The 50,894-nt window shown below is 55.4% G+C and carries 65 protein-coding genes and 4 pseudogenes; 23 read left to right on the top strand and 46 right to left on the bottom strand.

Annotated elements, in window-relative coordinates; translation table 11 throughout:
* From ACR3EG_RS03600 to ACR3EG_RS03585, 4 genes and pseudogenes are all read left to right on the top strand, one after another.
* Window positions 1-193 (top strand): annotated as a pseudogene (locus ACR3EG_RS03600) (AfsA-related hotdog domain-containing protein); the annotation flags it as partial.
* A 59-nt stretch (window positions 194-252) separates the two neighbouring features.
* A complete protein-coding gene (locus ACR3EG_RS03595; RefSeq protein WP_480482981.1) occupies window positions 253-822 on the top strand; it encodes a hypothetical protein in 570 nt (189 codons plus the stop codon).
* A gap of 303 nt (window positions 823-1,125) precedes the next feature.
* Window positions 1,126-1,356: a tautomerase family protein gene (locus ACR3EG_RS03590; RefSeq protein WP_480482979.1), complete on the top strand. Its 231-nt coding sequence runs from the start codon at window positions 1,126-1,128 to the stop codon at window positions 1,354-1,356.
* Complete coding sequence (locus tag ACR3EG_RS03585) at window positions 1,353-2,036, top strand: HAD family hydrolase (RefSeq protein ID WP_480482915.1); 684 nt, start codon at window positions 1,353-1,355, stop codon at window positions 2,034-2,036. The genes ACR3EG_RS03590 and ACR3EG_RS03585 overlap by 4 nt, the downstream gene beginning before the upstream one ends.
* Window positions 2,037-2,154: 118 nt before the next feature.
* On the opposite strand, the gene ACR3EG_RS03580 is transcribed toward ACR3EG_RS03585, so the two are convergent.
* Entirely contained in the window at window positions 2,155-2,745 is a 591-nt protein-coding gene (locus tag ACR3EG_RS03580) for a recombinase family protein (RefSeq protein ID WP_480482977.1), read from the bottom strand.
* 253 nt (window positions 2,746-2,998) lie between these two features.
* Here ACR3EG_RS03580 and ACR3EG_RS03575 point away from each other — a divergent pair.
* Window positions 2,999-3,169: pseudogene (locus ACR3EG_RS03575) on the top strand (carboxymuconolactone decarboxylase family protein); the annotation flags it as partial.
* A 43-nt stretch (window positions 3,170-3,212) separates the two neighbouring features.
* A complete protein-coding gene (locus ACR3EG_RS03570) occupies window positions 3,213-3,419 on the top strand; it encodes a carboxymuconolactone decarboxylase family protein (RefSeq protein ID WP_480482985.1) in 207 nt (68 codons plus the stop codon).
* 199 nt (window positions 3,420-3,618) lie between these two features.
* Here ACR3EG_RS03570 and ACR3EG_RS03565 read toward each other — a convergent pair whose 3' ends face one another.
* Together ACR3EG_RS03565 and ACR3EG_RS03560 are read right to left on the bottom strand one after the other, a co-directional pair.
* A complete protein-coding gene (locus tag ACR3EG_RS03565) occupies window positions 3,619-4,059 on the bottom strand; it encodes a GFA family protein (RefSeq protein WP_480482909.1) in 441 nt (146 codons plus the stop codon).
* A 54-nt stretch (window positions 4,060-4,113) separates the two neighbouring features.
* On the bottom strand, window positions 4,114-4,737 hold the full coding sequence (locus ACR3EG_RS03560) for a LysE family translocator (RefSeq protein WP_480482908.1): 624 nt from the start codon (window positions 4,735-4,737) through the stop codon (window positions 4,114-4,116).
* A 459-nt stretch (window positions 4,738-5,196) separates the two neighbouring features.
* On the opposite strand from ACR3EG_RS03560, the gene ACR3EG_RS03555 reads away from it, so the two are divergent.
* The gene (locus ACR3EG_RS03555) at window positions 5,197-5,871 is read left to right on the top strand and encodes an EamA family transporter (RefSeq protein WP_480482975.1); all 675 of its coding nucleotides are present in this window, start codon (window positions 5,197-5,199) and stop codon (window positions 5,869-5,871) included.
* Between the two features lie 68 nt (window positions 5,872-5,939).
* Window positions 5,940-6,476 (top strand): recombinase family protein, encoded by a 537-nt coding sequence (locus ACR3EG_RS03550; protein WP_480482973.1) that lies wholly within the window; start codon window positions 5,940-5,942, stop codon window positions 6,474-6,476.
* A gap of 23 nt (window positions 6,477-6,499) precedes the next feature.
* Here ACR3EG_RS03550 and ACR3EG_RS03545 read toward each other — a convergent pair whose 3' ends face one another.
* The 18 genes and pseudogenes from ACR3EG_RS03545 to ACR3EG_RS03460 form a co-directional block, all read right to left on the bottom strand.
* Entirely contained in the window at window positions 6,500-7,195 is a 696-nt protein-coding gene (locus tag ACR3EG_RS03545) for a hypothetical protein (protein ID WP_480482971.1), read from the bottom strand.
* 399 nt (window positions 7,196-7,594) lie between these two features.
* Window positions 7,595-7,789: a hypothetical protein gene (locus ACR3EG_RS03540; protein ID WP_480482902.1), complete on the bottom strand. Its 195-nt coding sequence runs from the start codon at window positions 7,787-7,789 to the stop codon at window positions 7,595-7,597.
* 14 nt (window positions 7,790-7,803) lie between these two features.
* Window positions 7,804-9,012, bottom strand: a complete 1,209-nt coding sequence (locus ACR3EG_RS03535; protein ID WP_480482969.1) for an XRE family transcriptional regulator — start codon at window positions 9,010-9,012, stop codon at window positions 7,804-7,806.
* Between the two features lie 31 nt (window positions 9,013-9,043).
* Window positions 9,044-9,748: a hypothetical protein gene (locus ACR3EG_RS03530; protein WP_480482967.1), complete on the bottom strand. Its 705-nt coding sequence runs from the start codon at window positions 9,746-9,748 to the stop codon at window positions 9,044-9,046.
* A gap of 132 nt (window positions 9,749-9,880) precedes the next feature.
* Window positions 9,881-10,599, bottom strand: a pseudogene (locus tag ACR3EG_RS03525) (nucleotidyl transferase AbiEii/AbiGii toxin family protein).
* A 184-nt stretch (window positions 10,600-10,783) separates the two neighbouring features.
* Window positions 10,784-11,299 (bottom strand): hypothetical protein, encoded by a 516-nt coding sequence (locus ACR3EG_RS03520; RefSeq protein ID WP_480482965.1) that lies wholly within the window; start codon window positions 11,297-11,299, stop codon window positions 10,784-10,786.
* A 76-nt stretch (window positions 11,300-11,375) separates the two neighbouring features.
* Window positions 11,376-11,663, bottom strand: coding sequence for a hypothetical protein (locus ACR3EG_RS03515; protein WP_480482963.1), 288 nt, complete (start codon window positions 11,661-11,663; stop codon window positions 11,376-11,378).
* Window positions 11,664-11,810: 147 nt separating this feature from the next.
* Window positions 11,811-12,038, bottom strand: coding sequence for a WGR domain-containing protein (locus tag ACR3EG_RS03510; protein ID WP_480482961.1), 228 nt, complete (start codon window positions 12,036-12,038; stop codon window positions 11,811-11,813).
* Between the two features lie 34 nt (window positions 12,039-12,072).
* Window positions 12,073-12,366 carry a hypothetical protein gene (locus tag ACR3EG_RS03505; protein WP_480482892.1) on the bottom strand — a complete coding sequence of 98 codons (294 nt, stop codon included), beginning with the start codon at window positions 12,364-12,366 and terminating at the stop codon, window positions 12,073-12,075.
* Window positions 12,348-13,016: an AAA family ATPase gene (locus ACR3EG_RS03500; RefSeq protein ID WP_480482959.1), complete on the bottom strand. Its 669-nt coding sequence runs from the start codon at window positions 13,014-13,016 to the stop codon at window positions 12,348-12,350. Before ACR3EG_RS03500 ends, ACR3EG_RS03505 begins: the two co-directional genes overlap by 19 nt.
* An 83-nt stretch (window positions 13,017-13,099) precedes the next feature.
* On the bottom strand, window positions 13,100-13,900 hold the full coding sequence (locus ACR3EG_RS03495) for an alpha/beta fold hydrolase (RefSeq protein WP_480482957.1): 801 nt from the start codon (window positions 13,898-13,900) through the stop codon (window positions 13,100-13,102).
* A gap of 18 nt (window positions 13,901-13,918) precedes the next feature.
* Entirely contained in the window at window positions 13,919-14,908 is a 990-nt protein-coding gene (locus tag ACR3EG_RS03490) for a replication initiator protein A (RefSeq protein WP_480482886.1), read from the bottom strand.
* Window positions 14,909-15,226: 318 nt separating this feature from the next.
* Window positions 15,227-15,778 (bottom strand): hypothetical protein, encoded by a 552-nt coding sequence (locus ACR3EG_RS03485; protein ID WP_480482955.1) that lies wholly within the window; start codon window positions 15,776-15,778, stop codon window positions 15,227-15,229.
* Between the two features lie 47 nt (window positions 15,779-15,825).
* Complete coding sequence (locus ACR3EG_RS03480; RefSeq protein ID WP_480482953.1) at window positions 15,826-16,395, bottom strand: DJ-1/PfpI family protein; 570 nt, start codon at window positions 16,393-16,395, stop codon at window positions 15,826-15,828.
* 79 nt (window positions 16,396-16,474) lie between these two features.
* A complete protein-coding gene (locus tag ACR3EG_RS03475; protein WP_480482951.1) occupies window positions 16,475-16,645 on the bottom strand; it encodes a type IV secretory system conjugative DNA transfer family protein in 171 nt (56 codons plus the stop codon).
* Complete coding sequence (locus ACR3EG_RS03470) at window positions 16,602-16,802, bottom strand: TraM recognition domain-containing protein (RefSeq protein WP_480482949.1); 201 nt, start codon at window positions 16,800-16,802, stop codon at window positions 16,602-16,604. The genes ACR3EG_RS03475 and ACR3EG_RS03470 overlap by 44 nt, the downstream gene beginning before the upstream one ends.
* Window positions 16,738-18,177, bottom strand: a complete 1,440-nt coding sequence (locus ACR3EG_RS03465; RefSeq protein ID WP_480482947.1) for a type IV secretory system conjugative DNA transfer family protein — start codon at window positions 18,175-18,177, stop codon at window positions 16,738-16,740. Before ACR3EG_RS03465 ends, ACR3EG_RS03470 begins: the two co-directional genes overlap by 65 nt.
* Window positions 18,177-18,473, bottom strand: a complete 297-nt coding sequence (locus ACR3EG_RS03460) for a mobilization protein (RefSeq protein WP_480482945.1) — start codon at window positions 18,471-18,473, stop codon at window positions 18,177-18,179. Before ACR3EG_RS03460 ends, ACR3EG_RS03465 begins: the two co-directional genes overlap by 1 nt.
* A gap of 825 nt (window positions 18,474-19,298) precedes the next feature.
* Here ACR3EG_RS03460 and mobQ point away from each other — a divergent pair.
* The 6 genes from mobQ (at window position 19,299) to ACR3EG_RS03430 (ending at window position 24,440) form a co-directional block, all read left to right on the top strand.
* Entirely contained in the window at window positions 19,299-20,567 is a 1,269-nt protein-coding gene (gene mobQ, locus ACR3EG_RS03455; RefSeq protein WP_480482943.1) for a MobQ family relaxase, read from the top strand.
* A 67-nt stretch (window positions 20,568-20,634) separates the two neighbouring features.
* Complete coding sequence (locus ACR3EG_RS03450; protein WP_480482941.1) at window positions 20,635-21,207, top strand: helix-turn-helix domain-containing protein; 573 nt, start codon at window positions 20,635-20,637, stop codon at window positions 21,205-21,207.
* Between the two features lie 59 nt (window positions 21,208-21,266).
* Window positions 21,267-22,208 (top strand): ketopantoate reductase family protein, encoded by a 942-nt coding sequence (locus ACR3EG_RS03445; protein ID WP_480482940.1) that lies wholly within the window; start codon window positions 21,267-21,269, stop codon window positions 22,206-22,208.
* Window positions 22,205-23,086 (top strand): DMT family transporter, encoded by an 882-nt coding sequence (locus ACR3EG_RS03440; protein ID WP_480482938.1) that lies wholly within the window; start codon window positions 22,205-22,207, stop codon window positions 23,084-23,086. The genes ACR3EG_RS03445 and ACR3EG_RS03440 overlap by 4 nt, the downstream gene beginning before the upstream one ends.
* 4 nt (window positions 23,087-23,090) lie before the next feature.
* On the top strand, window positions 23,091-23,726 hold the full coding sequence (locus ACR3EG_RS03435; protein ID WP_480482937.1) for a LysE family translocator: 636 nt from the start codon (window positions 23,091-23,093) through the stop codon (window positions 23,724-23,726).
* Window positions 23,727-23,831: 105 nt separating this feature from the next.
* Window positions 23,832-24,440 carry an HAD family hydrolase gene (locus tag ACR3EG_RS03430; protein ID WP_480482935.1) on the top strand — a complete coding sequence of 203 codons (609 nt, stop codon included), beginning with the start codon at window positions 23,832-23,834 and terminating at the stop codon, window positions 24,438-24,440.
* Window positions 24,441-24,699: 259 nt separating this feature from the next.
* Here ACR3EG_RS03430 and ACR3EG_RS03425 read toward each other — a convergent pair whose 3' ends face one another.
* The 5 genes from ACR3EG_RS03425 to ACR3EG_RS03405 form a co-directional block, all read right to left on the bottom strand.
* Complete coding sequence (locus ACR3EG_RS03425) at window positions 24,700-25,560, bottom strand: hypothetical protein (RefSeq protein ID WP_480482933.1); 861 nt, start codon at window positions 25,558-25,560, stop codon at window positions 24,700-24,702.
* Window positions 25,544-27,274: an asparagine synthetase B family protein gene (locus tag ACR3EG_RS03420; protein ID WP_480482932.1), complete on the bottom strand. Its 1,731-nt coding sequence runs from the start codon at window positions 27,272-27,274 to the stop codon at window positions 25,544-25,546. The genes ACR3EG_RS03425 and ACR3EG_RS03420 overlap by 17 nt, the downstream gene beginning before the upstream one ends.
* A gap of 66 nt (window positions 27,275-27,340) precedes the next feature.
* A complete protein-coding gene (locus ACR3EG_RS03415) occupies window positions 27,341-28,528 on the bottom strand; it encodes an MFS transporter (protein WP_480482930.1) in 1,188 nt (395 codons plus the stop codon).
* An 18-nt stretch (window positions 28,529-28,546) separates the two neighbouring features.
* Window positions 28,547-28,945: a carboxymuconolactone decarboxylase family protein gene (locus ACR3EG_RS03410; RefSeq protein ID WP_480482928.1), complete on the bottom strand. Its 399-nt coding sequence runs from the start codon at window positions 28,943-28,945 to the stop codon at window positions 28,547-28,549.
* Window positions 28,942-29,925, bottom strand: a complete 984-nt coding sequence (locus tag ACR3EG_RS03405) for an aldo/keto reductase (RefSeq protein WP_480482926.1) — start codon at window positions 29,923-29,925, stop codon at window positions 28,942-28,944. The genes ACR3EG_RS03410 and ACR3EG_RS03405 overlap by 4 nt, the downstream gene beginning before the upstream one ends.
* Before the next feature lie 47 nt (window positions 29,926-29,972).
* Here ACR3EG_RS03405 and ACR3EG_RS03400 point away from each other — a divergent pair, with 47 nt between their 5' ends.
* The 6 genes from ACR3EG_RS03400 (at window position 29,973) to ACR3EG_RS03375 (ending at window position 34,396) form a co-directional block, all read left to right on the top strand.
* Window positions 29,973-30,917: a LysR family transcriptional regulator gene (locus ACR3EG_RS03400; protein WP_480482924.1), complete on the top strand. Its 945-nt coding sequence runs from the start codon at window positions 29,973-29,975 to the stop codon at window positions 30,915-30,917.
* 190 nt (window positions 30,918-31,107) lie between these two features.
* A complete protein-coding gene (locus tag ACR3EG_RS03395; protein WP_480482923.1) occupies window positions 31,108-31,719 on the top strand; it encodes a hypothetical protein in 612 nt (203 codons plus the stop codon).
* Entirely contained in the window at window positions 31,643-32,551 is a 909-nt protein-coding gene (locus tag ACR3EG_RS03390) for an AfsA-related hotdog domain-containing protein (protein ID WP_480482921.1), read from the top strand. The genes ACR3EG_RS03395 and ACR3EG_RS03390 overlap by 77 nt, the downstream gene beginning before the upstream one ends.
* A 121-nt stretch (window positions 32,552-32,672) precedes the next feature.
* Entirely contained in the window at window positions 32,673-33,452 is a 780-nt protein-coding gene (locus tag ACR3EG_RS03385) for a hypothetical protein (protein WP_480482919.1), read from the top strand.
* A gap of 30 nt (window positions 33,453-33,482) precedes the next feature.
* Window positions 33,483-33,716 (top strand): tautomerase family protein, encoded by a 234-nt coding sequence (locus tag ACR3EG_RS03380; protein WP_480482917.1) that lies wholly within the window; start codon window positions 33,483-33,485, stop codon window positions 33,714-33,716.
* A complete protein-coding gene (locus ACR3EG_RS03375) occupies window positions 33,713-34,396 on the top strand; it encodes an HAD family hydrolase (protein WP_480482915.1) in 684 nt (227 codons plus the stop codon). Before ACR3EG_RS03380 ends, ACR3EG_RS03375 begins: the two co-directional genes overlap by 4 nt.
* A gap of 135 nt (window positions 34,397-34,531) precedes the next feature.
* Here ACR3EG_RS03375 and ACR3EG_RS03370 read toward each other — a convergent pair whose 3' ends face one another.
* Window positions 34,532-35,107 carry a recombinase family protein gene (locus ACR3EG_RS03370; protein WP_480482913.1) on the bottom strand — a complete coding sequence of 192 codons (576 nt, stop codon included), beginning with the start codon at window positions 35,105-35,107 and terminating at the stop codon, window positions 34,532-34,534.
* Between the two features lie 235 nt (window positions 35,108-35,342).
* Between ACR3EG_RS03370 and ACR3EG_RS03365 the strand changes: the two genes are divergently transcribed.
* Entirely contained in the window at window positions 35,343-35,786 is a 444-nt protein-coding gene (locus ACR3EG_RS03365) for a carboxymuconolactone decarboxylase family protein (RefSeq protein WP_480482911.1), read from the top strand.
* A 199-nt stretch (window positions 35,787-35,985) separates the two neighbouring features.
* Here ACR3EG_RS03365 and ACR3EG_RS03360 read toward each other — a convergent pair whose 3' ends face one another.
* Window positions 35,986-36,426 carry a GFA family protein gene (locus ACR3EG_RS03360; protein WP_480482909.1) on the bottom strand — a complete coding sequence of 147 codons (441 nt, stop codon included), beginning with the start codon at window positions 36,424-36,426 and terminating at the stop codon, window positions 35,986-35,988.
* Window positions 36,427-36,480: 54 nt separating this feature from the next.
* Window positions 36,481-37,104, bottom strand: coding sequence for a LysE family translocator (locus ACR3EG_RS03355; protein WP_480482908.1), 624 nt, complete (start codon window positions 37,102-37,104; stop codon window positions 36,481-36,483).
* 279 nt (window positions 37,105-37,383) lie between these two features.
* Between ACR3EG_RS03355 and ACR3EG_RS03350 the strand changes: the two genes are divergently transcribed.
* On the top strand, window positions 37,384-38,241 hold the full coding sequence (locus ACR3EG_RS03350; protein ID WP_480482907.1) for an EamA family transporter: 858 nt from the start codon (window positions 37,384-37,386) through the stop codon (window positions 38,239-38,241).
* A gap of 67 nt (window positions 38,242-38,308) precedes the next feature.
* Window positions 38,309-38,848, top strand: a complete 540-nt coding sequence (locus ACR3EG_RS03345; protein ID WP_480482906.1) for a recombinase family protein — start codon at window positions 38,309-38,311, stop codon at window positions 38,846-38,848.
* A gap of 23 nt (window positions 38,849-38,871) precedes the next feature.
* Here ACR3EG_RS03345 and ACR3EG_RS03340 read toward each other — a convergent pair whose 3' ends face one another.
* The 17 genes and pseudogenes from ACR3EG_RS03340 to ACR3EG_RS03260 all read right to left on the bottom strand — a co-directional run bounded on the left by ACR3EG_RS03340 (window position 38,872) and on the right by ACR3EG_RS03260 (window position 50,805).
* Window positions 38,872-39,513, bottom strand: a complete 642-nt coding sequence (locus tag ACR3EG_RS03340) for a hypothetical protein (protein WP_480482904.1) — start codon at window positions 39,511-39,513, stop codon at window positions 38,872-38,874.
* Window positions 39,514-39,964: 451 nt separating this feature from the next.
* Complete coding sequence (locus ACR3EG_RS03335; RefSeq protein ID WP_480482902.1) at window positions 39,965-40,159, bottom strand: hypothetical protein; 195 nt, start codon at window positions 40,157-40,159, stop codon at window positions 39,965-39,967.
* A 97-nt stretch (window positions 40,160-40,256) separates the two neighbouring features.
* Window positions 40,257-41,144, bottom strand: coding sequence for an ImmA/IrrE family metallo-endopeptidase (locus ACR3EG_RS03330; protein ID WP_480482983.1), 888 nt, complete (start codon window positions 41,142-41,144; stop codon window positions 40,257-40,259).
* A 93-nt stretch (window positions 41,145-41,237) separates the two neighbouring features.
* A pseudogene (locus ACR3EG_RS03325) lies at window positions 41,238-41,288 on the bottom strand (hypothetical protein); the annotation flags it as partial.
* 143 nt (window positions 41,289-41,431) lie between these two features.
* Window positions 41,432-42,112 (bottom strand): hypothetical protein, encoded by a 681-nt coding sequence (locus tag ACR3EG_RS03320; protein ID WP_480482900.1) that lies wholly within the window; start codon window positions 42,110-42,112, stop codon window positions 41,432-41,434.
* Between the two features lie 131 nt (window positions 42,113-42,243).
* Entirely contained in the window at window positions 42,244-43,155 is a 912-nt protein-coding gene (locus ACR3EG_RS03315; protein WP_480482898.1) for a nucleotidyl transferase AbiEii/AbiGii toxin family protein, read from the bottom strand.
* A 9-nt stretch (window positions 43,156-43,164) separates the two neighbouring features.
* On the bottom strand, window positions 43,165-44,028 hold the full coding sequence (locus ACR3EG_RS03310) for a type IV toxin-antitoxin system AbiEi family antitoxin domain-containing protein (protein ID WP_480482896.1): 864 nt from the start codon (window positions 44,026-44,028) through the stop codon (window positions 43,165-43,167).
* 139 nt (window positions 44,029-44,167) lie between these two features.
* Window positions 44,168-44,398: a WGR domain-containing protein gene (locus ACR3EG_RS03305; protein ID WP_480482894.1), complete on the bottom strand. Its 231-nt coding sequence runs from the start codon at window positions 44,396-44,398 to the stop codon at window positions 44,168-44,170.
* A gap of 34 nt (window positions 44,399-44,432) precedes the next feature.
* Window positions 44,433-44,726, bottom strand: a complete 294-nt coding sequence (locus ACR3EG_RS03300; RefSeq protein WP_480482892.1) for a hypothetical protein — start codon at window positions 44,724-44,726, stop codon at window positions 44,433-44,435.
* Window positions 44,686-45,366: an AAA family ATPase gene (locus ACR3EG_RS03295; RefSeq protein ID WP_480482890.1), complete on the bottom strand. Its 681-nt coding sequence runs from the start codon at window positions 45,364-45,366 to the stop codon at window positions 44,686-44,688. Before ACR3EG_RS03295 ends, ACR3EG_RS03300 begins: the two co-directional genes overlap by 41 nt.
* Window positions 45,367-45,634: 268 nt before the next feature.
* On the bottom strand, window positions 45,635-46,246 hold the full coding sequence (locus ACR3EG_RS03290) for an alpha/beta fold hydrolase (protein ID WP_480482888.1): 612 nt from the start codon (window positions 46,244-46,246) through the stop codon (window positions 45,635-45,637).
* 18 nt (window positions 46,247-46,264) lie between these two features.
* Window positions 46,265-47,254: a replication initiator protein A gene (locus ACR3EG_RS03285; RefSeq protein WP_480482886.1), complete on the bottom strand. Its 990-nt coding sequence runs from the start codon at window positions 47,252-47,254 to the stop codon at window positions 46,265-46,267.
* A gap of 318 nt (window positions 47,255-47,572) precedes the next feature.
* A complete protein-coding gene (locus ACR3EG_RS03280) occupies window positions 47,573-47,869 on the bottom strand; it encodes a hypothetical protein (RefSeq protein ID WP_480482884.1) in 297 nt (98 codons plus the stop codon).
* Entirely contained in the window at window positions 47,866-48,120 is a 255-nt protein-coding gene (locus tag ACR3EG_RS03275; protein ID WP_480482882.1) for a hypothetical protein, read from the bottom strand. Before ACR3EG_RS03275 ends, ACR3EG_RS03280 begins: the two co-directional genes overlap by 4 nt.
* Window positions 48,121-48,177: 57 nt before the next feature.
* The gene (locus tag ACR3EG_RS03270; RefSeq protein WP_480482880.1) at window positions 48,178-48,735 is read right to left on the bottom strand and encodes a DJ-1/PfpI family protein; all 558 of its coding nucleotides are present in this window, start codon (window positions 48,733-48,735) and stop codon (window positions 48,178-48,180) included.
* Between the two features lie 79 nt (window positions 48,736-48,814).
* Entirely contained in the window at window positions 48,815-50,515 is a 1,701-nt protein-coding gene (locus tag ACR3EG_RS03265) for a type IV secretory system conjugative DNA transfer family protein (protein ID WP_480482878.1), read from the bottom strand.
* A complete protein-coding gene (locus ACR3EG_RS03260; protein WP_480482876.1) occupies window positions 50,515-50,805 on the bottom strand; it encodes a mobilization protein in 291 nt (96 codons plus the stop codon). Before ACR3EG_RS03260 ends, ACR3EG_RS03265 begins: the two co-directional genes overlap by 1 nt.
* Window positions 50,806-50,894 lie beyond the last annotated feature (89 nt).

The following is a 50,894-nucleotide window of genomic DNA, read 5'->3' as shown; positions in this document are numbered from 1 at the left end:
GAACGAACGGCGCCACAAATATCAGGTCGAAATGGACTTTATCCAAGGCGGTGAGCCACGCACGCGCGTTGGCTATGCCTTCACCGTCTATTCGCATCAGGTCATCTCGGAAAAAGAAGCCACACTGGCGCTCGACGCCGCAAAATGTGCGCTCGCAAGTACAAACTCTGAAGCTTCTGCCCGCGCTGCCTAAACCGACCATTTGCTCGGCGCACCTTTCGGGTGCGCCGGGCGTAACCAGGCCGAACTGATATGAAACAAACAACCTACGACCTGTCAGTGACGACACAGGGGCCCCTTTATCCTCCGAGTGAGATTATGGACGAAGATGGCAATTTCATTGTTATTGGCGCGATAAACCATTCTATTGATGACCGTGTCGAAACGAATTGGACGGGCGCTATCGTCTCGCCCGAAAGTACGGTGCCAGATTTCGGTGAAAAGGCGCCGTACAAGATCCTGGAGCTTTTTTCGCCCGACATTCCGTTGCCGCAGCACCTTGCCGACAAAGTGCTTCATACATTGCCGTTGCCGTTGCCTTGTAACAACTACCCAATGGTGTTCGCGCCTCAGCAATATCCTGATGCGAACAGCGATGTGCGGCCAAGCTATCCGTTTCACGAAGCACCCATCCCAGACCTTCGTCCTGAACATGGCCGGCAGCTCCAACGCCCGGTGAAACTACACGACTGGATTCAAGCTCAAGGAAAGCTCGCATTACACTCGAAGATGAAGCACGCATTGCACGCTTTACCTTCGAGTTCGCCAATTGCTGCCGCGAGCACTCTATACGATTATGACACTGCGAGAGCACGATCTTGATCCCGCGGCCTCTACACGACCCGGGCCACTGGGTGTACCAAATGTGTTCGTGACCGACAGCTCTGGGGCGGCACTTTTGAAGCCGCTCTGCCCGATCCTTTTCCTGGGCCGGACCGCCCTGATGGAAACCGCGTTATCAACGTGGTCGTGCTTTGGATGAGCAGCCAAATGAGCCATGGCGGCGCGATTGGCCGCTATGGTTTGGGTGGCGACATCCATGCGCAGCTCAAATTCCCAAAACCAATGTTTCAAGATCTCCAGACGCGGGCCTAGTCCCGTATTTCCGATCAGAAAGGACAATTCATGCCAGTCGTTCAGATCTCGACTTTCAAGATGGAAGACCAACAAAAAGCTACAGTGCTTCTTCAAGAGGTAACAGCAGCCATGCACCGCGTGACCGGTATACCGCTGGACAAGATCAGCGTCTTCACTGAGGTCGAGCCCACCTGTTGGGCAGATGCCGGAGTGGTAGGTTCGCATCCCGATTTCCCAACTCTGAGTCGTAGGAAGGCCTATGAGGAGGACGGAAAGTGAACAAATTCGCCTTTTTTGATGTCGACGACACCTTGATCTCGGTGAAAAGCATGTTCGATTTCTACCAGTTCTGGACTGTGGATTGGCGGGGCGATCCTGCGAGCCTGCGGGAGTTCGAGACTGATTTTGCCCGAATGCGTAGCATTGACGCGACGCGCGAAGTTCTTAACCGGGAGTACTATCGTTACTTTGCCGCCATTCGACCAGAAGAGCTTGGCGAAGCAGCGACCGCCTGGGCATCTGCTTGGCTCGCCGTCCCGGAACGTTTCTTTATGGTAGAGTCTGTGGCAGAACTCCGAAATCTCAAGGCACAAGGCGTCGAACCGGTTTTTGTATCTGGATCATTTAGAGCCTTGCTTAATCCAATTGCAAATCACCTTGGTGTTGACTGGATTCTCGCGACCAAAATGGAATTGGGAGCAAACGGTTGCTTTACAGGCGAAATCGGAACGCCCCAGACAATTGGAATGGGCAAAGCAAAAGCAATCCGAACTTTTCTCAACGAACAAGGTGTTGACCCAGCAGACTGCAAGGCATTTGGCGATGACATATCAGACTTGCCAATGCTAAATTCCGTTGGCACTCCGGTTGTTGTCGGATCGAACGCAGAACTTGTTGCGCATGCTGCTACCAATCAGTGGCGAATACTTCAGGCTTCGCCTGCCCAATATGTAGTCTAACCGTGCAATCGGACGGTCGAGGGATGGTCCAAACCATTTCCTTCCGGGGCATTGAATGGAAGCAGACATTGGCGCAGCTGCAGCGAAATGGTGCTTTGTCCGCGTCATTTCAGTTCGATCATGGCGCAACGAAGGTCAGGTCTGGTGCCGTTTCAGTGTTCTGTAGACGGTCAGTCGAGACAGAAAACACTTCGGCCAGATCGCTGATGGAATATTCCCCGGTTCCATGCATGCGGCAGAGTTCTTTCTGCTGCTTGTCACTTAGCTTTGGTTGTTTCCCGCGCAATTTTCCCTTTGCTCGGGCGATGGCCATGCCTTCACGGGTCCGCATCCGGATCAGGTCGGCCTCGAACTCTGCGAAAGTGGCGAGGATGTTGAAGAACATCTTTCCCATTGGATCGGTTGGATCATAGACGGATGCACCGAGGGCCAGCTTGACGCCTTTGTCTTGAAGCTGATCCGCGATGGCACGGGCATCGGGGACAGATCGGGCCAACCGGTCAAGCTTTGGAACAACAAGAGTGTCACCTTCCCGCACAGCGGCGATGGCTTGATCCAACCCTGGCCGCGCCCGGTTCGTGCCGGTCAGCCCATGGTCTGTGTAGATGCGATCTGGGGCGACCCCCAAATCTTCGAGCGTCTGTTTCTGCGCTTTCAGGTCTTGGCTGTCGGTGGAGCAGCGGGCGTATCCGATAAGTGTAGCGTTCATGGTCGAACTGTACGAATAAGGCCCCTTCAGTGCAATTTATATCGTACCATTTTATGAGACACGCTTTGAGCCAGTTTTGTTGAAGGGTTGCCACGGCGAGAAATTGTCCGCTGATCGATCCCCTTACGGACACCAGATTGAAAGGCCGCTCTCAGCTCGACCCGGTCGGAACAAGCCTGACTGGTCAGTCTCAATCAAAGATGACATGCTGCAAGGAACAAATTGGAGTAGAGAATGATTGAACGGCTCGACTATGTGTCAATCAACGGTCCCGCCATCGCGAGCATGGCGAAAGCAAAGAAGATATGCCGTCTATAGACGGCAAGCTAAGGCAATCATTGAGCTTCGAATATCACAGATCAACGGCTGCGCATATTGTGTCGACTTGCATACCAGTGAGGCGCGGCGAGCTGGTGAGACACAGCAACGACTTGATTGCCTGACAGTTTGGCGGGAAGTGACGTTCTTTGACGACGCTGAGAAGCGGCGCTCGCTTGGGCGGAGGCGGTTACAAGGTGGCGGAGAATGGAGCGCCGAAAGCTCTCTACGATGCGCTATCAGACCATTTCTCTGAACAACAAATTGTCGATCTGACGCTTATTATTGCCCAGATGAATGCTTGGAACCGTTTGGCAATCAGCTTTGGGCATTTACCAGAGCCAAGAACAGAGTGAATGTCGGCATTGTCCCGCACATCAGACCTAAATTAGTCACCATTTTCAGTCGGTCGTTTTTGCCGCCCTGCTCCACCCCACGACAAATCAAACGCATAACCCGGTCAAAAACCCCCGGCGAAATAGAATGGGTTTTGGCAGGTTTTTGGCCTGGAATTCAGGTAAGCCGTCATCATCTTCTAGCGACCAAGGTAGTCAATCACTCGCCACCTGCCAGCCAAGAGCGATCCGGAGGCACTGTATCAAAGACTTGAGCGTTCTTGGGAAAGATGAACCAGGGTTGTGCGCTTCGTGCAAAAACATGGTGGGTAGGTTGCAGCCAGCTCGTATCATCAAGCGTGCCAGGCTTCAGGCTCAGATGATTGGGTGCCTTGCTGGCATGATGGTGAATGCGTGTACCGCATTCAGGACAAAATGAGTTTGTGAAAACCTGCCCGCTTTCCGCTGTCCTCTGGAAGGACTTCAGTTTCCCGTCCGAGATCGTAAAATCTTCTAAATGAACACGCATGGCCAAGCCAAAAGCACTACCGGATTGCGTTTGGCAAATTGTGCAATGGCAGGCATAGATCACAACTGGATCACCTGATATCACATATCGAACCGCGCCACATTCGCAACCGCCTTCGTGGTGTTTATGCATTCATTTCTCTCCTGGAATTCGGGCCAATAGGGTTTGGGAAATAAGTGCCCCAGCTCAGTTCGACGGTATGGCGCGATAACCTTTGACCACCATTCCAACCCCGACCTCGAACAAGCCAAGCCCACTCAGAACCTCGACATTCAGCCAACGGGATGTTGCCTTGCGTACCGCGTGCATCGCCAGAAACGCGTAACCAAGAATGGACGCCGCATCGAGGACCAGAAAAATAACCCCGTAGACTACGCTCTGAAGCAGGATGTTGTGATCGGGCGAGATAAAGCTCGGGAACAGCGCCACGAAGAACACGATGGCCTTCGGGTTGGTCACACAAGCAAAGAAACCGGCCCAGAAGGTGACGCGGTGGTTGGTGGCCGCTGGCGCTTTGACTGGATGGCGAGAGACCCTGAAGGACTGGATGCTCATGTAGATGATGAAGGCACCGCCCGCAATTTGCAGGAATGGCAGAACTGTTTCAGAGATCGCGATCAGGGTTGCCAGCCCCCAGACCGCGACGCTGATGTGAACCACGGTTCCCAAAGCATCGCCAGCCACAGTGATCGCAGCCGCCTTTGTCCCATGGCGCACAGCCTGAGCCGAGGCGAACGCCACAGATGGCCCCGGCACAGCGACGAATAGCAGTGTCGTGGTTACAAATGCGGCAAACAGAAACGGGTCCATATCATCCCTTTCAAAAAACGATCGGCTTCAAAGGAGTACAGGCTTCACGCTATTCGGCGTGCGCTAGGTGCGCAAGGTGGGCCTTTACAGCCTGACCTTCGATGGTAGGGTGCTTTTGCCCATCCATGTGCGGCTAGGGTTCCGCTGATCTATCAGGTCTGGACCGAGCGCCGTTATGAGCCCGTGCACGGGCGGACACCTTAAAGACGAGAAAGCTAGATGGACGGGCGTGCTTACGCACGTCTGCTTGAAACTTGTCTTTGAGGTAAAATACATGTCCATCCTTGGCTTCGCGCTCGTCCTGACAGCCGCATTCTGTCACGCAACCTGGAACTTCTTCGTCAAACGCATCAATGCCGGTCCGGAACTTGTCTGGCTTTTCTCAGCTCTGTCGGTGGTGATCTACCTGCCGCTGGCCGTCTGGATCGGGCGGGCATCCCGTTATTTGACGCCACGCAAATGCTCTTCATCGCGGGCAGCGCGGCCCTGCATCTGGGCTATTTCCTGCTGTTGCAGATCGGCTATCGCAAGGGCGACCTGTCGTTGGTCTATCCAACCGCGCGCGCCACTGGGCCGTTGCTATCCACCTGTTTTGCGCTGCTGTTTCTGGGTGAGCAGATCACGCCGCAGATTGCCACAGGCGGAGCCGTCATCATCTTCGGCGTTCTGATGCTGACAGGCGGGTTTCGCCGATCTGGGGGCAGTGCCTTGCTGTCACTCGGTTTCGGGTTGATGGCCGGACTGTTCATCGGAAGCTACACCGCATGGGATGCCTATGCAGTCTCAGCGCTGATGATCCCGCCGCTGCTGCTGGATTACGTGTCCAGCGTGGGCAGAACGGTTCTGCTAGCGCCGCTTGCCTTGCGCCGTCGCGCATTAGTCTGGGCCATATGGCAACAGCACAAGTTGGGCGTGCTGGTCATCGCGGTATTTAATCCACTTGCCTATATTCTGGTCCTCATAGCGCTGACCTTCACCCCGGTCGTCTTCGTCGCTCCGATCCGCGAGCTGAGCGTTCTGCTGACGGTATTGATGGGAAGCCTGTTGCTTGGCGAAGGCCAGTTGAAACACCGCCTGACCTGGGCAAGCGTCATTCTGGCTGGTGTCGTGGTTCTTGCTTTGGCTGGGCAATAATCACGGCTGATTTTAGCGACTATCTGTGCGATCTGGACAAAACCCTACGTTTCTGACCAGATCGCTGCATGATTATCGGATACGCGCGCGTCAGCACGGAAGACCAGAATCTTGACGTACAGACGGACGCCTTGACGGCGGCCGGGGCCGAGAGGTTGTTCTCTGACAAGATCAGCGGATCAAAACGAGAGCGGCCTGAACTGAACAAGATGCTGGACCAGCTCCGCGATGGTGATGTTGTGATTGTCACCAAGTACGACCGCCTGGCGCGATCCCTGAAAGACCTGCTGGAGATTGTTGAGACGATCCGTGAGCATGGTGCCGGCTTTCGATCCCTGGCCGAGGATATTGACACGACGACGCCGGCCGGCCGGCTCGTCTTCCATGTTTTCGCATCCATCGCCCAGTTTGAGCGGGAGCGGATTTCCGAGCGCACGAGGGAGGGGCTTGCATCAGCTCGTAAACGTGGCCGGATCGGGGTAGGCCCCGCCCTGACAACAGCGCAGAAAGACGAAGTACGCCGGATGCGTGATGACGAACAACGCGCCGTCGCGGAGATCGCGAGACTGTTCAAGGTCAGCGAACGGACAGTGCGTCGGGTGTAATCGAGGTTTTATCTGTCACGTCGCTATTCCAGTTCAGGGAACAAGTGACTCATCCCGCCCATGCGACCGGTGGTTCCAGCGTGACGACTTGGGAATAGATGTGACAGCCTATAGCCGTGTGCCGCACCTGGTTTCCCGTCCTTCCGTTCATAGCTTTCAACCGTAATCAGACCGTTGATGTTCAGAATCCCAAGTGCTCGCTTGATCCGGCCGAGGTGAACGCCAGCGTAGGCATTGATCTGATCATAGGTAATCCGGGTCACGTTCGCAGATGCGTCCCGCCTGGCTGCAAGCGTGAGGTAAATTTTCAGGGCATCCAGCTCTGCGGCCTTACGAAGATGGAAATCTTCAAACATCGGGATTGCGCCATCACGATCATAGAGGGGCTTCGCAGGTAGTGCCGCCCAGACATGGCCTTCACCGTAATTGGTGAGCCGGTAGGTGCTACGTCCGTCTGGTTCCCGGACTACCAGGTTCCGAGCCGCCAATACATCGAGAGCATCTGAAACCTTGGTCCGGCTTATGCCGGTGGCTGTGGTCAACTCGTCATAGGTGGTGCGGGCCAAGCCTTCATTGAGATCGGCGCGATGCGCAACCGCGATCAAAACCATGAGTGCAGCAGTTTCAGATGCACCAACACCAGCACGCCATTTGAATGCAGCCAATCCACCATCTTCTAGCCAGGCGGAAGGGAGCTTCACCCATTTCCGCATATTCATTCGCTGCGTTCCTTTGTGATGGCACGCAGGACCACATGGAGGGCCAGACCCGCGACTCCTACAGCCGCAAGGCCGAGGAGCAACGCAAGGATAGTTGGCGGCGCATCGAGGAGCGAGGAGAGGAAGTTTTCAGACGGCATATCGGAGATCCTTTTGGAAATTTTCGGTCGATCATGCCGAAAAAATGCGCTGTTGGACCAATCATATCTAGATACACTTCAAGTAACTACGGGCAGATTTCTATATGTATACCCTTATTTATCAGTATATTACATCTACCCTATATGATCTTTGTAAGACCCCATTTCAGTCCATGAAGTACATCTCATGGACTGAAATGACTGAATCTGTGATGTCCTAGCCCGGTTTTCGCTACCTCACTTGATGGAGAAAGTCTGCTCACGCAGCGTAGAAATTATCCTCATCGAGCGGGCATTCATCCCGCAACATGACAGCGCCCCGCTTCACCGAGTTATCTTCTGTCCCAAATACTTCCACCGAGTGGCGACAGCGGGTGCAGGTGATGACCAGCCCTGGCACTGTCCCGTAGTCGCCGTCCAAATCCTCTTCTGAAATGTCGATGGGTACACGCATGACCTGGCTTTCTGTTACGACGATTCACGCCGAGAAAACTGGATGACCGATCCCCCTGCAAGAGAGTTGGTTTCGCGCGAAGCATCGGATTTCAAGGTCAGAGACACCACATCACCGGTCTTCTTGCTAAACCAGCCAGACGGAAGATTGACCAGGTTCTCGATGTCACCGGGGTGCATGGTGAACTCGACGGACAACAAATCTTCTTTGGTACGCGTGCCGGAATCTACGATCAGGCACAAAGCATCACGCAGCACACGCGGCTTTGGCACCGCCCATTCCTTGTCCATTGGTTCCTGCCGGTTCCAGCCTTTGGCGGAATAGGTTTTATAGAGCTGCGTTGCGTGGTCCTGAGGGATGATTTCCAGATCGACGAGTCGCTTGATTTGGGCCTTTACAGATACCCGCCAGCGTTCTTTCAATGACAGCAACCCGGCCAGTGAATAATTTGGAACCTCGGAGACATAGGTGGTCTGAGGCATCAAAAATGCGCTGGCGAACCGGAAAGCCTGGCGCTCGATCTCCTTCAGATCGTCGCGCAACGCTTCGGTGCTGACGTTCCTATGCAAAACAGCATGGCCCAGTTCATGCGCCGCATCCATCTGGCGACGGGGCAAATTCATCTTGTCTGAAGACAGCAATATGTGAGGCCGGTCTTCCGATTTCGACCAACTGCATACTCCGTCCAGCTTTGAGGTGCCCATTTCGATAGAGCCGACAACACAACCGATCTTTTCCAGCACGGCAACAACATTGGTGCAGGGGCCTTCCCCCAACTGCCAATGGGCACGCAGCTCACCCGCGATGTCTTCAATATCCTCATCCCGGAGCTGGCTGTAGCTGGCTCCGTCCAAAACGTCAGGGATATCGAGTTCCGGAAAATCCACATAGTGCTGCAAGACATCGCTGATCTCATGCAACCAGTTCACCTGGGATGCCTGATATTCGCGGTCGCGTTTCAGTGTGCTGACCAGCTTGCGGTAAAACATCGGGCGCGGGCTATCGAATACAGGGCGCAAAAAGAACTCGCGCCGAACGCGCAAAGCCTTAGCAAGCTCTGCCAGGGCATCCGCTTCGGGGGCTTGTTTGCCGGTTTCCCAACGCGATACCGAGCTGGGGCTTACGCCCAACATGCGGGCCAATTCTTTCATACTTTGAACGCGCCGAGCTGCGCGGGCCTCAACGAGGCGTTCCGGCACGAAGCCGGGTGTTCCCACACGCATTGTTCCCTCCTGTCAGTGCCGGTGGCACCCTTTACGCCGTGCCGCCCTCTTCGTCATCCGCAGATGGCGCTTCTGGAGGCACAAAGGTCTTTATTGTGCGTTTCAGGCGGACAGCACCGCTGGCAGGCGACGCAGGAGGTGTGGGAAGCGGCGAGCTGAGTTCCGACACATCCCCGTCATCCGCGAGGTACTGGTCGATCCGTTCGTAAAACAGGTACTGTTCATAATCGGAATCAATGACGCCAATGGCCAATTCTTTGATCTTGCCCGCCTGTTCGGGGTCACGGGCAAAAAGAAACAGAATGCAAATATCTCCGACTTTCGGAGCAGTCCCGTCAAAGTCGAAATGCGGCGAGAGACGATAGTTCAGGGTCACACCAGCTTTCCGAGACTTGTTCTTCACCGGCAGCTTGCTGGGTTCCGGCATTGCGGCAAGGCCAAGGATAAAGCCCTGCCCTTCATGTTCGAAACGCATGAACGGCTGAAACACTTTGAAGTCCGTACCAGGAATGATGCCGCCATCAAGCAGCGCGCCACCATGAAGCTCACAGACTTCCTGAAACCCCTTCTCCATCATGTGAAAGCGCGACAGACCTTCCAGCGCCCGCGCGCGTCGGGGATCAAGGCCAGAATGATCCTGGATCATCCGATGCGCCTTCAGGGCCTCACCGCGCAGGCGGTCTTCAAGGTCAATGATAAGGCCGCGATAGATAGCGACGGGAAAGCGGGTTTTCACAAAATCCCCCATAACTGCTCCGATTCTTCGGGGTTGCGTTTTTAGGGATTTATGAGTTCAGAATTGCGTTATGTCAATGAAAGCCATTCACCAAGCCGCAGAAACCGAGCAGTTGTGGCCCCGCCGCTACGCTCAAGATTGTGGCCAAGGCAGCGACAGATACAGCTCGTGCATCATGGCAAACCGCTCATCAAACGGCGGCAGATCATCCAGTTCGAGGGCAAGCGTGTTCCAATCAACCTCAGCCCGCCGCCGAATCTCAGGATCATCCATAGATTCCAGCGTAGCCTCTATACCGCGCGCCTGGCACTTCTCGATCAGCGTTTCCAGGATGCTGCGGCGATCTTCATCGGTCAACTCGTTGGTTTCGATCAGGTAGGCGATGTCATAGACATCCTGGCGACGGTTTCTGTTGCGGATCGGTTGTTGTAACAGCGCGCGTAGCTTTTCAGCGATGATCTCGTGTAATGTGAATGCCCGAACCGCGACCCCGGCCCGGTCAAGTTCAGCTCTTGGAAGGCATACACCTGATCCCGGAAGCTGATCTCGATATCCAACACCCGTATGGCGCGCCCGGCTTCCAAGCGTTTTTCTTCGCCTGTTCCGCGCTCGGCCGAACCGATCCGGATGAGCAAAGCCGGGAAATCGAACTCTTCGAAGTTCAGCGGCTTGGGCATTTTCTTGACGGTTTGCACTCGGCAAAGAAGGTTCAGATACCCAAGGCGGATTGCGGTTTGGGGCAAGATGGCGTTCAGATCATCTGCGATCTGATCCGCAAACCCGGCTGGTTCCACGATTGAGGTGAAATCCACATCGGCCGTGACCCGGTTGCTTTTGAAGGCAAGGGCCATCACAGCCCCACCCTTCAGGACTAGGTTTGTGTTCAGGTTGGGGGCCAACCCGATGGCCGCAAGAACAATCTCCGTAACCTGCCTATCGCGATACTGAGCTGGATTAGAGCGCGCAGCCTCCACCCAGGCCCGCACATCCACATCTACAATGTCGTATTCGGCCTCATCGGCCATGTGTTCTGCATCAGACATTCAGTGAAATCATCCATCGTTCTGAAAATTCGGGGAGATAGTCCGCTTCAGGGTCCAACTTCCGTGATCCCCCTCTTTGCGCAAAGGCTTCCCAACGCGCAATAGCGGGATCATCAAGCTCCAGCACTTCCGAGAGGATATATCCTGCCCGGACCTTGGCAATTTTGCTGTTTAACTGATCCACGGCCGCCACGATTTCTGGCAACCATTGATCCGCGTCACGTTCCCAGACATCGAGGACATGGCGCATCCCGCCGCACAATCCCGGCTCTGTAATCATATCTGCAAAGGTTTGGCCGATAGACGTGATCCGGGTTTCCTCGCCACCGAGAGGCACAGGCGTCCAGGGGTGGCTTGAGATATGCATAATGACCGGTCGCCGCCGAATTGTATCCTTAAAGCCTGGCCGATAGAGCACCGGCTTATCTATGTCTTCGATCTCGGGCAGATCATCGCGCACACGGTTATTTCGGAGTTGGTTCCAAAGATCACGACGCGGCGTGGTCACATGCAGAGCTTTGGGACTTCGTTCTGTCAGGCTGTATTTCTGCATCGCTGACAAATGTGAGACATAGGCAAATGGATCAGCAATACACGACCTCTTCCGCCGACCCCGCACGAGTGGCTTGCGTGACACGCCAGACACCCGACCTGAAATCGGAATCAGGGACTAGTGCTCTGCGTTCTTCCATGCGCTTGATAGCGTTATTCGCACGGGTTTGATCCCACCCTTGCGGCATACGTTTGAGAGGTTCTCCGTCCCATTCACGTTTCTGGAAAAGCGAATGCCCCAGAACGAAGAAATCGTAATATGTGATGATCGGCAGATCGCGCTTCAGGAGCGCTTGTTCCACCCCGTCTGTGAACTTCATACGTGTGCCATCTGTATATGTCCTTAGGACATATACAGATGGCACACAGAGTAGTCAAGGATTCGATTGGTCGAAAGGATTCAACTGGTTTGACATACGGATCGGATATCTCTATGTCCTAAGGACATAGAGATATCCGATCCAGAGCTAAACTTTCACATAGTCTCGCTTTTGCTTGGCATCCGTCAATGTCTCTAAGGCACTCTCGGCCTCAACCTGGCTACGAAATAAATCCATACGAACCTGACCACTTCGACCGATCCGGCCCCATTCTCGGCGAAGCGTCCATTCCCCAAATAGATTGGGCAGAACTGACATGCGATAGTAGCGCGCAATGTTCTGGGATGGATCGTGTCTTTCGAGGTGAGCTTTCATGTTTCAGCTCCAGCGGATGGATAACTGTTATCTGTTATCTTCTGCGCCCATCAATTTCTTCAGCATCTGGAATCTCGATGCCGCCAGATCGGAGGCAGGCATAAAGCAGTTCTTTCTTGGAGAGACCGCGTTTCAGCGCCTCCTGGTCAAAAGCGTCCTTGATCGGTTTCGGGACATTCGTGAACGAAAACTGGACACGAGGCGCATCTTTCAATGCAGCGGATTTGGCCTTGCTCACACTCGGCAATGGTGCCGCCAACTCACGCACTTTGGTCGTGGCCTCATCACTATCGAAATCGTCTTCGAGGTTTACGCTGACTTTTGCCATGCGTCGCTCCTGTAATAGCTGATAAGTCCCCTACCCTGCATGTCCGCCAACACCGATTGCGCGGACCTTTTGGCCGATCCTTGCGGTCCAGCTCCTGTAGAGGTCATTTCTTTGAACCCGGTTCGGTGCGCGCACATCGCGCGAAGACGAGGTATTTCTTGCGCATCGAGTGCATCGGTAATGGCCTGCGTAATATTTGTGTTGGTATCAACATCCATCATCACCACGAACGAGGCGATCTCCTTCTCCATGGTTTCGGCAACGCTCTGAACGTGGGAGTATGTGCGCTTTGCGCCCTTTGCGTCAGCTTCGTTGGCCTTGGATGGGATCAAGATCAGATTTGCCGCTGCAATAGCGTGCATAGCCATTGCCGACTTGAAACCGGCCGTGTCGATGAAAATAGCGTCGTAAGGCTGTTCAGATTTCTTAAGTGCCTTAACCGTGGGAATGAGCCGTTCGTCGTTTTCTTCATACAGCCAGTCTAGAGCCGTCTGATCCTTTTTGGCCCAGGATTCCAGATGGCGCTGCGGATCGGTGTCAATCACAGCAACCTTGGCTCCATCTTCAACCATCAGACTGGCGATTGCGGTGAGCAGCGTGGTTTTTCCAGCTCCACCCTTTTCCTGCACAACGCTGATTACCTGTGTCATGTTCTGCCCTCTTTTTGATAACTGATAACAGGTAATTGATAACAGTCAACAGGTAACAAATATCTGTTATCTACTAGGTGTTCTCATCTTTGTATTGCCCGCGCTATGCAACTCGCCAGCCCAAGCGGGTTTTCTACCCCCATAGAATGACCGGCATTGGGAACAGAGAAGGTTTCAATACCCTGTTTTGGTAGGACATCAAAATCAGGGTGCGGAAGAGACCGTTCTCCGAATATGAAACTCTTTCTAGCTGGGTGCTGATACAAGAGTTCACGCCAATTTTGCGTACCTCCTTCTACCAAAGACGATGCACCATAATATACCGCTCGTGGGAGACTGAAACGCATCGTCGTCGCCCAGTCATGATTGCCCGAGCGCATCGCTGTTTGAAGCGTTTCGGCATGTAAGCGGGTGGTGTACACCTCTTCGCCAGCCAGCGCGATATCTGTGCTGAATTTTCCGCCCCCATTGTCAAGATTGGCTTCCGAAAGGACAAGGTTTTTGATTTGATCGCCAAGAATGGTCGCTGCTTCTATTGCTACCGTCCCACCCATACTGTGGCCATAGAGATTAAACTGCCCAAGATTCATCTTGGTTGCGAATTCGGCAATAATTTCAGCATGATCGCTAACGCTATAGCCGAAATCCAATGGTTGATCGCTGTACCCGAAGCCAAGCATGTCGATTAGGATTATACGGTGCTCTGCGAGCGGGTTAGAACGGGCGAGTTCCGGATATTCAAATGATGCAGAACAACCCAAGCCATGCAGCATCAACAGCGGAAGCCCATTCCCGTCAAACTCCATAAAGCGGAGAGATGCGGAATGCTCGTTAATTCTAAGGGATTTCACCTTAAGTTCCTTCTTTTGAAGCGCATCAGACAATTAGATAACTATTATCAGTTATGGGGCGCGACCTTTTCGCTCAAACCACTTTCGACAAAATCCAAGAAAAGCACCGTCGGGATGACGCGGCGGTTCGCTCATCCACATCCGCCACTCTTGCTCCAAAAAGTGAACATCCCATGTCGGAGCGGCTTCTCTTGCTTTCTCGTAAGTTTCAGGGGAAAGCCGCACTGAAATTTCCGGGCTGGTGTCCGCAGAATCTTGATATATGTCAAGGAATTCAGGCTTGGGTGATACTTCCAATACATCATGAAGCAGCCTGAAGCGGTAATCCGGCATATGCCCTTGTTCCTCATCCGCTTTGCAGATCGCTTTGACGAGGCGTTTGAACTCTTTGGTGGTCGATGTTGATCCGGTCTTATGCTGTAGCTTGTCGAGACCAATCCGCCAGACATCCTGCTTGCCGCAGTGTTTGCGGGCCAGCTCATACAATCGGCGTTCCAGAGGTTTCCGGAGCTGAAAATACGCTTTGTGAAGAGTCAGAACATTCTTGTTCTCAATGGCCTTTACGAGCCAATCCCCCATCTCCAGCTCTACGCTCAGCAACCGCCCTGTGGAATCTTCTTTGACGATCCGCGCATCGGTAATGAACGAGATGGACCGCCATTCTCCGACACCATGGTCATGGATATTGGTTTCGATCTGGGTGAACTGGAGGCGGGTGAGGGCACGGCGCAGTGTGGCATAGGCCTGGCCGGTCGTGTGGCGATTGGTGGCTTTCAGAAGGTCATGCGCTGAAATCTGAACACGGCGACCAATTTCCTGACCTTCATTCTTAGCAGCCATGAGTTGGCTCAACACGTAGATCAGAATATCCCGATCAAAGACGTTTGCACGGCCTTCTTCAGCCGCTGGCGTGATCTTCACCTTCACGTTGCCTTGCTGGTATTCAAACGCAGCCATGTCTTTCTTGACCGACAACGAGAACAACGGATGCTCCATGGAAGCTCGGTCACTCTTCGGTGTCGCATCCAGAATATCGCACACGAAGAGGTCTGGCTCCGTATGCCTCTGAGGTAGCAAAGCTGTTCGTTTTCTAGGCCGCGCCATTATTCGATAGTCTACCCACCGTTATTCGACACTCTGCCCACCAGTGCGCCAAGTTCTTCGATACTCTACACACCTTTATTCGATAGTCTACCCACCATTCTTCGATACTCTACACACCAGCTGTCTAAAACAGGCCAATTTTCGCTTACAAAAACAGTTACTTAGAAATCTACCGATTCTCGTAACACTATATCTAACACATATATAACACCCACTGGCTTGCAGATGGCCTGTGGATAACTCACTGCGCTACCCTCAATCCTGATAATGGACGCAGGCGGGATTCCCCTCTGTTGTACGGACCCACTCCCCCCCAAAGACAGCGCATGTGGTGCCGTTGACTGCTGAGAAACGCGGAAGCGTCACCGTCAGCGCAACAATGAGAGCGATAGCGCCCAGAGCAAACCAGGGCAGACGGTTTTTCCAGCGGTCCACCTGTCTTTCCCGGTCCCGGATGTCATTGAGGATGTCCCATTTGTCCTGTTCAGCCTTTTTCAGAACCTCTTCGGTATGACTGCTTTGTTTGCTCAACACGTTGGCAACCCGGATCATGTGATTGAGCGGATCAGTGATTTTCCCCGCAACAGCCTGACCCACCAGATTGCCGTATTGTTCCGGATCGGTCTGGTTCTGTGCCGCGAAAGCTGCCTGTCGTGCTTCTGTGGCCGTTTTGACCAGGCGATCCATGGTGCCGGTCTGGGCATCTACACGATCCGACACGCTGGCCAGCACCGTGCCGACCATATCAAGGGTTTCGCGCAGCTCCTCGTCAGAGAGCGGAGCAGGGGAGGGGGACTGGTCTGACATGCTCGTGTTTCTTTCCCGTTATTGGTTTTTCGGCTGAAGATCCGATGTCAGCTATGTTCAGCGGCCATCATTCCTTTGAACTGGGAAGTCACCTCGTCCGACAATCCAGCGGCTGCAAAAACGGCCGCCGTGAAACTTGCCGGAGCGGTGCCTGGTGCAGTGATCACTCGATCCGCTGAAACCGCCGATGCGCTTGCCTGATAGAAGGCTTCACCCTGATAACCTGATGCGTGTTTCTTGAGAAAACCCCCATCATTGGAGGTGTGGGAGGTGCTGTCCAGTAGACCCGCTCGCGCCAAAGCGAGTGTGCCGCCGCAGATGCCGCCTATGCTGGTACCGCTGCCGTGCAGGGATTTGAGAATATTACTGACATCCGGCGCATTGTCAGTTTCCCAGATCATACCACCGACAACCACCAAGACTGTCGGTTGCCAAGCCATCAATGCCTCGAAATCCTGTGAAACCCTTGCTGTCAGCCCGCCCTGAGATTGCAGCTCACCAGATTCGGGTGCGAAATACTGAACGTCGAGGCCATAAAACGGGCCACCAGTCCCGCCAATCAATGCGTATTCCCAATCTGCGAAACCTTCCGTCAGCATCACGGCTACTTTTGTCATAGGTATTCTCCTTCAATCAAACTTAATGCGAACATAATGTGAACATTTGGCCTGTACAATCTGGTATCCGTAGCGGCATCTAACGGTCTTGCGGCTGGAACAGCCCCTTGAACTCGGGATCGGCGTAATAGCGCAGCTTGCGGGCGAGGGCCGTGGGATTGCCCTGAACCCGCAGGAGCTGAAGATCGGGCGGCATCTGCATGATTTCATCCGGTGTGAGCAGATCGCGGCCAGTGACGTTTTGCGTCATCGAGGGCGCATCCCCCCGGTTTATAGCTCTGGGTCTGATAGCCGGTGGTTTCCTGGCCGATCATCCTGCTCAGCCATTGGGCCGTTTCCAGATCATTCACGCCAAAGACCTGCTGGACGCCTGCATTGGCCACAAAGGTGCCCCGCGCGTTTGCCATAGAGATCGTTGAGCTGGCTCATGTCCTGCAAGATCGGCCAGATCTGTAATCCGTAGCCTGCCATCAGCCCCATGGCGCGTTCTATGGCTTCCAGACGGCCGAGAGCGGCAAATTCATCGAGGAGGAAGAGGGTAGGGCTACTTGGTGGCCGTGAGGCTCCCTCTGGCCCTCCTGCGGCCCCTGAGACGTCCTGCGCGCCGTTCCGGGCCTCTATGACAGCTTGTGGCCCCTCTGCGTGCCGTGCGATGTCCTGAAGCGCCTGAGAGATCAGCAGGCGCAGCCAGCGGCTGTAGGCGTCCAGCCGGTTGGGCGGTAGCACCAGAAACACCGACACGGTGCGTTGTTGCAGCTCCGCGAAGTGGAAATCCGACCGGCTGATCACGCCTGCGATGCGCGGGCTGTCCAGGAAATGCGTGTGGCGCTGCGCGTTGGACAGGACCGAGGCGGCTTCGCGATCCGCCTTTCCCAGAAACCGGTTGGCGGCGCGGGCAATCAGCCCGTGGGCGGCGTCGCTGTCCTGCATCAGTTCCAGCAGCGCCCGGAACCTGTCCGGGGGCAGGGTGAGGTATTCCCGCACGGTGGCCAGATTGCGCCGGTCGCGCTCCTCATGGGCGACACAAAACATGATCAGCCCGGAGAGGATGGCCTTGGCCTCCTCGTTCCAGTGTGCCTCCTGCGCCTGTCCCGGCGGGTCCATGACCAGGGCATCGGCCAGCGTGGTGGCATCCTCGCCCAGATCGGGACTGGTGGCTGTCAGCCGGTCTAGTGGATTGTAGGACGAACTGGGTTGTCCGGAGACCTCAAACGGATCGAGGATATGGACCTGACCGAAAGCATGACGGGCAGCCCCGGCGATCCGGGCGTTCTCGCCTTTGGGGTCCACCACGATCACCGAGCGATCCGCCATGAGCAGGTTCGGGATGACCGTGCCGACGCCTTTCCCGGCCCGTGTGGGGGCGAGGGTCAGCAGATGGGCAGGACCGTCATAGCGCAGGAGCTGACCGGCGGGAGACCGACCGATGAGCAACCCGTCCGGCTTCACCAGCTTCTTCAGCTCCTTGCGACTGGCGAAACGGGCCGAGCCGTGGCTGTCTCCGTTCAGGCCGAAGAAATTGTCTGCGCCGGAGGTGAAACGCCAATACTGGAATCCGAAGATGGCACCGATGATCATGCAGGGGATGTAGATCACCAGTTCCCAGGTGGATTGGCCGGGCGGGATTTCAAAGAAGGGGATCGAGAGAAAGAACCCGGCGAGCGCTCCCAGCATCGCGCCAAAACCCATGGCCCCGATCATCCAGATGAACAGGATCGGGGTGAAGACCAGCCGCAGAAGAAACCGGAAGGGTCGGTCCAGGACCGAGGCCAGCCAGCGCATCAGGCGGACCCGTCTGGATCAGAACCGGGGGCAGGGGAGGGGGCCTCCCCTGAAGCGCCCCAGTCCGCGAAGGCCTTGCGGTCCTGTTCGCGGGACAGGTTGCGGATCAGTCGCTCCAGCATCACCGCCGCGCCGCTGTCCCGTTCGGCCAAATCCATGAGTGCACCGCCGAGGATGACTTTCCGCCGGGTATCCAGTTTGCGCTGTCTGGTGGCTTCCCGGTTGCGCAGGGCCTGAAGGCGGGCCTTGGCCTGGGCGTATCGTTTCTCGGCGCGTTCGAGTTCTGTCTCTGCCAAACCGGCACCTCCAAAAAATGCGGGCGGAATAAAACGGGATGTGGCGAAAAGGGCTGCATCGAATGTGGTCTTGCCACAACCACCGTTAACGCGTACCCGTAGGCCTGTAAAGGACAAGGGCGCACTTATGCAAACTCTCCGCCTACGGCTCCAAGATTTGCGTGCGATCTCTCTGGGGCAAAGCCCCGGCCGATGGCCAACCCCTTCCGCCGCGATGCGCGACGGAACGAAAGGCCTTCCGGGCCTCTCGAACTCTCCAGGGCCAACCTGCGCGGTTGGATTGCGGTCGGAACGGCAGCTCCAAAATCGAGACCGATGCCCCACGATGGGGGCCGGTCTGTTTTTGTCTTTGCCGTTCCGGGGAGCGTCGATCTGTGGGGTTGTTACCCTTGATCTCCGCCGGGTTTGCCCCCGGCAAACCGCCAGTGAACTGCCCCCATATCCCGCCCCTCATAAGGCTGGGGATTTGGGGGCAGTTCACGGGCAAGCCCGCGCCTCAGAGAGCCGTTGGCTCGCTTCGTCGGGGCTGTCTTTTTCCCTCCGGCCCCAGCCTTGTGGGGGGCGGGCCTCCGGGAAAAAGACGGTTGGTCGTGGCAGCGATGGCTCCGGAACATATCGTTCCGAAGCCATCGACTTACGCCCAACAGGGAGAGGTGCAACCTGTCCGACACCGAGGAGGGCGGACAAGCTGCATCTCCCATTCTGCGCGATCACCCCGGTTCTTGTCACGGGCCAAGAGCCGGGCGGCACGTATGTGCCTGGTGATGCTTTGCGGCGACGTTCGCGGGCGCGGTGGCGTTTGTCATCTGCGAGAGGGGAGGGCGCATGGCCAGCTACCACCTCTCTGTGAAGACGATCAAACGCAGCGCCGGACGCACCGCGACGGCGGCTGGGGCCTACCGTGCAGGCGAGCGCATCGAGTGTCAGCGGGAGGGCCGGGTCCACGATTACACCGCCAAGCGCGGCATCGAGGAAACCTTTATCCTGACCCCAAAGGATGCCCCGTCCTGGGCGCAGGATCGCTCCGCGCTCTGGAACGCTGCCGAGGAGAGCGAGACACGGCGCAATTCCGTCACTGCCCGCGAATGGGAGCTGGCGCTGCCCTCCGAGATCAGCGCGGAGGACCGGTCGCAGATCACCCGCCAGTTTGCCGAGGAGCTGGTCAGCCGCTACGGCGTGGCGGTCGATGTAGCGATCCACGCACCGCACCGGGAAGGGGATCAGCGAAATCATCATGCCCATGTCCTGACCTCTACCCGGAAGCTGGAACCGGAGGGGTTCACGGCCAAGACCCGTGTTCTCGATTCCGCGAAAACCGGCGGGGTGGAGATCGAGCAGATGCGCGGTCTCTGGGCCGAGTTGCAGAACCGGGCGCTGGAGCGGGCCGGGGAAGTGGAGCGGGTCGATCATCGGTCACTGGAGGCGCAGCGAGAAGACGCTCTGAGTCAGGGAGACGCGCTGAAGGCCGAGGAGCTTGACCGCGATCCGGAGGTCAAGCTGGGGCCAGCGGCCAATGCGATGGAACGACGCGAGAAGGCGGCAGCCGAGCGCGAGGGTCGCGACTATGAACCTGTCACTGAACGGGGCAGGGCGGTTCATGCGGCTCGCCAGGCGCGGGCGCTTTTTGCCGAGATGCGCGAGCGGCTGGAGCTGGCGCGGGACACCTATGGGGCCGAGCGCGAGGCCGGGCAGGGGCGTGTGTCTGCCGGTCTGGCGGCGCTCAGGGCGGCGGCCAGCAAGGATCGGTCTGCGGATCGCGGAGATGGCGACATCCGGGATCGGCTGGCGCGGATTGTCGGGCGCGAAGAGCCGGAGGCCGGTGGGCAGAGTGTCGAAGAACCCCCGGACCTGCGGCGGGTCAATGACCGCTTGCGTGAAGCCTTGGGCCGGTCGGAAGGGACCGAGGTGGATCGAGGTGACGACGGTGTGGACAAACCGTCGATCCGCGAGCGTCTGGAAGGCGTGTTGAACAAACCGCGCGAGAAATTGGATCGGGGGGATGAGCATGACGCCGAACGGGATCGTGGCGACGAGAAGGAAAATACCCGCGAAATCGACAGGGAGATAGATCGTGACCCGGGCCTCAGTCATTGAGGGGGTGCGAAGAAGGCGAGACCCAGAATGCCTTGCCCCTGAGATTCACAATTGGCAAATTGCCATCATGGTAGAAGCAGCAGTCTCACAGTCATTGAAGGCACATAGGCAGAAGCGCAGTCTGACAATCCAGAAACTCGCGGACGCTTCAGGTGTCAGCCGTGCGATGATCTCCAAGATCGAACGTGGCGACGCGATGCCGACAACCTCGGTTCTTGGCAAACTGGCCGAAGCGCTGGATACGTCGATTTCGCAACTCATTGGCGGACCGGTGGCATCGTCGGCAGTTGTCGTGCGTGCAGAGGATCAGCCGGAGTACCGTGATCCCCGCTCGGGATTTGTGAGACGATCCCTTTCGCCGCTCTATCACGGCAGGGGTGTCGATTTTGTCCAGAATGCCTTGCCCCCCGGACAAGCAACCGAGCCGTTTCCATCCCACCGCGCGGGCGTTGAAGAGCATCTCTTTGTCCAATCGGGGCAGTTGGAAGTGACCGTCGGCAGTGAAATTCACAAGCTGAGCGCAGGTGATTTCCTGTTCTACCCGGCCAATCAGGAACACAGCTTTCACAATACCGGCGACGATGAAGCAGTGTTTTTCATCGTAATCGACGGAACCGGCGCACAGACAGCCAACAAATAGCTGTTGCCGAGAAGCGATATTCTCATAAAGTGGATGATGTCTACTTTAGGAGAATCAACGTGCATCTGCTGATATTGGGAGCAGGAGGTATCGGGGGCTATCTCACCGCCCGAATGTCAGAAGCCGGACTCGCGCCGCGATTGCTGGTACGGCAAAACCGGGCCAACAATCTGCAACAGCACGGGCTGCGCCTGGAAAGCCCGTTGGGCAACTGGAGCGGATTGCCTGAACTGGCGACTGATGCCAAAGCTCTACCAGACGCCGATTTCATTTTCTTGAGCTGCAAAGCTTATGACCTGCATTCGGCTCTTGAAGCGGTTTCCCCATGCGTTTCAGACGCCACAATCATTGTGCCGTTTCTGAACGGTATCCGACACATTAAGGCTATCCAGGCAAGATTCCCCGAATGCACTGTCTGGGGTGGTGTCGCCCATCTTGGCGTCAAAGTAGACCCAGACGGATCAATCTGCCATTTCAACGATCTGAACCGGTTCTTCCTCGGCCCGCTGCATCCAGGTGCTGATAATGGGCGAGCGGATGCGTTGATTGACCAGATGCAGGCCTCTCCAATCGAACTGCGCTTGAGGAACGACATTCAACAGGACATGTGGGACAAGCTGGTTTTTCTGGGCACACTTGCCGGAATGACCTGTCTGATGCGGGCAAGCATTGGTACGATCCTGGCGACCGCGCAAGGTGAGGATCTGATCCTGCAATTGCTGGACGAATGCACCCGCATTGCTGAGGCAGAGGGTTTCCCGCCAGGATCAGCGGCCCTGGATGGATATAGAAAGCAGCTCACGGATCGCAGCTCACAATCTACCGCATCAATGCTCAGGGACATTGCCAGTGGAAATGAAACCGAAGCCGACCATATTCTGGGCGACCTCTCAGAACGGGCAGCCCGTCATGCCCTGCGCGTTCCACTCCTGAGAACCTGTCTCTCTCATTTGCAGGCATATGAACTCGGGCAGCGAGTCGCCGTTGTGAAATCCGCATGATGGATGTGCGGAAGGGTGTTCTTCTGGGGCTGCTTGGCGTTTTGTCTTTCAGCCTGACCCTGCCAATGACGCGCATTGCCTTGCAGGGGCTGTCACCGGACCAGATCGCGATCTGGCGGGCAATCGTGGCGGCGTTGGTCGCCGGGGCCGTGTTGCTGATACTGCGGCCGGAGCGACCGCGCGGCAGGCAGTTCATCCCATTGATCGGGTGCAGCCTGGGCACCGTTTTCGGATTTCCGTTCTTTATCTCTCTCGCGATGCAGACTGTTTCGGCGTCTCAGGGCGCAATTGTGGTGGGCCTTTTGCCGATCTCCACCGCTGTTTTTGGCGTTCTGATCGGTCGGGAGAGAGTCACCGCCTTGTTCTGGGTCTTCAGCGTGGCCGGAATGGCCCTGACACTGGTGTTCGTGATCCGGCGGAATGGCGCCGAGCTTGGTATTGGAAACCTGTATCTGTTTCTGGCCGTTGTTTCTGCCGGGTTCGGCTATGCGGCGGGAGGTATGCTGTCGCGCGATATCAAGGCATGGGTCGTCGCCTGTTGGAGTCTGATAATCGCGCTTCCCGTTCTGGCCGTGTTGGCAAGTTTCATACCGCCGGTGCCGCCGTCCAGTTCATTGCCGGTCCTGGCAGCGTTTACTTATCTGGCGCTGGTATCACAACTGCTTGGATTCTTTGCCTGGTATCGTGGGCTGGCCCTGGGAGGCATTGCGCGGATATCGCAGCTACAGCTTCTACAGGTTTTTTTCACCTTGGGGTTTTCGGCACTTTTGCTGTCAGAAACCATCGGCGCGAATGTCGCCGGTTTTGGTTTGGCTGTGTCACTGACGGTTTGGCTTGCTTCGAAGCAGAAGCAAACCGTAGCGATTTCGAGGGGGTGAAGAGATGTTTGACTATAGCCTGCTGCACTGGACAAGTTTTCTGTCTCTGGCCGTTCTTCTGAACATAGCGCCAGGTCCGGACATCGCGTTCATTCTGGGGCAATCGGCCCGTGGAGGGAGATCGGCCGGGTTTGCTGCAATGACCGGAATCTGGACTGGCGCTGCTTTGCACGTCATCCTCGCGTCAATCGGGCTTTCAGCAATTCTGGCCACCTCAATCGTTGCTTTTACAATCGTAAAATGGGTTGGTGCAGCCTATCTGTTCTGGCTTGGGATAAGTTCTCTATTGTCGCGTGGAATGAACCTGCCAACTGATAAGGGGGTTCCGCTCAGGGGAAATCTGGCGATCTTCAGGCAAGGTGTGCTGGTTGACCTGCTGAATCCGAAAGTCGCGATTTTCTTTATTTCTATACTACCCCAATTCGTTGTGCCCGGAGCCGGTCCAGAGTGGGCACAACTTCTTCTACACGGCCTACTGATTATTGGTGTGGCAGCTCTTGTTGATCCATTTGTTGTGTTCGGTGGTGCGGCGATAACGGGCCGCCTTCGGCGTGATCCAAAACTGGCGCGATGGCTGGACCGGTTGCTGGGGATCATGCTCGTGTCGCTGGCGGTGCGACTGACAATGCAGCGAAATTAGGGATTGTTGTTGGTACTTACTGCACCATTGGAATGGTTGCCACAACAGAGAGGGATCGCGGCGACGAGAAGGAAAACACCCGCGAAATCGACAGGGAGATAGATCGTGACCCAGGCCTCAGTCATTGACCTGCCGCCCGTCTTCGACGGGATCGAGGCGGTTTGTTTCGATGCGTTCGGAACGCTGGTCGAGATCACCGAGAAACGCGGTGCGGTCCGGCAATTGTTCAAAGCAGTGCCGCCTAGCAAACGGGCTGAACTGAAACATCGGCTAATGCGGGAACCGCGACCCATCGCCGATTGGTTGGACGTGTATGTTGCTGATGCCGATCCGATTATGGCGCTGGATATATACGCTCGGGAGTTGTCAGAGGTGGCGTCTGTCACGATACGCCCCGGCATGTCAGAGATTTGGGGGCTGTTGCAGGCCAAAGGGTTGCGGCTGGCGATCTGTTCCAATCTCGCCAGTTCCTTCGGTCTGGCTGTGCGCCGTGCCTTGCCCGATCCGCCGGATGTCGAGGTGTTTTCGTATGAAGTGGGAGCCATCAAGCCTGAACCGGAAATCTATGCCCATGTTCTGGAGCGGTTGGCGCTTGAGCCGGACAGCGTGTTGTTTATCGGGGATTCAGTGCGAGCTGACATCGAGGGGCCGCAGGTGGCGGGAATGAGGGCGCTGCATGTGGATGAGCTGGTTGTGGCGATGCAGCCGGGATGACGTTCATCTTGCCGGAAATATCTACCGTGGACCTTCGGTCAACATCTGAGAGCAACGGTAGCAAGGGCATTGAGCGTGGAGACCTCAAATATCGGAACGCTTAATGCCCTTGCGAATTCTACAAAGCGGCCGGTCAAGCAAAGCGCAGCGAAATCTGACTGTGAGCCCAATCTTCGGAATGCTGCGCGTTGTATGAACGACCACTGTTGGATCAGGATCGCCTTGTGTGTGTTTGGCGCTATCCTGATCGGAACACCCTCTATTTCTGACTGGATTGACTATACGCACCGATACACGCGGCCAAAAGTGCGGTTCCCAACAAAGCCCCTGTGCTGACCCGTGACCCGAGGGCCACGATGTCGATGCCATAACCAAATGCGATCGCCGCCAACAAGGCGAGCGAGACTGTCGCTACGGACGCTAATTTCAGGGAGCCGACAAGACTGAACTGGTAAAGCAATCCAAACAACCCCACGCCGATCAAAGCAGGGGCCGATACCGCAATGTTGTGTTGCAGACCGTTGATATCAGTGGCGAGGAAAGAGAACAGAAGCAATGCAAGTGTTGAGTAGAGAAAATACATCACAAGAATTGCATCCGAGCCTTCCGTGCTGGAAATTCTCTTGATCTCGAACAGAGCCAAGGCGCCAAAGAACGCTGAGGCAAGCCCCAGTAGCGCCCCTAACGGGCTGACATCGGCAGAGGGCTGCACGATCATCGCAATTGCCGCCACGGCCCCGGTGACATAGAGAAACCGAAAATCGGCTATGATCTGCCCTATGCAGACAGAAATCACATAAGAGAAAATTGGCACCGTGTAGGAAAGGCAGAGGGCCGTTGACAATGGAATCAACGAGATCGAACCAAACAAACAGGCGACCGAGGAAAAGCCGAGTGCCGTTCTCAAGATATGTCTCGACGGTCGAATTTTGCGAAAGTTGAAGCCTCGAATCCCAAGCCATGCGGAATAGACAAGCGCGGAAATGCCAAACCGGGCCAGCAAAACCAATGCCACGGGCAGCTGGCTACTCATTTTTACGGCGTACCCCATCAGCGCCAGGCTAATGGGACAGAGAACCATTAAGGCGACAGACTGTTGCCGTTCATCCAATTCGAACATTGTGCTCCTGTCCCCAGAGTTCGAAGATCAACCACGCCCAGATGGTGTTTCCGAGTTTGTTGGACGGAGACCGCTGATTGCGCTCGACCATCTCGCGCAGCGCTGTGATGTTGACGATGGGTGCCGTCACGGTCGGTGTCGCAATAGTGTCCATCAGCAGCTCATACACGGGATAGCCTGGCTGGAACATACCCGCGATTGGCAACAAGAAGGGCTGTTTGGGTCTGTTGATGACGCTGGCTGGCAGCACAGATGATCCGGCCCGATAGATAGGTGCCTTTCTTCGGCCGGCCCCAATGAGGTCACTGTCCTTGGCAAAAAGCGCATGGCGATAGACCGAAGGCAAGCAGAACGGCACTCGTGCTTCGACGGAATTCGCCATACTGAGCGCGTCGACTCGATGCAGAATGTAGTAAGGCAACCGGTGGTGCGCTTCGAAGTGCAATACCTTTCGGATAAGGCTATCACCTGGCAGGCTGTGTAGGAAATCGGTGAATTCTTCGCCGAGCCTATCGTTTCGCGCGTCGTTAGTGACGAGATGCGTTCGAAGATCCGGTTTGATTGCCGCCAAATCTGACACGTAAGAATTGATCGCGACATCGTCACCGTCGCTCACTGCGATGTCGTACATGCGATCATAGCCGCCAAAGAAGTCGTCGGCACCTTCTCCAACCAAGGCGACTTTGAACCCTGCCTTGCCGATGGCTTCGTAGAGCGCAAACGTGCTGAGACAATGCGCGGCTGCATTTGGTTGGCTCAGAGACCGACACATTGCCTGAATCTGATCGGGGAAGCGATCATGCCGAACCGTAACTTGCTGGTATTCGAGACCTGAGGCGGCCGCTACTTCCCGAGCGTAGGCGGTCTCGTCTTCTTTCCAGTTGCCCTGATACCACACGTTGTAAGCATGGGTCATTCTGGGGTCTTTGGACGCCAGTGTTGCAACCAAGCTTGAATCAAGTCCGCCAGACAAAGTTGTACAGACCGGGACATCCGTCATGAGTGTTTTTTTGACGCCTAGACCAAAGTCTTGCTCGAAATCCCTCGCTGTAGCTGCGCCCTCGGCAAAAAAGACTGCATTCGGAGTGTATTCATTGACCTCCGTTTTGCCGTTCCGGAAGGTCAGATACGTCCCTGGCTCCAACACCTTGACGTTCGGAAAAATGGTCTGTCGCCCCAACATGGCGCGATAAGCACCATACCGATCAAAGGCGCTGGCATGGATCTCCCTGTCATCGTCTTTAAAATTCGGCAGCCCCTCGATCTCCGATGCAAAGCCCAAGGTGTCTTGTTTTTGCACGTAATAGACGGGCTTGATCGCACAGCTATCCGTGTAGAGGTAGAGCGAGGTAACATCTCGAACATCCATGACGGCAATAGAGAACATGCCCTCAAGGTGTCGGACAAAGTCGGGACCAAATTTTGCGAAGAGCGGCAGAATGACTTCTCCGTCTGTACCTGACGTTGAAAGAGAAATCCCGAACCGGCTTGCCAGCTCTTTGTAATTGTAGATTTCCCCAACGAACAGGCCGTGCAAGCCTGGGGAAGTATAGGGCTGGCTTCCGTTCAGGACACCGTTGATGGCCAGACGAGTATGGCCCAGCACCCAACCATCTCCCCAGCGAAGATTTTGCTCATCTGGACCACCAGGTACAAGCCGATGCAAAGCTGAAAGGGGCGAATACCCTTCTCCTGCTCCCAACACACCAAACATTCTACACATAAAGAAATCCTCATGTCGTCATTCGTGATGATCAGTCTTGCGACAGCAGATGCTGACTTATTCAGCCGGGGTCGTTTGAGGTTCGCGAAGCGCCGCAATTGATATGAAGCCGACGCAAACCAACACTGCAGCGCAAAGGAATAGGCTGGATAGGCCAGTGGTCTCAAGCAGACCCGCCCCGAGTGCCGCCCCGAGACCAATTGCGCCGTTGAACAGCGCAACATAGATAGCCGATGCCTGGAGGGCATCTGCGCCTGCTTCCTTCAAAACCCAGGTCTGCAGACCCACAAGGATTGCGGCGATCGCGCCACCCCAGATGATAAGTACCAGGGCAATTCCCATTGTGCCGATGCTGGCTCCGAAGAGAGTCAACGCACTTAGCGCTCCGCAGGCCAGAAGCAGTGAGACCATCACAATCATTTTGAGCCACGTATCGATCAGTGCGCCGGTCACCATATTTGCTGCGATGCCAGCGGCTCCAAAGGTGAATAGCAAAGGCGCGACCGCCCGGATCGAAACCTCCTCTGCCCCCGTAAGAAAGGGTTCGATGTAGGTATATGCCATGAAGTGTGCTGTGACGGCAAAAAGCGTGGCCGCAAAAATTCTTTGGAAACGGCTATTTGACAAGATACGGATCAGCGGTCGCACTCCTACATTGCCGGTGCCCTGCACCGTTGGCACGGTGATCCACATCGCGAGCGCTATGCCTAACGACAGCATGCCAATGGCCAGGAATGCGATACGCCAGCCTGCCTCGATGCCGACCAAATTGGCAAACGGTACGCCCAGCACACTAGCGACTGACACACCACCGAAGATGATGGAGGTCGCCAGACCCACCTGGCGGGCCGGTACGATCTGAGCTCCGAGTGTTCCAATCATTGCCCAAAATGCGCCATGGGCGATAGCGCCCAGAACCCGAGCCCCCATAAGCCACGCAAAGCTCTCCGACAGGCTCGCCGCAAATCCTGATGCTGCGAGGACTGTCATTAACCCGATCAGCAGCGGTCGCCGCGGTACGGAACCGAGCCAGACCGCAGACGCGATTGCAGCGACCGCGGCAATCCAGGCATAGAGCGTCACGATCAGGCCGACCTGTCCGGTAGGCACTCCCAGATCGCCGCCTATCTGGGAGAGAAGCCCAATCGGCGCGAGCTCAGCGGTTACAATGGAAAAGCTGCCAGTACCGAGTGCGGCAATAGCCAGCCAAGCGCGGTAATCGGCGCGCTGAACGTCTTGGGGCATAGTTTGTGAACTCCGTTTCTACGATGAGGTTTCGAGCGCCTCAAACGCCTTCCGGGCTGAGGCGATGGCGTTCATCGCCGCGGGTACACCCGCGTAAACTGCGATTTGATAAATGATCTCGACAATTTCCTGCCGGCTCACGCCGCAATTCATCGCTGCGCGTATGTGAAAATCTAGTTGGCCGGGTGCTGTACCTTTGGCCCCGAGCATCGCTACCGTCAGCATTTCGCGGGTTCTGATATCTATTCCATCCCGACCAACCACGTCAGCGAAAGAGAACCCGAGAATTAGTTCGGTTGCATCGACATCGAACGCATCGAGATTGGCGGTCACACGTGCGGGCGCGCCCGCTTCCAGCCGCTCGAGCAAGGCTAAGGCGCGTGTTCGGCGGTCAGTATCATGTGGGCTGTTGGTCATGCGTCCACTCCCTTCATACCTTCTGGAGTGTAGCGCTCGCCAACCACAGGTACCCGCGCGACCGCACTTTCGAGCCGGATACAATCCTGCGTCGTCAGTTCAACCGATGCGGCACCAGCATTCTCGCTCAGGTATTGTCGACGCTTGGTTCCCGGGATCGGGACGATGTCATCCCCTTTCGCCAAGAGCCAGGCGAGCGAGAGCTGCGCGGAGGTGCAGCCCTTTTCGGTAGCCATATCAGCGATCACGTCGGCGATGCGGAGGTTTTGATCGATAGCCTCTTCGGCAAAGCGTGGCAGTGAAGCTCGAAAATCATCCTCTTCAAGTTCGTTGGTAGATTGGAACCGCCCGGTCAGGAAGCCGCGGCCAAGCGGCGAGTAGGGCACGAAGCCTACGCCCAGTTCACGGCAGGTAGGCAGGATCGAAGCTTCAGCTTGCCGCGACCAGAGGGAAAACTCTGTTTGGACTGCGGTGACAGGATGTATCGCATGCGCTTTTCGCAATGTCTCTGCGCTGACTTCACACAGGCCGATATGAGAGATCTTACCCTCTTGGACCAGTTTCGCCAAACCTTCCATCGTTGCCTCAATCGGCTGTTCCGCATTTACTCGGTGCACGTAGTAGAGGTCTATGTGATCGACCCCCAATCGACGCAGGGACCCGTCGCAGGCAGCGCGGGCATAGTCCGCGCGATTGTTCAGGCTGCGCTTGTATTCACCGGGATTGCGGACGATTCCGAACTTCGTGGCCACACGCACATCTGCACCGCTTTCATGCAGAAATGTCCCGATAAGCTCTTCATTGTGATGCGGCCCATACATATCGGCAGTGTCGAAAAAGTCGATCCCGAGCTCTACGGCGTGCGCCAGAACGTCCAGTGATTCAGCATCATCGCGTGGCCCGTAGAACTCGCTCATCCCCATACACCCAAGACCGATGGCCGATACCTCAAGGTCCTGCCCAAGTTTACGTTTTTGCATGATAGACCTCCTTGAATATCAGGAGACGAGCATGGCATACGTCATGAATGGAAAAACTACCGAATAATGGCAACGAGATTTCCATAATCGGAAAGCATGATGTTAAAGGGTTGGTCTGGGATGACACTCGGGCCTTTCTGGCCGTGGCGCGGCATGGCACGCTCAGCATGGCAGCCAGCGCCTTGAACATCGGCATTGCCACACTTTCACGTCGGATAAACCGGCTGGAAGAGGCGTTGGACGTTCCCCTGTTCGTCCGGCATCAGACGGGTTACCAGCTGACCGAAGATGGCACTGATCTTATCGAAAAAGCTGAGGCGATGGAGGCGGCGGCCCTGGCGCTGAGCAGTGGCGCAAGGCAGCAAGCGCAGTTGGCCGGTAAGGTCCGCTTGGCGACTGCAGAAAACCTTGCAAGTGGATTGATTATTCCCGCGCTGCCCGAGTTCCGTTCCAGACATCCCGGCTTAATGGTCGAGGTCGTGACCGATATCACGACCGTTAACGTACATCGCCGTGACGCCGATCTTGCGCTGCGCATGGTCAAACCGCAACGCGGCAACGTCACCCTCAAGCGTCTGGGCACCCTTGGCTATGGGCTCTACGCAAGCAGCGACTATGTCAAAGCCCGTCAAGTCAGCACGGATCGCGGCAGCTACGAGATGGATGCATTCATTGCTTGGGGCGAGATGCAGGCCCATCTGCCTGCTGCACAATGGGTTGAACGCGTGCTCCGCGGCCGGTCGCCGGCGATCATCACGACTTCGCTCTCGACACAGGTATCGGCCGCAGCGGCCGGCTTGGGCCTGGCCGTCCTACCGCATTTCCTGGCCAAGGATGCAAATCTGACCTGCATTGACTCCGATATTGGAATCGATCAGCCGATATATCTGGTGCTTCAGTCCGATTTGGCGCAATCACGCCGAACGCGCGCCCTTGCGGACTTTCTTAGCGATCTGGTGGTCTCCAGTCGGGCGCGTCTTCGTGGATACTGAGGCCTGAGCAACAACTGACGGCGACTTCCTAGATTTTCCGATAATGGAAAACCCGTTTGCATTATTCTCCAATGATTCCAAATTGGGAAAACACTATCTCTGTTCACACAACGCTGAGGTGTAGGCTGGCAGCATAGCTCCCCCCCAAACTGGCCAGTCCTCTCCAGCGTCATGAAACAAGGAGATGGATATGTCCGCAGAACTTCTATTGATTTCGCGCTACCCCGCGAAGCCCGGCGCTGCATCGAACCTCGCGGCCGCATTGGCGCCGATGGTTGACGGTCGCACCTTGGTTGCGCTCGAAGCTGACGAGGTGGTCACGCTGGAACAGCTGGATGCGGCGGAAGCACTCAATGCGTTGCGTGGGCGGCTGGGCACTGTGGCAATTGATTTTGCAAAATACTTAAGTGGCGATATCCGCCGCGAGATGCTTGATTTCGTCGAGGCGCCCAAACAATGCGGCGGCATGCTGCCGGACACGCCTTACATCCAATTACGGCATGTAGAAGTAAAGCCCGAAGAGCACGCCGCCTATCTCAAGTGGCGCGACGAGACAATCTTTGACGTCGTCCGCAATGCCGATACGGTGGACAGTTTTCTTGCCTATCATTCGGTCATCAGCGGCCAACCCGGCGTTATGTTTGTTTCAGGTTTTTCTGTGGACCCCGCAACATATACCGCAGTCTTTTCCTCCGAGCGCTACAGTACCATCGTGCAGCAGGCCGGTGATCGTTACATCACCGGCGGTACCAACGGTCTCTATACAAAAATCTACGCGGACACCGCCAAACTCGCAGCCTGAATCGGGTGATGAGAAGATTAATCACAACTTATTCTGGAGACTTGCTATGACCGATAAAATCTTGACCTTCGGCACACTGATCGTTGTTGCCGACGAATTCACGGAGTTCACATCGGACAAACCCGCAGTGACGCTGAGCCAACTTCGCGCAATGTTGTCTTTGCCCGAACACATGCTGTCAGGCCCGATGCGATTGCTGCCCGGCCAGGGTCTTTCTGATCTTGAGATTGCCGATCTCCTCCAGCAGATCACGGTACAAGACCCGGCAGGCAGCAGATGGGATACGACTCTGTTTCGAAATCTGTCTGATCGCGCAGACGCAGAATTTTCGCATAAACGAAAATCTTGCAATACATTGATCGGTAGCCCGACAAAAGTCGCTGAAGACACCTATTCCCTGGATCTTCGAATCGACCACGGGTGTGAGCTGATGGGCGATCATCAGACAGGTCAGCACATACAGGGAATGTTATTGGTTGAAGCCGCGCGACAATCTTTCCTCGCCGTGACTGAAAAATATCTGCTGACTGACATGGAAGAGAAGACCTATTTTGTCATCACGTCCATGACAACCGAGTTCAATGGGTTCGTTTTCCCTTTACCTGCACATATTGAGTATCGGGTTTTGTCGAGCGACGTGAACGAACGGCGCCACAAATATCAGGTCGAAATGGACTTTATCCAAGGCGGTGAGCCACGCACGCGCGTTGGCTATGCCTTCACCGTCTATTCGCATCAGGTCATCTCGGAAAAAGAAGCCACACTGGCGCTCGACGCCGCAAAATGTGCGCTCGCAAGTACAAACTCTGAAGCTTCTGCCCGCGCTGCCTAAACCGACCATTTGCTCGGCGCACCTTTCGGGTGCGCCGGGCGTAACCAAACCGAACTGATATGAAACAAACAACCTACGACCTGTCAGTGACGACAGGAACCTTTATCCTCCGAGTGAGATTATGGACGAAGATGGCAATTTCATTGTTATTGGCGCGATAAACCATTCTATTGATGACCGTGTCGAAACGAATTGGACGGGCGCTATCGTCTCGCCCGAAAGTACGGTGCCAGATTTCGGTGAAAAGGCGCCGTACAAGATCCTGGAGCTTTTTTCGCCCGACATTCCGTTGCCGCAGCACCTTGCCGACAAAGTGCTTCATACATTGCCGTTGCCGTTGCCTTGTAACAACTACCCAATGGTGTTCGCGCCTCAGCAATATCCTGATGCGAACAGCGATGTGCGGCCAAGCTATCCGTTTCACGAAGCACCCATCCCAGACCTTCGTCCTGAACATGGCCGGCAGCTCCAACGCCCGGTGAAACTACACGACTGGATTCAAGCTCAAGGAAAGCTTCGCATTACACTCGAAGATGAAGCACGCATTGCACGCTTTACCTTCGAGTTCGCCAATTTGCTGCCGCGAGCACTCTATACGATTATGACACTGCGTGAGCACGATCTTGATCCCGCGGGCCCTACACGACCCGGGCCACTGGGTGTACCAAATGTGTTCGTGACCGACAGCTCTGGGGCGGCAACTTTTGAAGCCGCTCTGCCCGATCCTTTTCCTGGGCCGGACCGCCCTGATGGAAACCGCGTTATCAACGTGGTCGTGCTTTGGATGAGCAGCCAAATGAGCCATGGCGGCGCGATTGGCCGCTATGGTTTGGGTGGCGACATCCATGCGCAGCTCAAATTCCCAAAACCAATGTTTCAAGATCTCCAGACGCGGGCCTAGTCCCGTATTTCCGATCAGAAAGGACAATTCATGCCAGTCGTTCAGATCTCGACTTTCAAGATGGAAGACCAACAAAAAGCTACAGTGCTTCTTCAAGAGGTAACAGCAGCCATGCACCGCGTGACCGGTATACCGCTGGACAAGATCAGCGTCTTCCTCACTGAGGTCGAGCCCACCCGTTGGGCAGATGCCGGAGTGGTAGGTTCGCATCCCGATTTCCCAACTCTGAGTCGTAGGAAGGCCTATGAGGAGGACGGAAAGTGAACAAATTCGCCTTTTTTGATGTCGACGACACCTTGATCTCGGTGAAAAGCATGTTCGATTTCTACCAGTTCTGGACTGTGGATTGGCGGGGCGATCCTGCGAGCCTGCGGGAGTTCGAGACTGATTTTGCCCGAATGCGTAGCATTGACGCGACGCGCGAAGTTCTTAACCGGGAGTACTATCGTTACTTTGCCGCCATTCGACCAGAAGAGCTTGGCGAAGCAGCGACCGCCTGGGCATCTGCTTGGCTCGCCGTCCCGGAACGTTTCTTTATGGTAGAGTCTGTGGCAGAACTCCGAAATCTCAAGGCACAAGGCGTCGAACCGGTTTTTGTATCTGGATCATTTAGAGCCTTGCTTAATCCAATTGCAAATCACCTTGGTGTTGACTGGATTCTCGCGACCAAAATGGAATTGGGAGCAAACGGTTGCTTTACAGGCGAAATCGGAACGCCCCAGACAATTGGAATGGGCAAAGCAAAAGCAATCCGAACTTTTCTCAACGAACAAGGTGTTGACCCAGCAGACTGCAAGGCATTTGGCGATGACATATCAGACTTGCCAATGCTAAATTCCGTTGGCACTCCGGTTGTTGTCGGATCGAACGCAGAACTTGTTGCGCATGCTGCTACCAATCAGTGGCGAATACTTCAGGCTTCGCCTGCCCAATATGTAGTCTAACCGTGCAATCGGACGGTCGAGGGATGGTCCAAACCATTTCCTTCCGGGGCATTGAATGGAAGCAGACATTGGCGCAGCTGCAGCGAAATGGTGCTTTGTCCGCGTCATTTCAGTTCGATCATGGCGCAACGAAGGTCAGGTCTGGTGCCGTTTCAGTGTTCTGTAGACGGTCGGCCGAGATACAGAAAACACTTCGGCCAGATCGCTGATGGAATATTCCCCGGTTCCATGCATGCGGCAGAGTTCTTTCTGCTGCTTGTCACTTAGCTTTGGTTGTTTCCCGCGCAATTTTCCCTTTGCTCGGGCGATGGCCATGCCTTCACGGGTCCGCATCCGGATCAGGTCGGCCTCGAACTCTGCGAAAGTGGCGAGGATGTTGAAGAACATCTTTCCCATTGGATCGGTTGGATCATAGACGGATGCACCGAGGGCCAGCTTGACGCCTTTGTCTTGAAGCTGATCCGCGATGGCACGGGCATCGGGGACAGATCGGGCCAACCGGTCAAGCTTTGGAACAACAAGAGTGTCACCTTCCCGCACAGCGGCGATGGCTTGATCCAACCCTGGCCGCGCCCGGTTCGTGCCGGTCAGCCCATGGTCTGTGTAGATGCGATCTGGGGCGACCCCCAAATCTTCGAGCGTCTGTTTCTGCGCTTTCAGGTCTTGGCTGTCGGTGGAGCAGCGGGCGTATCCGATAAGTGTAGCGTTCATGGTCGAACTGTACGAATAAGGCCCCTTCAGTGCAATTTATATCGTACCATTTATATGAGACACGCTTTGAGCCAGTTTTGTTGAAGGGTTGCCACGGCGAGAAATTGTCCGCTGATCGATCCCCTTACGGACACCAGATTGAAAGGCCGCTCTCAGCTCGACCCGGTCGGAACAAGCCTGACTGGTCAGTCTCAATCAAAGATGACATGCTGCAAGGAACAAATTGGAGTAGAGAATGATTGAACGGCTCGACTATGTGTCAATCAACGGTCCCGCCATCGCGAGCATGGCGAAAGCAAAGAAAGATATGCCGTCTATAGACGGCAAGCTAAGGGCAATCATTGAGCTTCGAATATCACAGATCAACGGCTGCGCATATTGTGTCGACTTGCATACCAGTGAGGCGCGGCGAGCTGGTGAGACACAGCAACGACTTGATTGCCTGACAGTTTGGCGGGAAGTGACGTTCTTTGACGACGCTGAGAAAGCGGCGCTCGCTTGGGCGGAGGCGGTTACAAAGGTGGCGGAGAATGGAGCGCCGAAAGCTCTCTACGATGCGCTATCAGACCATTTCTCTGAACAACAAATTGTCGATCTGACGCTTATTATTGCCCAGATGAATGCTTGGAACCGTTTGGCAATCAGCTTTGGGCATTTACCAGAGCCAAGAACAGAGTGAATGTCGGCATTGTCCCGCACATCAGACCTAAATTAGTCACCATTTTCAGTCGGTCGTTTTTGCCGCCCTGCTCCACCCCACGACAAATCAAACGCATAACCCGGTCAAAAACCCCCGGCGAAATAGAATGGGTTTTGGCAGGTTTTTGGCCTGGAATTCAGGTAAGCCGTCATCATCTTCTAGCGACCAAGGTAGTCAATCACTCGCCACCTGCCAGCCAAGAGCGATCCGGAGGCACTGTATCAAAGACTTGAGCGTTCTTGGGAAAGATGAACCAGGGTTGTGCGCTTCGTGCAAAAACATGGTGGGTAGGTTGCAGCCAGCTCGTATCATCAAGCGTGCCAGGCTTCAGGCTCAGATGATTGGGTGCCTTGCTGGCATGATGGTGAATGCGTGTACCGCATTCAGGACAAAATGAGTTTGTGAAAACCTGCCCGCTTTCCGCTGTCCTCTGGAAGGACTTCAGTTTCCCGTCCGAGATCGTAAAATCTTCTAAATGAACACGCATGGCCAAGCCAAAAGCACTACCGGATTGCGTTTGGCAAATTGTGCAATGGCAGGCATAGATCACAACTGGATCACCTGATATCACATATCGAACCGCGCCACATTCGCAACCGCCTTCGTGGTGTTTATGCATTCATTTCTCTCCTGGAATTCGGGCCAATAGGGTTTGGGAAATAAGTGCCCCAGCTCAGTTCGACGGTATGGCGCGATAACCTTTGACCACCATTCCAACCCCGACCTCGAACAAGCCAAGCCCACTCAGAACCTCGACATTCAGCCAACGGGATGTTGCCTTGCGTACCGCGTGCATCGCCAGAAACGCGTAACCAAGAATGGACGCCGCATCGAGGACCAGAAAAATAACCCCGTAGACTACGCTCTGAAGCAGGATGTTGTGATCGGGCGAGATAAAGCTCGGGAACAGCGCCACGAAGAACACGATGGCCTTCGGGTTGGTCACACAAGCAAAGAAACCGGCCCAGAAGGTGACGCGGTGGTTGGTGGCCGCTGGCGCTTTGACTGGATGGCGAGAGACCCTGAAGGACTGGATGCTCATGTAGATGATGAAGGCACCGCCCGCAATTTGCAGGAATGGCAGAACTGTTTCAGAGATCGCGATCAGGGTTGCCAGCCCCCAGACCGCGACGCTGATGTGAACCACGGTTCCCAAAGCATCGCCAGCCACAGTGATCGCAGCCGCCTTTGTCCCATGGCGCACAGCCTGAGCCGAGGCGAACGCCACAGATGGCCCCGGCACAGCGACGAATAGCAGTGTCGTGGTTACAAATGCGGCAAACAGAAACGGGTCCATATCATCCCTTTCAAAAAACGATCGGCTTCAAAGGAGTACAGGCTTCACGCTATTCGGCGTGCGCTAGGTGCGCAAGGTGGGCCTTTACAGCCTGACCTTCGATGGTAGGGTGCTTTTGCCCATCCATGTGCGGCTAGGGTTCCGCTGATCTATCAGGTCTGGACCGAGCGCCGTTATGAGCCCGTGCACGGGCGGACACCTTAAAGACGAGAAAGCTAGGGGGGATGGACGGGCGTGCTTACGCACGTCTGCTTGAAACTTGTCTTTGAGGTAAAATACATGTCCATCCTTGGCTTCGCGCTCGTCCTGACAGCCGCATTCTGTCACGCAACCTGGAACTTCTTCGTCAAACGCATCAATGCCGGTCCGGAACTTGTCTGGCTTTTCTCAGCTCTGTCGGTGGTGATCTACCTGCCGCTGGCCGTCTGGATCGGGGCGGGCATCCCGTTATTTGACGCCACGCAAATGCTCTTCATCGCGGGCAGCGCGGCCCTGCATCTGGGCTATTTCCTGCTGTTGCAGATCGGCTATCGCAAGGGCGACCTGTCGTTGGTCTATCCAACCGCGCGCGCCACTGGGCCGTTGCTATCCACCTGTTTTGCGCTGCTGTTTCTGGGTGAGCAGATCACGCCGCAGATTGCCACAGGCGGAGCCGTCATCATCTTCGGCGTTCTGATGCTGACAGGCGGGTTTCGCCGATCTGGGGGCAGTGCCTTGCTGTCACTCGGTTTCGGGTTGATGGCCGGACTGTTCATCGGAAGCTACACCGCATGGGATGCCTATGCAGTCTCAGCGCTGATGATCCCGCCGCTGCTGCTGGATTACGTGTCCAGCGTGGGCAGAACGGTTCTGCTAGCGCCGCTTGCCTTGCGCCGTCGCGCATTAGTCTGGGCCATATGGCAGCACAAGTTGGGCGTGCTGGTCATCGCGGTATTTAATCCACTTGCCTATATTCTGGTCCTCATAGCGCTGACCTTCACCCCGGTCGTCTTCGTCGCTCCGATCCGCGAGCTGAGCGTTCTGCTGACGGTATTGATGGGAAGCCTGTTGCTTGGCGAAGGCCAGTTGAAACACCGCCTGACCTGGGCAAGCGTCATTCTGGCTGGTGTCGTGGTTCTTGCTTTGGCTGGGCAATAATCACGGCTGATTTTAGCGACTATCTGTGCGATCTGGACAAAACCTACGTTTCTGACCAGATCGCTGCATGATTATCGGATACGCGCGCGTCAGCACGGAAGACCAGAATCTTGACGTACAGACGGACGCCTTGACGGCGGCCGGGGCCGAGAGGTTGTTCTCTGACAAGATCAGCGGATCAAAACGAGAGCGGCCTGAACTGAACAAGATGCTGGACCAGCTCCGCGATGGTGATGTTGTGATTGTCACCAAGTACGACCGCCTGGCGCGATCCCTGAAAGACCTGCTGGAGATTGTTGAGACGATCCGTGAGCATGGTGCCGGCTTTCGATCCCTGGCCGAGGATATTGACACGACGACGCCGGCCGGCCGGCTCGTCTTCCATGTTTTCGCATCCATCGCCCAGTTTGAGCGGGAGCGGATTTCCGAGCGCACGAGGGAGGGGCTTGCATCAGCTCGTAAACGTGGCCGGATCGGGGGTAGGCCCCCTGCCCTGACAACAGCGCAGAAAGACGAAGTACGCCGGATGCGTGATGACGAACAACGCGCCGTCGCGGAGATCGCGAGACTGTTCAAGGTCAGCGAACGGACAGTGCGTCGGGTGTAATCGAGGTTTTATCTGTCACGTCGCTATTCCAGTTCAGGGAACAAGTGACTCATCCCGCCCATGCGACCGGTGGTTCCAGCGTGACGACTTGGGAATAGATGTGACAGCCTATAGCCGTGTGCCGCACCTGGTTTCCCGTCCTTCCGTTCATAGCTTTCAACCGTAATCAGACCGTTGATGTTCAGAATCCCAAGTGCTCGCTTGATCCGGCCGAGGTGAACGCCAGCGTAGGCATTGATCTGATCATAGGTAATCCGGGTCACGTTCGCAGATGCGTCCCGCCTGGCTGCAAGCGTGAGGTAAATTTTCAGGGCATCCAGCTCTGCGGCCTTACGAAGATGGAAATCTTCAAACATCGGGATTGCGCCATCACGATCATAGAGGGGCTTCGCAGGTAGTGCCGCCCAGACATGGCCTTCACCGTAATTGGTGAGCCGGTAGGTGCTACGTCCGTCTGGTTCCCGGACTACCAGGTTCCGAGCCGCCAATACATCGAGAGCATCTGAAACCTTGGTCCGGCTTATGCCGGTGGCTGTGGTCAACTCGTCATAGGTGGTGCGGGCCAAGCCTTCATTGAGATCGGCGCGATGCGCAACCGCGATCAAAACCATGAGTGCAGCAGTTTCAGATGCACCAACACCAGCACGCCATTTGAATGCAGCCAATCCACCATCTTCTAGCCAGGCGGAAGGGCTTCACCCATTTCCGCATATTCATTCGCTGCGTTCCTTTGTGATGGCACGCAGGACCACATGGAGGGCCAGACCCGCGACTCCTACAGCCGCAAGGCCGAGGAGCAACGCAAGGATAGTTGGCGGCGCATCGAGGAGCGAGGAGAGGAAGTTTTCAGACGGCATATCGGAGATCCTTTTGGAAATTTTCGGTCGATCATGCCGAAAAAATGCGCTGTTGGACCAATCATATCTAGATACACTTCAAGTAACTACGGGCAGATTTCTATATGTATACCCTTATTTATCAGTATATTACATCTACCCTATATGATCTTTGTAAGACCCCATTTCAGTCCATGAAGTACATCTCATGGACTGAAATGACTGAATCTGTGATGTCCTAGCCCGGTTTTCGCTACCTCACTTGATGGAGAAAGTCTGCTCACGCAGCGTAGAAATTATCCTCATCGAGCGGGCATTCATCCCGCAACATGACAGCGCCCCGCTTCACCGAGTTATCTTCTGTCCCAAATACTTCCACCGAGTGGCGACAGCGGGTGCAGGTGATGACCAGCCCTGGCACTGTCCCGTAGTCGCCGTCCAAATCCTCTTCTGAAATGTCGATGGGTACACGCATGACCTGGCTTTCTGTTACGACGATTCACGCCGAGAAAACTGGATGACCGATCCCCCTGCAAGAGAGTTGGTTTCGCGCGAAGCATCGGATTTCAAGGTCAGAGACACCACATCACCGGTCTTCTTGCTAAACCAGCCAGACGGAAGATTGACCAGGTTCTCGATGTCACCGGGGTGCATGGTGAACTCGACGGACAACAAATCTTCTTTGGTACGCGTGCCGGATCTACGATCAGGCACAAAGCATCACAGCACACGCGGCTTTGGCACCGCCCATTCCTTGTCCATTGGTTCCTGCCGGTTCCAGCCTTTGGCGGAATAGGTTTTATAGAGCTGCGTTGCGTGGTCCTGAGGATGATTTCCAGATCGACGAGTCGCTTGATTTGGGCCTTTACAGATACCCGCCAGCGTTCTTTCAATGACAGCAACCCGGCCAGTGAATAATTTGGAACCTCGGAGACATAGGTGGTCTGAGGCATCAAAAATGCGCTGGCGAACCGGAAAGCCTGGCGCTCGATCTCCTTCAGATCGTCGCGCAACGCTTCGGTGCTGACGTTCCTATGCAAAACAGCATGGCCCAGTTCATGCGCCGCATCCATCTGGCGACGGGGCAAATTCATCTTGTCTGAAGACAGCAATATGTGAGGCCGGTCTTCCGATTTCGACCAACTGCATACTCCGTCCAGCTTTGAGGTGCCCATTTCGATAGAGCCGACAACACAACCGATCTTTTCCAGCACGGCAACAACATTGGTGCAGGGGCCTTCCCCCAACTGCCAATGGGCACGCAGCTCACCCGCGATGTCTTCAATATCCTCATCCCGGAGCTGGCTGTAGCTGGCTCCGTCCAAAACGTCAGGGATATCGAGTTCCGGAAAATCCACATAGTGCTGCAAGACATCGCTGATCTCATGCAACCAGTTCACCTGGGATGCCTGATATTCGCGGTCGCGTTTCAGTGTGCTGACCAGCTTGCGGTAAAACATCGGGCGCGGGCTATCGAATACAGGGCGCAAAAAGAACTCGCGCCGAACGCGCAAAGCCTTAGCAAGCTCTGCCAGGGCATCCGCTTCGGGGGCTTGTTTGCCGGTTTCCCAACGCGATACCGAGCTGGGGCTTACGCCCAACATGCGGGCCAATTCTTTCATACTTTGAACGCGCCGAGCTGCGCGGGCCTCAACGAGGCGTTCCGGCACGAAGCCGGGTGTTCCCACACGCATTGTTCCCTCCTGTCAGTGCCGGTGGCACCCTTTACGCCGTGCCGCCCTCTTCGTCATCCGCAGATGGCGCTTCTGAGCACAAAGGTCTTTATTGTGCGTTTCAGGCGGACAGCACCGCTGGCAGGCGACGCAGGAGGTGTGGGAAGCGGCGAGCTGAGTTCCGACACATCCCCGTCATCCGCGAGGTACTGGTCGATCCGTTCGTAAAACAGGTACTGTTCATAATCGGAATCAATGACGCCAATGGCCAATTCTTTGATCTTGCCCGCCTGTTCGGGGTCACGGGCAAAAAGAAACAGAATGCAAATATCTCCGACTTTCGGAGCAGTCCCGTCAAAGTCGAAATGCGGCGAGAGACGATAGTTCAGGGTCACACCAGCTTTCCGAGACTTGTTCTTCACCGGCAGCTTGCTGGGTTCCGGCATTGCGGCAAGGCCAAGGATAAAGCCCTGCCCTTCATGTTCGAAACGCATGAACGGCTGAAACACTTTGAAGTCCGTACCAGGAATGATGCCGCCATCAAGCAGCGCGCCACCATGAAGCTCACAGACTTCCTGAAACCCCTTCTCCATCATGTGAAAGCGCGACAGACCTTCCAGCGCCCGCGCGCGTCGGGGATCAAGGCCAGAATGATCCTGGATCATCCGATGCGCCTTCAGGGCCTCACCGCGCAGGCGGTCTTCAAGGTCAATGATAAGGCCGCGATAGATAGCGACGGGAAAGCGGGTTTTCACAAAATCCCCATAACTGCTCCGATTCTTCGGGGTTGCGTTTTTAGGGATTTATGAGTTCAGAATTGCGTTATGTCAATGAAAGCCATTCACCAAGCCGCAGAAACCGAGCAGTTGTGGCCCCGCCGCTACGCTCAAGATTGTGGCCAAGGCAGCGACAGATACAGCTCGTGCATCATGGCAAACCGCTCATCAAACGGCGGCAGATCATCCAGTTCGAGGGCAAGCGTGTTCCAATCAACCTCAGCCCGCCGCCGAATCTCAGGATCATCCATAGATTCCAGCGTAGCCTCTATACCGCGCGCCTGGCACTTCTCGATCAGCGTTTCCAGGATGCTGCGGCGATCTTCATCGGTCAACTCGTTGGTTTCGATCAGGTAGGCGATGTCATAGACATCCTGGCGACGGTTTCTGTTGCGGATCGGTTGTTGTAACAGCGCGCGTAGCTTTTCAGCGATGATCTCGTGTAATGTGAATGCCCGAACCGCGACCCCCGGCCCGGTCAAGTTCAGCTCTTGGAAGGCATACACCTGATCCCGGAAGCTGATCTCGATATCCAACACCCGTATGGCGCGCCCGGCTTCCAAGCGTTTTTCTTCGCCTGTTCCGCGCTCGGCCGAACCGATCCGGATGAGCAAAGCCGGGAAATCGAACTCTTCGAAGTTCAGCGGCTTGGGCATTTTCTTGACGGTTTGCACTCGGCAAAGAAGGTTCAGATACCCAAGGCGGATTGCGGTTTGGGGCAAGATGGCGTTCAGATCATCTGCGATCTGATCCGCAAACCCGGCTGGTTCCACGATTGAGGTGAAATCCACATCGGCCGTGACCCGGTTGCTTTTGAAGGCAAGGGCCATCACAGCCCCACCCTTCAGGACTAGGTTTGTGTTCAGGTTGGGGGCCAACCCGATGGCCGCAAGAACAATCTCCGTAACCTGCCTATCGCGATACTGAGCTGGATTAGAGCGCGCAGCCTCCACCCAGGCCCGCACATCCACATCTACAATGTCGTATTCGGCCTCATCGGCCATGTGTTCTGCATCAGACATTCAGTGAAATCATCCATCGTTCTGAAAATTCGGGGAGATAGTCCGCTTCAGGGTCCAACTTCCGTGATCCCCCTCTTTGCGCAAAGGCTTCCCAACGCGCAATAGCGGGATCATCAAGCTCAGCACTTCCGAGAGGATATATCCTGCCCGGACCTTGGCAATTTTGCTGTTTAACTGATCCACGGCCGCCACGATTTCTGGCAACCATTGATCCGCGTCACGTTCCCAGACATCGAGGACATGGCGCATCCCGCCGCACAATCCCGGCTCTGTAATCATATCTGCAAAGGTTTGGCCGATAGACGTGATCCGGGTTTCCTCGCCACCGAGAGGCACAGGCGTCCAGGGGTGGCTTGAGATATGCATAATGACCGGTCGCCGCCGAATTGTATCCTTAAAGCCTGGCCGATAGAGCACCGGCTTATCTATGTCTTCGATCTCGGGCAGATCATCGCGCACACGGTTATTTCGGAGTTGGTTCCAAAGATCACGACGCGGCGTGGTCACATGCAGAGCTTTGGGACTTCGTTCTGTCAGGCTGTATTTCTGCATCGCTGACAAATGTGAGACATAGGCAAATGGATCAGCAATACACACGACCTCTTCCGCCGACCCCGCACGAGTGGCTTGCGTGACACGCCAGACACCCGACCTGAAATCGGAATCAGGGACTAGTGCTCTGCGTTCTTCCATGCGCTTGATAGCGTTATTCGCACGGGTTTGATCCCACCCTTGCGGCATACGTTTGAGAGGTTCTCCGTCCCATTCACGTTTCTGGAAAAGCGAATGCCCCAGAACGAAGAAATCGTAATATGTGATGATCGGCAGATCGCGCTTCAGGAGCGCTTGTTCCACCCCGTCTGTGAACTTCATACGTGTGCCATCTGTATATGTCCTTAGGACATATACAGATGGCACACAAAGAGTCAAGGATTCGATTGGTCGAAAGGATTCAACTGGTTTGACATACGGATCGGATATCTCTATGTCCTAAGGACATAGAGATATCCGATCAATAAACTTTCACATAGTCTCGCTTTTGCTTGGCATCCGTCAATGTCTCTAAGGCACTCTCGGCCTCAACCTGGCTACGAAATAAATCCATACGAACCTGACCACTTCGACCGATCCGGCCCCATTCTCGGCGAAGCGTCCATTCCCCAAATAGATTGGGCAGAACTGACATGCGATAGTAGCGCGCAATGTTCTGGGATGGATCGTGTCTTTCGAGGTGAGCTTTCATGTTTCAGCTCCAGCGGATGGATAACTGTTATCTGTTATCTTCTGCGCCCATCAATTTCTTCAGCATCTGGAATCTCGATGCCGCCAGATCGGAGGCAGGCATAAAGCAGTTCTTTCTTGGAGAGACCGCGTTTCAGCGCCTCCTGGTCAAAAGCGTCCTTGATCGGTTTCGGGACATTCGTGAACGAAAACTGGACACGAGGCGCATCTTTCAATGCAGCGGATTTGGCCTTGCTCACACTCGGCAATGGTGCCGCCAACTCACGCACTTTGGTCGTGGCCTCATCACTATCGAAATCGTCTTCGAGGTTTACGCTGACTTTTGCCATGCGTCGCTCCTGTAATAGCTGATAAGCTGCATGTCCGCCAACACCGATTGCGCGGACCTTTTGCCGATCCTTGCGGTCCAGCTCCTGTAGAGGTCATTTCTTTGAACCCGGTTCGGTGCGCGCACATCGCGCGAAGACGAGGTATTTCTTGCGCATCGAGTGCATCGGTAATGGCCTGCGTAATATTTGTGTTGGTATCAACATCCATCATCACCACGAACGAGGCGATCTCCTTCTCCATGGTTTCGGCAACGCTCTGAACGTGGGAGTATGTGCGCTTTGCGCCCTTTGCGTCAGCTTCGTTGGCCTTGGATGGGATCAAGATCAGATTTGCCGCTGCAATAGCGTGCATAGCCATTGCCGACTTGAAACCGGCCGTGTCGATGAAAATAGCGTCGTAAGGCTGTTCAGATTTCTTAAGTGCCTTAACCGTGGGAATGAGCCGTTCGTCGTTTTCTTCATACAGCCAGTCTAGAGCCGTCTGATCCTTTTTGGCCCAGGATTCCAGATGGCGCTGCGGATCGGTGTCAATCACAGCAACCTTGGCTCCATCTTCAACCATCAGACTGGCGATTGCGGTGAGCAGCGTGGTTTTCCAGCTCCACCCCTTTTCCTGCACAACGCTGATTACCTGTGTCATGTTCTGCCCTCTTTTTGATAACTGATAACAGGTAATTGATAACAGTCAACAGGTAACAAATATCTGTTATCTACTAGGTGTTCTCATCTTTGTATTGCCCGCGCTATGCAACTCGCCAGCCCAAGCGGGTTTCTACCCCATAGAATGACCGGCATTGGGAACAGAGAAGGTTTCAATACCCTGTTTTGGTAGGACATCAAAATCAGGGTGCGGAAGAGACCGTTCTCCGAATATGAAACTCTTTCTAGCTGGGTGCTGATACAAGAGTTCACGCCAATTTTGCGTACCTCCTTCTACCAAGACGATGCACCATAATATACCGCTCGTGGGAGACTGAAACGCATCGTCGTCGCCCAGTCATGATTGCCCGAGCGCATCGCTGTTTGAAGCGTTTCGGCATGTAAGCGGGTGGTGTACACCTCTTCGCCAGCCAGCGCGATATCTGTGCTGAATTTTCCGCCCCATTGTCAAGATTGGCTTCCGAAAGGACAAGGTTTTTGATTTGATCGCCAAGAATGGTCGCTGCTTCTATTGCTACCGTCCCACCCATACTGTGGCCATAGAGATTAAACTGCCCAAGATTCATCTTGGTTGCGAATTCGGCAATAATTTCAGCATGATCGCTAACGCTATAGCCGAAATCCAATGGTTGATCGCTGTACCCGAAGCCAAGCATGTCGATTAGGATTATACGGTGCTCTGCGAGCGGGTTAGAACGGGCGAGTTCCGGATATTCAAATGATGCAGAACAACCCAAGCCATGCAGCATCAACAGCGGAAGCCCATTCCCGTCAAACTCCATAAAGCGGAGAGATGCGGAATGCTCGTTAATTCTAAGGGATTTCACCTTAAGTTCCTTCTTTTGAAGCGCATCAGACAATTAGATAACTATTATCAGTTATGGGGCGCGACCTTTTCGCTCAAACCACTTTCGACAAAATCCAAGAAAAGCACCGTCGGGATGACGCGGCGGTTCGCTCATCCACATCCGCCACTCTTGCTCCAAAAAGTGAACATCCCATGTCGGAGCGGCTTCTCTTGCTTTCTCGTAAGTTTCAGGGGAAAGCCGCACTGAAATTTCCGGGCTGGTGTCCGCAGAATCTTGATATATGTCAAGGAATTCAGGCTTGGGTGATACTTCCAATACATCATGAAGCAGCCTGAAGCGGTAATCCGGCATATGCCCTTGTTCCTCATCCGCTTTGCAGATCGCTTTGACGAGGCGTTTGAACTCTTTGGTGGTCGATGTTGATCCGGTCTTATGCTGTAGCTTGTCGAGACCAATCCGCCAGACATCCTGCTTGCCGCAGTGTTTGCGGGCCAGCTCATACAATCGGCGTTCCAGAGGTTTCCGGAGCTGAAAATACGCTTTGTGAAGAGTCAGAACATTCTTGTTCTCAATGGCCTTTACGAGCCAATCCCCCATCTCCAGCTCTACGCTCAGCAACCGCCCTGTGGAATCTTCTTTGACGATCCGCGCATCGGTAATGAACGAGATGGACCGCCATTCTCCGACACCATGGTCATGGATATTGGTTTCGATCTGGGTGAACTGGAGGCGGGTGAGGGCACGGCGCAGTGTGGCATAGGCCTGGCCGGTCGTGTGGCGATTGGTGGCTTTCAGAAGGTCATGCGCTGAAATCTGAACACGGCGACCAATTTCCTGACCTTCATTCTTAGCAGCCATGAGTTGGCTCAACACGTAGATCAGAATATCCCGATCAAAGACGTTTGCACGGCCTTCTTCAGCCGCTGGCGTGATCTTCACCTTCACGTTGCCTTGCTGGTATTCAAACGCAGCCATGTCTTTCTTGACCGACAACGAGAACAACGGATGCTCCATGGAAGCTCGGTCACTCTTCGGTGTCGCATCCAGAATATCGCACACGAAGAGGTCTGGCTCCGTATGCCTCTGAGGTAGCAAAGCTGTTCGTTTTCTAGGCCGCGCCATTATTCGATAGTCTACCCACCGTTATTCGACACTCTGCCCACCAGTGCGCCAAGTTCTTCGATACTCTACACACCTTTATTCGATAGTCTACCCACCATTCTTCGATACTCTACACACCAGCTGTCTAAAACAGGCCAATTTTCGCTTACAAAAACAGTTACTTAGAAATCTACCGATTCTCGTAACACTATATCTAACACATATATAACACCCACTGGCTTGCAGATGGCCTGTGGATAACTCACTGCGCTACCCTCAATCCTGATAATGGACGCAGGCGGGATTCCCCTCTGTTGTACGGACCCACTCCCCCCCAAAGACAGCGCATGTGGTGCCGTTGACTGCTGAGAAACGCGGAAGCGTCACCGTCAGCGCAACAATGAGAGCGATAGCGCCCAGAGCAAACCAGGGCAGACGGTTTTTCCAGCGGTCCACCTGTCTTTCCCGGTCCCGGATGTCATTGAGGATGTCCCATTTGTCCTGTTCAGCCTTTTTCAGAACCTCTTCGGTATGACTGCTTTGTTTGCTCAACACGTTGGCAACCCGGATCATGTGATTGAGCGGATCAGTGATTTTCCCCGCAACAGCCTGACCCACCAGATTGCCGTATTGTTCCGGATCGGTCTGGTTCTGTGCCGCGAAAGCTGTCGTGCTTCTGTGGCCGTTTTGACCAGGCGATCCATGGTGCCGGTCTGGGCATCTACACGATCCGACACGCTGGCCAGCACCGTGCCGACCATATCAAGGGTTTCGCGCAGCTCCTCGTCAGAGAGCGGAGCAGGGGAGGGGGACTGGTCTGACATGCTCGTGTTTCTTTCCCGTTATTGGTTTTTCGGCTGAAGATCCGATGTCAGCTATGTTCAGCGGCCATCATTCCTTTGAACTGGGAAGTCACCTCGTCCGACAATCCAGCGGCTGCAAAACGGCCGCCGTGAAACTGCCGGAGCGGTGCCTGGTGCAGTGATCACTCGATCCGCTGAAACCGCCGATGCGCTTGCCTGATAGAAGGCTTCACCCTGATAACCTGATGCGTGTTTCTTGAGAAAACCCCCATCATTGGAGGTGTGGGAGGTGCTGTCCAGTAGACCCGCTCGCGCCAAAGCGAGTGTGCCGCCGCAGATGCCGCCTATGCTGGTACCGCTGCCGTGCAGGGATTTGAGAATATTACTGACATCCGGCGCATTGTCAGTTTCCCAGATCATACCACCGACAACCACCAAGACTGTCGGTTGCCAAGCCATCAATGCCTCGAAATCCTGTGAAACCCTTGCTGTCAGCCCGCCCTGAGATTGCAGCTCACCAGATTCGGGTGCGAAATACTGAACGTCGAGGCCATAAAACGGGCCACCAGTCCCGCCAATCAATGCGTATTCCCAATCTGCGAAACCTTCCGTCAGCATCACGGCTACTTTTGTCATAGGTATTCTCCTTCAATCAAACTTAATGCGAACATAATGTGAACATTTGGCCTGTACAATCTGGTATCCGTAGCGGCATCTAACGGTCTTGCGGCTGGAACAGCCCCTTGAACTCGGGATCGGCGTAATAGCGCAGCTTGCGGGCGAGGGCCGTGGGATTGCCCTGAACCCGCAGGAGCTGAAGATCGGGCGGCATCTGCATGATTTCATCCGGTGTGAGCAGATCGCGGCCAGTGACGTTTTGCGTCATCGAGGGCGCATCCCCCGGTTTATAGCTCTGGGTCTGATAGCCGGTGGTTTCCTGGCCGATCATCCTGCTCAGCCATTGGGCCGTTTCCAGATCATTCACGCCAAAGACCTGCTGGACGCCTGCATTGGCCACAAAGGTGCCCGCGCGTTTGCCATAGAGATCGTTGAGCTGGCTCATGTCCTGCAAGATCGGCCAGATCTGTAATCCGTAGCCTGCCATCAGCCCCATGGCGCGTTCTATGGCTTCCAGACGGCCGAGAGCGGCAAATTCATCGAGGAGGAAGAGGGTAGGGCTACTTGGTGGCCGTGAGGCTCCCTCTGGCCCTCCTGCGGCCCCTGAGACGTCCTGCGCGCCGTTCCGGGCCTCTATGACAGCTTGTGGCCCCTCTGCGTGCCGTGCGATGTCCTGAAGCGCCTGAGAGATCAGCAGGCGCAGCCAGCGGCTGTAGGCGTCCAGCCGGTTGGGCGGTAGCACCAGAAACACCGACACGGTGCGTTGTTGCAGCTCCGCGAAGTGGAAATCCGACCGGCTGATCACGCCTGCGATGCGCGGGCTGTCCAGGAAATGCGTGTGGCGCTGCGCGTTGGACAGGACCGAGGCGGCTTCGCGATCCGCCTTTCCCAGAAACCGGTTGGCGGCGCGGGCAATCAGCCCGTGGGCGGCGTCGCTGTCCTGCATCAGTTCCAGCAGCGCCCGGAACCTGTCCGGGGGCAGGGTGAGGTATTCCCGCACGGTGGCCAGATTGCGCCGGTCGCGCTCCTCATGGGCGACACAAAACATGATCAGCCCGGAGAGGATGGCCTTGGCCTCCTCGTTCCAGTGTGCCTCCTGCGCCTGTCCCGGCGGGTCCATGACCAGGGCATCGGCCAGCGTGGTGGCATCCTCGCCCAGATCGGGACTGGTGGCTGTCAGCCGGTCTAGTGGATTGTAGGACGAACTGGGTTGTCCGGAGACCTCAAACGGATCGAGGATATGGACCTGACCGAAAGCATGACGGGCAGCCCCGGCGATCCGGGCGTTCTCGCCTTTGGGGTCCACCACGATCACCGAGCGATCCGCCATGAGCAGGTTCGGGATGACCGTGCCGACGCCTTTCCCGGCCCGTGTGGGGGCGAGGGTCAGCAGATGGGCAGGACCGTCATAGCGCAGGAGCTGACCGGCGGGAGACCGACCGATGAGCAACCCGTCCGGCTTCACCAGCTTCTTCAGCTCCTTGCGACTGGCGAAACGGGCCGAGCCGTGGCTGTCTCCGTTCAGGCCGAAGAAATTGTCTGCGCCGGAGGTGAAACGCCAATACTGGAATCCGAAGATGGCACCGATGATCATGCAGGGGATGTAGATCACCAGTTCCCAGGTGGATTGGCCGGGCGGGATTTCAAAGAAGGGGATCGAGAGAAAGAACCCGGCGAGCGCTCCCAGCATCGCGCCAAAACCCATGGCCCCGATCATCCAGATGAACAGGATCGGGGTGAAGACCAGCCGCAGAAGAAACCGGAAGGGTCGGTCCAGGACCGAGGCCAGCCAGCGCATCAGGCGGACCCGTCTGGATCAGAACCGGGGGGGGGAGGGCCTCCTGAAGCGCCCCAGTCCGCGAAGGCCTTGCGGTCCTGTTCGCGGGACAGGTTGCGGATCAGTCGCTCCAGCATCACCGCCGCGCCGCTGTCCCGTTCGGCCAAATCCATGAGTGCACCGCCGAGGATGACTTTCCGCCGGGTATCCAGTTTGCGCTGTCTGGTGGCTTCCCGGTTGCGCAGGGCCTGAAGGCGGGCCTTGGCCTGGGCGTATCGTTTCTCGGCGCGTTCGAGTTCTGTCTCTGCCAAACCGGCACCTCCAAAAATGCGGGCGGAATAAAACGGGATGTGGCGAAAAGGGCTGCATCGAATGTGGTCTTGCCACAGCCACCGTTAAC

The sequence above is a fragment of the Ruegeria sp. AM7 genome (assembly GCF_056535965.1).
The sequence above is the reverse complement of the archived record's forward strand: the minus strand, read 5'-3'. Positions and strand labels throughout refer to the sequence as shown.

Coding starts and splice junctions, on each gene's coding strand:
- ACR3EG_RS03480 (WP_480482953.1), bottom strand. CDS start 16,395: ATGACAAAAGTAGCCGTGATGCTGACGGAAGGTTTCGCAGATTGGGAA.
- ACR3EG_RS03355 (WP_480482908.1), bottom strand. CDS start 37,104: ATGGACCCGTTTCTGTTTGCCGCATTTGTAACCACGACACTGCTATTC.
- ACR3EG_RS03410 (WP_480482928.1), bottom strand. CDS start 28,945: ATGACCAACAGCCCACATGATACTGACCGCCGAACACGCGCCTTAGCC.
- ACR3EG_RS03335 (WP_480482902.1), bottom strand. CDS start 40,159: ATGCGTGTACCCATCGACATTTCAGAAGAGGATTTGGACGGCGACTAC.
- ACR3EG_RS03315 (WP_480482898.1), bottom strand. CDS start 43,155: ATGTCTGATGCAGAACACATGGCCGATGAGGCCGAATACGACATTGTA.
- ACR3EG_RS03435 (WP_480482937.1), top strand. CDS start 23,091: ATGTTTGACTATAGCCTGCTGCACTGGACAAGTTTTCTGTCTCTGGCC.
- ACR3EG_RS03590 (WP_480482979.1), top strand. CDS start 1,126: ATGCCAGTCGTTCAGATCTCGACTTTCAAGATGGAAGACCAACAAAAA.
- ACR3EG_RS03560 (WP_480482908.1), bottom strand. CDS start 4,737: ATGGACCCGTTTCTGTTTGCCGCATTTGTAACCACGACACTGCTATTC.
- ACR3EG_RS03450 (WP_480482941.1), top strand. CDS start 20,635: ATGGTAGAAGCAGCAGTCTCACAGTCATTGAAGGCACATAGGCAGAAG.
- ACR3EG_RS03555 (WP_480482975.1), top strand. CDS start 5,197: ATGCTCTTCATCGCGGGCAGCGCGGCCCTGCATCTGGGCTATTTCCTG.
- ACR3EG_RS03400 (WP_480482924.1), top strand. CDS start 29,973: ATGGAAAAACTACCGAATAATGGCAACGAGATTTCCATAATCGGAAAG.
- ACR3EG_RS03485 (WP_480482955.1), bottom strand. CDS start 15,778: ATGTCAGACCAGTCCCCCTCCCCTGCTCCGCTCTCTGACGAGGAGCTG.
- ACR3EG_RS03345 (WP_480482906.1), top strand. CDS start 38,309: ATGATTATCGGATACGCGCGCGTCAGCACGGAAGACCAGAATCTTGAC.
- ACR3EG_RS03365 (WP_480482911.1), top strand. CDS start 35,343: ATGATTGAACGGCTCGACTATGTGTCAATCAACGGTCCCGCCATCGCG.
- ACR3EG_RS03510 (WP_480482961.1), bottom strand. CDS start 12,038: ATGAAAGCTCACCTCGAAAGACACGATCCATCCCAGAACATTGCGCGC.
- mobQ (WP_480482943.1), top strand. CDS start 19,299: ATGGCCAGCTACCACCTCTCTGTGAAGACGATCAAACGCAGCGCCGGA.
- ACR3EG_RS03360 (WP_480482909.1), bottom strand. CDS start 36,426: ATGCATAAACACCACGAAGGCGGTTGCGAATGTGGCGCGGTTCGATAT.
- ACR3EG_RS03395 (WP_480482923.1), top strand. CDS start 31,108: ATGTCCGCAGAACTTCTATTGATTTCGCGCTACCCCGCGAAGCCCGGC.
- ACR3EG_RS03270 (WP_480482880.1), bottom strand. CDS start 48,735: ATGACAAAAGTAGCCGTGATGCTGACGGAAGGTTTCGCAGATTGGGAA.
- ACR3EG_RS03420 (WP_480482932.1), bottom strand. CDS start 27,274: ATGTTTGGTGTGTTGGGAGCAGGAGAAGGGTATTCGCCCCTTTCAGCT.
- ACR3EG_RS03295 (WP_480482890.1), bottom strand. CDS start 45,366: ATGACACAGGTAATCAGCGTTGTGCAGGAAAAGGGGTGGAGCTGGAAA.
- ACR3EG_RS03300 (WP_480482892.1), bottom strand. CDS start 44,726: ATGGCAAAAGTCAGCGTAAACCTCGAAGACGATTTCGATAGTGATGAG.
- ACR3EG_RS03470 (WP_480482949.1), bottom strand. CDS start 16,802: ATGGCAAACGCGCGGGGCACCTTTGTGGCCAATGCAGGCGTCCAGCAG.
- ACR3EG_RS03405 (WP_480482926.1), bottom strand. CDS start 29,925: ATGCAAAAACGTAAACTTGGGCAGGACCTTGAGGTATCGGCCATCGGT.
- ACR3EG_RS03330 (WP_480482983.1), bottom strand. CDS start 41,144: ATGTTTTACCGCAAGCTGGTCAGCACACTGAAACGCGACCGCGAATAT.
- ACR3EG_RS03475 (WP_480482951.1), bottom strand. CDS start 16,645: ATGACGCAAAACGTCACTGGCCGCGATCTGCTCACACCGGATGAAATC.
- ACR3EG_RS03580 (WP_480482977.1), bottom strand. CDS start 2,745: ATGAACGCTACACTTATCGGATACGCCCGCTGCTCCACCGACAGCCAA.
- ACR3EG_RS03515 (WP_480482963.1), bottom strand. CDS start 11,663: ATGAAGTTCACAGACGGGGTGGAACAAGCGCTCCTGAAGCGCGATCTG.
- ACR3EG_RS03370 (WP_480482913.1), bottom strand. CDS start 35,107: ATGAACGCTACACTTATCGGATACGCCCGCTGCTCCACCGACAGCCAA.
- ACR3EG_RS03565 (WP_480482909.1), bottom strand. CDS start 4,059: ATGCATAAACACCACGAAGGCGGTTGCGAATGTGGCGCGGTTCGATAT.
- ACR3EG_RS03275 (WP_480482882.1), bottom strand. CDS start 48,120: ATGTCAGACCAGTCCCCCTCCCCTGCTCCGCTCTCTGACGAGGAGCTG.
- ACR3EG_RS03595 (WP_480482981.1), top strand. CDS start 253: ATGAAACAAACAACCTACGACCTGTCAGTGACGACACAGGGGCCCCTT.
- ACR3EG_RS03385 (WP_480482919.1), top strand. CDS start 32,673: ATGGACGAAGATGGCAATTTCATTGTTATTGGCGCGATAAACCATTCT.
- ACR3EG_RS03535 (WP_480482969.1), bottom strand. CDS start 9,012: ATGCGTGTGGGAACACCCGGCTTCGTGCCGGAACGCCTCGTTGAGGCC.
- ACR3EG_RS03545 (WP_480482971.1), bottom strand. CDS start 7,195: ATGAATATGCGGAAATGGGTGAAGCTCCCTTCCGCCTGGCTAGAAGAT.
- ACR3EG_RS03540 (WP_480482902.1), bottom strand. CDS start 7,789: ATGCGTGTACCCATCGACATTTCAGAAGAGGATTTGGACGGCGACTAC.
- ACR3EG_RS03305 (WP_480482894.1), bottom strand. CDS start 44,398: ATGAAAGCTCACCTCGAAAGACACGATCCATCCCAGAACATTGCGCGC.
- ACR3EG_RS03280 (WP_480482884.1), bottom strand. CDS start 47,869: ATGATCCGGGTTGCCAACGTGTTGAGCAAACAAAGCAGTCATACCGAA.
- ACR3EG_RS03415 (WP_480482930.1), bottom strand. CDS start 28,528: ATGCCCCAAGACGTTCAGCGCGCCGATTACCGCGCTTGGCTGGCTATT.
- ACR3EG_RS03500 (WP_480482959.1), bottom strand. CDS start 13,016: ATGACACAGGTAATCAGCGTTGTGCAGGAAAAGGGTGGAGCTGGAAAA.
- ACR3EG_RS03425 (WP_480482933.1), bottom strand. CDS start 25,560: ATGTTCGAATTGGATGAACGGCAACAGTCTGTCGCCTTAATGGTTCTC.
- ACR3EG_RS03465 (WP_480482947.1), bottom strand. CDS start 18,177: ATGCGCTGGCTGGCCTCGGTCCTGGACCGACCCTTCCGGTTTCTTCTG.
- ACR3EG_RS03350 (WP_480482907.1), top strand. CDS start 37,384: ATGTCCATCCTTGGCTTCGCGCTCGTCCTGACAGCCGCATTCTGTCAC.
- ACR3EG_RS03440 (WP_480482938.1), top strand. CDS start 22,205: ATGATGGATGTGCGGAAGGGTGTTCTTCTGGGGCTGCTTGGCGTTTTG.
- ACR3EG_RS03550 (WP_480482973.1), top strand. CDS start 5,940: ATGATTATCGGATACGCGCGCGTCAGCACGGAAGACCAGAATCTTGAC.
- ACR3EG_RS03310 (WP_480482896.1), bottom strand. CDS start 44,028: ATGAAGTTCACAGACGGGGTGGAACAAGCGCTCCTGAAGCGCGATCTG.
- ACR3EG_RS03505 (WP_480482892.1), bottom strand. CDS start 12,366: ATGGCAAAAGTCAGCGTAAACCTCGAAGACGATTTCGATAGTGATGAG.
- ACR3EG_RS03265 (WP_480482878.1), bottom strand. CDS start 50,515: ATGCGCTGGCTGGCCTCGGTCCTGGACCGACCCTTCCGGTTTCTTCTG.
- ACR3EG_RS03380 (WP_480482917.1), top strand. CDS start 33,483: ATGCCAGTCGTTCAGATCTCGACTTTCAAGATGGAAGACCAACAAAAA.